This window comes from Streptomyces sp. NPDC001502 (genome assembly GCF_042894785.1).
Classification (GTDB): Bacteria; Actinomycetota; Actinomycetes; order Streptomycetales; family Streptomycetaceae; genus Streptomyces; species Streptomyces kutzneri.
This window is the reverse complement of sequence record NZ_JBIAVW010000021.1, coordinates 1-55944: the sequence shown is the minus strand read 5'-3', so window position 1 is coordinate 55944 and position 55944 is coordinate 1. Positions and strand designations below refer to the sequence as shown.

Annotated in this window: 51 protein-coding genes, 1 tRNA gene and 1 pseudogene (1 of these 53 only partly in view); 31 read left to right on the top strand and 22 right to left on the bottom strand. The window is 71.7% G+C overall.

Annotated elements, in window-relative coordinates:
* A protein-coding gene (locus tag ACFY0D_RS30460; protein ID WP_390801213.1) for an ABC transporter ATP-binding protein crosses the window boundary here: on the bottom strand, nt 1-3824 show its 5' portion. It extends 76 nt beyond the left edge of the window; 3824 of the gene's 3900 nt are visible here — the first part of the coding sequence; the start codon lies at nt 3822-3824; the stop codon falls past the left edge of the window.
* A gap of 290 nt (nt 3825-4114) precedes the next feature.
* Here ACFY0D_RS30460 and ACFY0D_RS30455 point away from each other — a divergent pair, with 290 nt between their 5' ends.
* Nucleotides 4115-4339 carry a hypothetical protein gene (locus tag ACFY0D_RS30455; RefSeq protein ID WP_390801212.1) on the top strand — a complete coding sequence of 75 codons (225 nt, stop codon included), beginning with the start codon at nt 4115-4117 and terminating at the stop codon, nt 4337-4339.
* A 74-nt stretch (nt 4340-4413) separates the two neighbouring features.
* Here ACFY0D_RS30455 and ACFY0D_RS30450 read toward each other — a convergent pair whose 3' ends face one another.
* Nucleotides 4414-6081 carry a thiamine pyrophosphate-binding protein gene (locus ACFY0D_RS30450; RefSeq protein ID WP_390801211.1) on the bottom strand — a complete coding sequence of 556 codons (1668 nt, stop codon included), beginning with the start codon at nt 6079-6081 and terminating at the stop codon, nt 4414-4416.
* Nucleotides 6082-6086: 5 nt separating this feature from the next.
* On the bottom strand, nt 6087-7049 hold the full coding sequence (speB, locus tag ACFY0D_RS30445; protein WP_030013156.1) for an agmatinase: 963 nt from the start codon (nt 7047-7049) through the stop codon (nt 6087-6089).
* A 117-nt stretch (nt 7050-7166) separates the two neighbouring features.
* Between speB and ACFY0D_RS30440 the strand changes: the two genes are divergently transcribed.
* Complete coding sequence (locus tag ACFY0D_RS30440; RefSeq protein WP_390801210.1) at nt 7167-8588, top strand: helix-turn-helix domain-containing protein; 1422 nt, start codon at nt 7167-7169, stop codon at nt 8586-8588.
* Here the strand turns inward: ACFY0D_RS30440 and ACFY0D_RS30435 are convergent.
* Nucleotides 8576-9538, bottom strand: coding sequence for a hypothetical protein (locus ACFY0D_RS30435; protein ID WP_390801209.1), 963 nt, complete (start codon nt 9536-9538; stop codon nt 8576-8578). The genes ACFY0D_RS30440 and ACFY0D_RS30435 overlap by 13 nt on opposite strands.
* A gap of 293 nt (nt 9539-9831) precedes the next feature.
* Between ACFY0D_RS30435 and ACFY0D_RS30430 the strand changes: the two genes are divergently transcribed.
* Both ACFY0D_RS30430 and tesB read left to right on the top strand, forming a co-directional pair.
* Complete coding sequence (locus ACFY0D_RS30430; RefSeq protein WP_351158536.1) at nt 9832-10989, top strand: acyl-CoA dehydrogenase family protein; 1158 nt, start codon at nt 9832-9834, stop codon at nt 10987-10989.
* A 26-nt stretch (nt 10990-11015) separates the two neighbouring features.
* Nucleotides 11016-11894, top strand: a complete 879-nt coding sequence (gene tesB / locus ACFY0D_RS30425) for an acyl-CoA thioesterase II (RefSeq protein WP_390801208.1) — start codon at nt 11016-11018, stop codon at nt 11892-11894.
* 12 nt (nt 11895-11906) lie between these two features.
* Here tesB and ACFY0D_RS30420 read toward each other — a convergent pair whose 3' ends face one another.
* A complete protein-coding gene (locus ACFY0D_RS30420) occupies nt 11907-12752 on the bottom strand; it encodes a DUF4253 domain-containing protein (protein ID WP_390801207.1) in 846 nt (281 codons plus the stop codon).
* A gap of 162 nt (nt 12753-12914) precedes the next feature.
* On the opposite strand from ACFY0D_RS30420, the gene ACFY0D_RS30415 reads away from it, so the two are divergent.
* Nucleotides 12915-13370: a hypothetical protein gene (locus tag ACFY0D_RS30415; RefSeq protein WP_390801206.1), complete on the top strand. Its 456-nt coding sequence runs from the start codon at nt 12915-12917 to the stop codon at nt 13368-13370.
* Nucleotides 13371-13558: 188 nt separating this feature from the next.
* Here ACFY0D_RS30415 and ACFY0D_RS30410 read toward each other — a convergent pair whose 3' ends face one another.
* Nucleotides 13559-14365, bottom strand: coding sequence for a phosphatase (locus ACFY0D_RS30410; RefSeq protein WP_390801205.1), 807 nt, complete (start codon nt 14363-14365; stop codon nt 13559-13561).
* A gap of 56 nt (nt 14366-14421) precedes the next feature.
* On the bottom strand, nt 14422-15000 hold the full coding sequence (locus tag ACFY0D_RS30405) for a TetR/AcrR family transcriptional regulator (RefSeq protein WP_301370981.1): 579 nt from the start codon (nt 14998-15000) through the stop codon (nt 14422-14424).
* A 111-nt stretch (nt 15001-15111) separates the two neighbouring features.
* Here ACFY0D_RS30405 and ACFY0D_RS30400 point away from each other — a divergent pair, with 111 nt between their 5' ends.
* Genes ACFY0D_RS30400 through ACFY0D_RS30385 form a run of 4 tightly spaced genes read left to right on the top strand, consistent with a single transcriptional unit; the run spans nt 15112 to nt 20941 of the window.
* Complete coding sequence (locus tag ACFY0D_RS30400; protein ID WP_390801204.1) at nt 15112-16728, top strand: carboxyl transferase domain-containing protein; 1617 nt, start codon at nt 15112-15114, stop codon at nt 16726-16728.
* Nucleotides 16729-16744: 16 nt separating this feature from the next.
* Nucleotides 16745-18844 (top strand): biotin carboxylase N-terminal domain-containing protein, encoded by a 2100-nt coding sequence (locus tag ACFY0D_RS30395; RefSeq protein WP_390801203.1) that lies wholly within the window; start codon nt 16745-16747, stop codon nt 18842-18844.
* Nucleotides 18845-18855: 11 nt separating this feature from the next.
* Nucleotides 18856-19773, top strand: a complete 918-nt coding sequence (locus tag ACFY0D_RS30390) for a hydroxymethylglutaryl-CoA lyase (protein WP_390801282.1) — start codon at nt 18856-18858, stop codon at nt 19771-19773.
* A gap of 7 nt (nt 19774-19780) precedes the next feature.
* On the top strand, nt 19781-20941 hold the full coding sequence (locus tag ACFY0D_RS30385; RefSeq protein ID WP_390801202.1) for an acyl-CoA dehydrogenase family protein: 1161 nt from the start codon (nt 19781-19783) through the stop codon (nt 20939-20941).
* Between the two features lie 67 nt (nt 20942-21008).
* Here the strand turns inward: ACFY0D_RS30385 and ACFY0D_RS30380 are convergent, their stop codons facing one another.
* A complete protein-coding gene (locus ACFY0D_RS30380; RefSeq protein ID WP_390801201.1) occupies nt 21009-21287 on the bottom strand; it encodes a hypothetical protein in 279 nt (92 codons plus the stop codon).
* 297 nt (nt 21288-21584) lie between these two features.
* On the opposite strand from ACFY0D_RS30380, the gene ACFY0D_RS30375 reads away from it, so the two are divergent.
* From ACFY0D_RS30375 to ACFY0D_RS30345, 7 genes are all read left to right on the top strand, one after another.
* On the top strand, nt 21585-22622 hold the full coding sequence (locus ACFY0D_RS30375) for an ABC transporter substrate-binding protein (RefSeq protein ID WP_390801200.1): 1038 nt from the start codon (nt 21585-21587) through the stop codon (nt 22620-22622).
* A gap of 65 nt (nt 22623-22687) precedes the next feature.
* Entirely contained in the window at nt 22688-23599 is a 912-nt protein-coding gene (locus tag ACFY0D_RS30370; protein WP_390801199.1) for a siderophore-interacting protein, read from the top strand.
* A 152-nt stretch (nt 23600-23751) separates the two neighbouring features.
* Nucleotides 23752-25245: a pyridoxal phosphate-dependent decarboxylase family protein gene (locus tag ACFY0D_RS30365; protein ID WP_390801198.1), complete on the top strand. Its 1494-nt coding sequence runs from the start codon at nt 23752-23754 to the stop codon at nt 25243-25245.
* Nucleotides 25229-26527: a lysine N(6)-hydroxylase/L-ornithine N(5)-oxygenase family protein gene (locus ACFY0D_RS30360; protein ID WP_390801197.1), complete on the top strand. Its 1299-nt coding sequence runs from the start codon at nt 25229-25231 to the stop codon at nt 26525-26527. The genes ACFY0D_RS30365 and ACFY0D_RS30360 overlap by 17 nt, the downstream gene beginning before the upstream one ends.
* Nucleotides 26527-27111, top strand: coding sequence for a GNAT family N-acetyltransferase (locus tag ACFY0D_RS30355; RefSeq protein ID WP_390801196.1), 585 nt, complete (start codon nt 26527-26529; stop codon nt 27109-27111). The genes ACFY0D_RS30360 and ACFY0D_RS30355 overlap by 1 nt, the downstream gene beginning before the upstream one ends.
* Nucleotides 27108-28889 (top strand): IucA/IucC family protein, encoded by a 1782-nt coding sequence (locus ACFY0D_RS30350; RefSeq protein ID WP_390801195.1) that lies wholly within the window; start codon nt 27108-27110, stop codon nt 28887-28889. The genes ACFY0D_RS30355 and ACFY0D_RS30350 overlap by 4 nt, the downstream gene beginning before the upstream one ends.
* Before the next feature lie 167 nt (nt 28890-29056).
* A complete protein-coding gene (locus ACFY0D_RS30345; protein ID WP_390801194.1) occupies nt 29057-29605 on the top strand; it encodes a hypothetical protein in 549 nt (182 codons plus the stop codon).
* 34 nt (nt 29606-29639) lie between these two features.
* Here ACFY0D_RS30345 and ACFY0D_RS30340 read toward each other — a convergent pair whose 3' ends face one another.
* Complete coding sequence (locus tag ACFY0D_RS30340; RefSeq protein ID WP_390801193.1) at nt 29640-31232, bottom strand: beta-N-acetylhexosaminidase; 1593 nt, start codon at nt 31230-31232, stop codon at nt 29640-29642.
* 172 nt (nt 31233-31404) lie between these two features.
* On the opposite strand from ACFY0D_RS30340, the gene ACFY0D_RS30335 reads away from it, so the two are divergent.
* Nucleotides 31405-31680, top strand: a complete 276-nt coding sequence (locus ACFY0D_RS30335; RefSeq protein WP_030008735.1) for a hypothetical protein — start codon at nt 31405-31407, stop codon at nt 31678-31680.
* Between the two features lie 65 nt (nt 31681-31745).
* On the top strand, nt 31746-33563 hold the full coding sequence (glmS, locus tag ACFY0D_RS30330; RefSeq protein ID WP_390801192.1) for a glutamine--fructose-6-phosphate transaminase (isomerizing): 1818 nt from the start codon (nt 31746-31748) through the stop codon (nt 33561-33563).
* Nucleotides 33564-33670: 107 nt separating this feature from the next.
* Here glmS and ACFY0D_RS30325 read toward each other — a convergent pair whose 3' ends face one another.
* Nucleotides 33671-34240 carry an acetate uptake transporter gene (locus tag ACFY0D_RS30325; RefSeq protein ID WP_030008733.1) on the bottom strand — a complete coding sequence of 190 codons (570 nt, stop codon included), beginning with the start codon at nt 34238-34240 and terminating at the stop codon, nt 33671-33673.
* A 261-nt stretch (nt 34241-34501) separates the two neighbouring features.
* On the opposite strand from ACFY0D_RS30325, the pseudogene ACFY0D_RS30320 reads away from it, so the two are divergent.
* Nucleotides 34502-35064 (top strand): annotated as a pseudogene (locus ACFY0D_RS30320) (zinc ribbon domain-containing protein).
* Between the two features lie 34 nt (nt 35065-35098).
* On the opposite strand, the gene ACFY0D_RS30315 reads toward ACFY0D_RS30320, so the two are convergent.
* Nucleotides 35099-35632, bottom strand: coding sequence for a universal stress protein (locus ACFY0D_RS30315; protein WP_030008732.1), 534 nt, complete (start codon nt 35630-35632; stop codon nt 35099-35101).
* Nucleotides 35633-35955: 323 nt separating this feature from the next.
* On the opposite strand from ACFY0D_RS30315, the gene ACFY0D_RS30310 reads away from it, so the two are divergent.
* The 4 genes from ACFY0D_RS30310 to ACFY0D_RS30295 all read left to right on the top strand — a co-directional run bounded on the left by ACFY0D_RS30310 (nt 35956) and on the right by ACFY0D_RS30295 (nt 38837).
* Nucleotides 35956-36399 carry a hypothetical protein gene (locus ACFY0D_RS30310; protein ID WP_390801191.1) on the top strand — a complete coding sequence of 148 codons (444 nt, stop codon included), beginning with the start codon at nt 35956-35958 and terminating at the stop codon, nt 36397-36399.
* Between the two features lie 376 nt (nt 36400-36775).
* Entirely contained in the window at nt 36776-37951 is a 1176-nt protein-coding gene (locus tag ACFY0D_RS30305; protein ID WP_301370950.1) for a helix-turn-helix domain-containing protein, read from the top strand.
* Nucleotides 37952-38056: 105 nt separating this feature from the next.
* Nucleotides 38057-38659, top strand: coding sequence for an oligoribonuclease (gene orn / locus ACFY0D_RS30300; protein WP_202201464.1), 603 nt, complete (start codon nt 38057-38059; stop codon nt 38657-38659).
* A gap of 105 nt (nt 38660-38764) precedes the next feature.
* Nucleotides 38765-38837: transfer RNA gene (locus ACFY0D_RS30295), tRNA-His, on the top strand.
* A gap of 131 nt (nt 38838-38968) precedes the next feature.
* Here the strand turns inward: ACFY0D_RS30295 and ACFY0D_RS30290 are convergent.
* Nucleotides 38969-39994, bottom strand: coding sequence for a LacI family DNA-binding transcriptional regulator (locus ACFY0D_RS30290; protein ID WP_390801190.1), 1026 nt, complete (start codon nt 39992-39994; stop codon nt 38969-38971).
* Nucleotides 39995-40096: 102 nt separating this feature from the next.
* On the opposite strand from ACFY0D_RS30290, the gene ACFY0D_RS30285 reads away from it, so the two are divergent.
* The 4 genes from ACFY0D_RS30285 (at nt 40097) to ACFY0D_RS30270 (ending at nt 44730) form a co-directional block, all read left to right on the top strand.
* Complete coding sequence (locus tag ACFY0D_RS30285) at nt 40097-41452, top strand: extracellular solute-binding protein (RefSeq protein WP_390801189.1); 1356 nt, start codon at nt 40097-40099, stop codon at nt 41450-41452.
* 97 nt (nt 41453-41549) lie between these two features.
* On the top strand, nt 41550-42455 hold the full coding sequence (locus ACFY0D_RS30280; protein ID WP_390801281.1) for a carbohydrate ABC transporter permease: 906 nt from the start codon (nt 41550-41552) through the stop codon (nt 42453-42455).
* Nucleotides 42452-43276, top strand: a complete 825-nt coding sequence (locus ACFY0D_RS30275) for a carbohydrate ABC transporter permease (protein WP_078851150.1) — start codon at nt 42452-42454, stop codon at nt 43274-43276. Before ACFY0D_RS30280 ends, ACFY0D_RS30275 begins: the two co-directional genes overlap by 4 nt.
* Nucleotides 43273-44730 (top strand): GH1 family beta-glucosidase, encoded by a 1458-nt coding sequence (locus ACFY0D_RS30270; protein WP_390801188.1) that lies wholly within the window; start codon nt 43273-43275, stop codon nt 44728-44730. The genes ACFY0D_RS30275 and ACFY0D_RS30270 overlap by 4 nt, the downstream gene beginning before the upstream one ends.
* A gap of 18 nt (nt 44731-44748) precedes the next feature.
* Here ACFY0D_RS30270 and ACFY0D_RS30265 read toward each other — a convergent pair whose 3' ends face one another.
* On the bottom strand, nt 44749-45564 hold the full coding sequence (locus ACFY0D_RS30265) for an SDR family oxidoreductase (RefSeq protein ID WP_390801187.1): 816 nt from the start codon (nt 45562-45564) through the stop codon (nt 44749-44751).
* A gap of 80 nt (nt 45565-45644) precedes the next feature.
* Here ACFY0D_RS30265 and ACFY0D_RS30260 point away from each other — a divergent pair, with 80 nt between their 5' ends.
* Nucleotides 45645-46223, top strand: coding sequence for a TetR/AcrR family transcriptional regulator (locus ACFY0D_RS30260; RefSeq protein ID WP_390801186.1), 579 nt, complete (start codon nt 45645-45647; stop codon nt 46221-46223).
* A gap of 132 nt (nt 46224-46355) precedes the next feature.
* Here the strand turns inward: ACFY0D_RS30260 and ACFY0D_RS30255 are convergent, their stop codons facing one another.
* The 6 genes from ACFY0D_RS30255 to ACFY0D_RS30230 form a co-directional block, all read right to left on the bottom strand.
* Entirely contained in the window at nt 46356-46655 is a 300-nt protein-coding gene (locus ACFY0D_RS30255) for a hypothetical protein (protein WP_351158607.1), read from the bottom strand.
* A 106-nt stretch (nt 46656-46761) separates the two neighbouring features.
* Nucleotides 46762-47424, bottom strand: a complete 663-nt coding sequence (locus tag ACFY0D_RS30250; RefSeq protein ID WP_390801185.1) for an NADPH-dependent F420 reductase — start codon at nt 47422-47424, stop codon at nt 46762-46764.
* A 57-nt stretch (nt 47425-47481) separates the two neighbouring features.
* Entirely contained in the window at nt 47482-48135 is a 654-nt protein-coding gene (locus tag ACFY0D_RS30245) for a disulfide bond formation protein B (protein ID WP_390801184.1), read from the bottom strand.
* 2 nt (nt 48136-48137) lie between these two features.
* Nucleotides 48138-48302, bottom strand: a complete 165-nt coding sequence (locus ACFY0D_RS30240) for a DUF5993 family protein (protein WP_189737231.1) — start codon at nt 48300-48302, stop codon at nt 48138-48140.
* Nucleotides 48303-48329: 27 nt separating this feature from the next.
* Nucleotides 48330-49736, bottom strand: coding sequence for a sensor histidine kinase (locus tag ACFY0D_RS30235; protein ID WP_390801183.1), 1407 nt, complete (start codon nt 49734-49736; stop codon nt 48330-48332).
* 7 nt (nt 49737-49743) lie between these two features.
* Nucleotides 49744-50433 carry a response regulator transcription factor gene (locus ACFY0D_RS30230; protein ID WP_030010722.1) on the bottom strand — a complete coding sequence of 230 codons (690 nt, stop codon included), beginning with the start codon at nt 50431-50433 and terminating at the stop codon, nt 49744-49746.
* A gap of 79 nt (nt 50434-50512) precedes the next feature.
* Here ACFY0D_RS30230 and ACFY0D_RS30225 point away from each other — a divergent pair, with 79 nt between their 5' ends.
* Complete coding sequence (locus tag ACFY0D_RS30225) at nt 50513-51052, top strand: hypothetical protein (RefSeq protein ID WP_390801182.1); 540 nt, start codon at nt 50513-50515, stop codon at nt 51050-51052.
* 85 nt (nt 51053-51137) lie between these two features.
* Here ACFY0D_RS30225 and ACFY0D_RS30220 read toward each other — a convergent pair whose 3' ends face one another.
* Entirely contained in the window at nt 51138-51551 is a 414-nt protein-coding gene (locus tag ACFY0D_RS30220; protein ID WP_390801181.1) for a hypothetical protein, read from the bottom strand.
* Nucleotides 51552-51683: 132 nt separating this feature from the next.
* Between ACFY0D_RS30220 and ACFY0D_RS30215 the strand changes: the two genes are divergently transcribed.
* The gene (locus ACFY0D_RS30215; protein WP_390801180.1) at nt 51684-52652 is read left to right on the top strand and encodes a LysR family transcriptional regulator; all 969 of its coding nucleotides are present in this window, start codon (nt 51684-51686) and stop codon (nt 52650-52652) included.
* Between the two features lie 4 nt (nt 52653-52656).
* Here ACFY0D_RS30215 and ACFY0D_RS30210 read toward each other — a convergent pair whose 3' ends face one another.
* Together ACFY0D_RS30210 and ACFY0D_RS30205 are read right to left on the bottom strand one after the other, a co-directional pair.
* Nucleotides 52657-53535, bottom strand: a complete 879-nt coding sequence (locus tag ACFY0D_RS30210) for a spermidine synthase (protein WP_390801179.1) — start codon at nt 53533-53535, stop codon at nt 52657-52659.
* Between the two features lie 45 nt (nt 53536-53580).
* On the bottom strand, nt 53581-53982 hold the full coding sequence (locus tag ACFY0D_RS30205; RefSeq protein ID WP_390801178.1) for a hypothetical protein: 402 nt from the start codon (nt 53980-53982) through the stop codon (nt 53581-53583).
* Nucleotides 53983-54224: 242 nt separating this feature from the next.
* Between ACFY0D_RS30205 and ACFY0D_RS30200 the strand changes: the two genes are divergently transcribed.
* Nucleotides 54225-55541, top strand: coding sequence for a tetratricopeptide repeat protein (locus tag ACFY0D_RS30200; RefSeq protein WP_390801177.1), 1317 nt, complete (start codon nt 54225-54227; stop codon nt 55539-55541).
* Nucleotides 55542-55944: the final 403 nt, after the last annotated feature.

Genomic DNA, 55944 nt, shown 5'->3' with positions numbered 1-55944 from the left:
TCGGTGTGGGTGCCGTCCTCCACGACCCGGCCGCGGTCGATGACCACGACCCGGTCGGCGCGCGCCGCGGTGGTCAGCCGGTGCGCGACCACCAGGGTGGTGCGCTTGCCCGCGAGCCGGTCCGTCGCCCGGTTGACCTGGGCCTCGGTGGCCAGGTCGAGGGCGGCGGTGGCCTCGTCGAGCAGCAGCACGTCCGGGTCGACGAGTTCGGCCCGGGCCAGTGCGATCAGCTGGCGCTGGCCCGCGGAGAGGTTGCGGCCGCGCTCGGCGACGGTGTGCAGATAGCCGCCGTCGAGGGTGGCGATCATGTCGTGGGCGCCGACCGCGCGGGCCGCGGCCTCCACCTCGGCGTCGCTCGCGCCGGGGCGCCCGTAGGCGATGGCGTCACGGATCGTCCCCGGGAAGAGGTAGGCCTCCTGGGGGACGACGCCCAAGCGGTGGCGGTACGCCGTCAGGTCCAGCTCGCGCAGGTCGGCGCCGTCGGCGGTGACCCGGCCGGAGGTCGGATCGTAGAACCGGGCCACCATCTTGACCAGCGTCGACTTTCCGGCTCCGGTCTCGCCGACGAAGGCGACGGTCTGCCCGGCGGGTATCCGCAGGCTGATCCCGGCCAGGGCCTCGCCCTTCTCGCCCCGCTCCTCTGCCGTCCCGTACTGGAAGCGGACGTTCTCGAAGGCGATCTCCCCGACCGGCGTTTCCAGTGCGCGCGGCCGCTCGGGCAGCGGCGTGGTGGTGGGCTCGCGCAGCAGCCCCTGGATGCGGCCGAGGGCGACCGTGGCCTGCTGGTAGCCGTCGAAGACCTGGGAGAGCTGCTGGACGGGCGCGAAGAACAGGTCGATGTAGAGCAGGTACGCGACCAGCGCGCCGGTGGTGAGCGTCCCGGCCTCCACCCGGCCCGCGCCGACGATCAGCACGGCGGCCGCGGCACCCGAGGACAGCAGCTGCACGAAGGGGAAGTAGACGGATATCAGCCACTGGCCGCGGACCCGGGCCTCGCGGTACGAGTGGCTGCGCTCGGCGAAGCGCTTGGCGCCCGAGCCCTCGCGGCGGAAGGCCTGGACGATGCGCAGGCCCGAGACGGACTCCTGGAGGTCGGCGTTGACCAGGCTGACCCGGTCGCGGGCGAGCTCGTAGGCGGCGACCGACCTGCGGCGGAACACGATCGTGCCGACGACCAGGACGGGCAGGGTCGCGAAGACGATCAGCGCGAGCTCGACGTCCAGGACGAGCAGCGCGATCAGGATGCCGAAGAAGGTGAAGACGGAGACCACGGCGGTGACGAGTCCGGTCTGCAGGAAGGAGCTCAGCGAGTCCACGTCGGTGGTCATCCGGGTCATGATCTTGCCGGTCAGCTCGCGCTCGTAGTAGTCGAGGCCGAGGCGCTGGAGCTGGGCGAAGATCTTGACGCGCAGGGCGTACAGCACGCGCTCGCCGGTACGGCCCGTCATGCGGGTCTCGGCGAACTGCGCGGCCCACTGGGCGACGACGACGGCGAGGGCGAGCCCGGCGGCCACCCAGACGGCGCCGAGCACGGCCTGCTCCACGCCCTGGTCGATGCCGTGCCGGATCAGGATCGGCAGCAGCAGTCCGGCCCCCGCGTCCACGGCGACGAGGCCGAGGCTGATGGCGAGCGGCGCCCAGAACCCGTGGAGCAGGCGGCGCAGGCCGTAGCTCTCCTCGGCGGCCGCGGCGCGGGTCTCGTCCACCTCGGGCAGGTCGTCGGCGGGCGGCAGCGCGGCCACCTGCGCGAGCAGTTCGGGGGTGGCGGGCATGCCGGAGACGGACCCGGCCATGGAATGCCCGGCTCCGGGCACGCCACCCGCGGCGGCGGGGGCGGAGCCGGAAGCGGGGGCGGAGCCGGAAGCGGGCGCGGAGCCGGAAGCGGGCGCGGCCGTGCCGTCGGGCTCGTCCTGGCGGCGCCAGAGCTCGGGGGTGACCCCGTCGGCGACCCGGCGCTTGGCGTTGACGGGCTCCGAGTCGATCTCGGCCTCAAGTTCGATGCCGCGTTCGAGGTCCCGGTCGAGCTCACGCTCGAACTCGGTCATCACCCGGGCGTCCGGGGTCCGCGGCGAGGCGGCGCCGAGCGCGTCCGGGTCGGTGAGCAGCCTGCGGTAGAGCGCGGACCGGCTCTCCAGCTGCGCGTGCGTCCCGATGTCGGCGAGCCGCCCGCGGTCGAGTACGGCGATCCGGTCGGCCAGCGCGAGCGTGGAGCGGCGGTGGGCGATCAGCAGGGTGGTCCGGCCCGCCATCACGGAGCGCAGGGCCTCGTGGATCTCGTGCTCGACGCGGGCGTCCACGGCGGAGGTGGCGTCGTCGAGCAGCAGCAGCCGGGGGTCGGTGAGGATGGCGCGGGCGAGGGCGATGCGCTGGCGCTGGCCGCCGGAGAGGGTGAGCCCCTGCTCGCCGACCTTGGTGTCGTACCCGGCGGGCAGGGCCTGGATGAACCCCTCGGCCTGGGCGGCGCGGGCGGCGGCCTCGATCTGTTCCTCGGTGGCGCCGGGGTGCCCGTAGGCGATGTTGGCGCGGATGGTGTCGGAGAAGAGGAAGGAGTCCTCGGGGACCAGGCCTATCGCGCCGCGCAGGGAGTCGTACGTCAGCTCGCGGACGTCGTGGCCGCCGACGCGGACGGCGCCGCCGTCGGCGTCGTAGAACCGGGGCAGCAGGAGCGCGACGGTGGACTTGCCGCTGCCCGAGGACCCGACGACGGCGACGGTCTCGCCCTGCGCCACGGAGAGCGAGAACCCGTCGAGGACGGGCCGCCCGGGGGCGTAGCCGAAGCGGACGTCGTCGAACTCGACGGTGGCGGGTGCGTCGGCGGGCAGCTCGTGGGTGCCCTCGTGGATCTCGGGCTCGGTGTCGATGAGCTCGAACACGCGCTCCGCGCCGGCCCGGGCCTGCTGGCCGACGGTGAGGACCATGGCGAGCATGCGGACGGGTCCGACGAGCTGGGCGAGGTAGGTGGAGAAGGCGACGAAGGTGCCGAGGGTGACCTGGCCGTTGGTGGCCAGCCAGCCGCCGAGGGCCAGCATGGCGACCTGGGCGAGCGCGGGGACGGCCTGGAGGGCGGGGGTGTAGCGCGAGTTGAGCCGGATGGTCCGCATCCGCCCGGCGAACAGCCGGCGGCCGACTTCGCGCAGCTTGCCGGTCTCCTGCTCCTCCTGGCCGAAGCCCTTGACGACGCGGACGCCGGTCACGGCCCCGTCGACGACGGTCGCCACGGCGGCGGCCTGGCCCTGGGCCCACCAGGTGGCGGGGAAGAGCTTCTTGCGGCTGCGCTTGGCTATGAACCACAGGGCGGGGGCCATGAGCAGGGCGACGAGGGTCAGCAGCGGCGAGAGCCAGAGCATGATCCCGAGGGACATCCCGAAGAGCAGGAAGTTCCCGATCGTCATGGGCAGCATGAAGAGCAGGCCCTGGATCAGCTGGAGGTCGCTGGTGGCGCGGCCGACGACCTGACCGGTGTTCAGCTCGTCCTGGCGCCGCCCGTCGAGGCGGGCGATCGTGTCGTACATGTCGGTGCGCAGGTCGTGCTGCACGTCGAGGGCGAGCCGCCCGCCGTAGTACCTGCGTATGTAGGTCAGCACGTACACGAGCAGGGCCGCGGCTATGAGCATGCCGGCCCAGGGCGCCATGGGCTTGGTCCGGTCCCCGATGACGTCATCGATGATCACCTTGGTGACCAGCGGCACGACCGCCATCACGGCCATGCCGACCAGCGAGGAGCCGAGCGCGAGCAGCACATTGGTCCTGTACCGCCAGGTGTAGGCAGCCAGCCGCTTGCCCCAGCCCTGTTTCTCCCCAGCCGCTGTCTCTGCCGCCGCCACGTGAGGCCTCCCCGTTCGTCCTGTCCTGCCGGAAGCGCCAACGCTCCGACCGGTGGATTTCATCCCGCCGCAACAATCGCACTGCCGTACGGCGGGGGCGCGCGGACCGCGTCCGACCGGGGCGGGGAGGCGGCACAGGGACAGGGAGGCGGCATCGGGGAGGCGCGGGGGCGGCAGGGCCGGACCCTGTCAAGTCACGACTTTCCGGATCTGTGCCGCCCGGGTCGCGGTGCCGATGCTGGAAGTCGGCCGCCCGCCGACCCGGTGGCGCAGCGAAGGGATCGAGGACCATGTCCACTCATCACGAACACCCGACCAGCAGCAGCTTCATGCAGCGCACCGTCCGCGCCGTCGTCCCCTACGTCACCGCGTTCCTGATCGCGCTGCTCGCGGCGAAGATCGTCGGAGTGCTGACCGAGAACCCGTGGGCACGGCTGTGGACGGCGCTGGGGGTGGCCGTGGTCAGCCTCCTCCTCCATCCCCACGAGGAGCAGGAAGGGCGCCGTCGCGACTGACGGCCGACCCGCCCGGCACCCGGCGACCGGCGGCTGACGGCTGACGGCTGACGGCTGACGGGCTCGGTCGCCCCTCAGAGATGCGTCGGGGCGAACATCTTCAGGGTGGCCGGAAGGACCACCACCGAGGGGCCCGGGGTCTTGAGGGCCTGCGCGAGGTCCTCGCGGAGGGACTCCGGGGTGGTGGTGGAGGCCGGGACGCCGAAGGACTGTGCCAGGGCCACGAAGTCGGGGCCGGCCAGCCGGGTTCCGGTGCCGCAGCCGTACTCCCGCAGGATGCCGTAGCCGCCGTCGTCCACGATCAGCCAGGTGACGTCGAGGTCGTGCTGCTTCGCCGTGGCCAGGTCCGCGACGGAGTACATCGCGCCGCCGTCGCCGGAGACCGCCAGCACCGGGGTGTCCGGTTCCGCGACGCACGCGCCGAGGGCCGCCGGGAAGGCGTAGCCGAGGCCGCCCGCGCCCTGCGCCGAGTGCATGGTGTTGGGGTGCTTGGGGTCGAAGGCGGACCAGGCCCAGTAGGACAGGATCGTCATGTCCCAGAAGGACGGGGAGCGGGCCGGGAGGGCGGCACGGATCGAGCCGAGGAGCTCCTGTTCGAGGGCCACGTCCTGGCCGGCGAGGCGGGCCGCGATGTCCGCGAGGAGCAGGCGGACGCGCTCCGGGGCGGACGGGTCCTCGCGTTCGGCCACCGTCTCCAGCAGGGCCTGCAGCGCCAGGCGGGCGTCCGCGTGGATGCCGAGGCCGGCGTGGTTCGACTCCAGCTTGCCGAGGTCCGCCTCGATCTGGACGACCCGGCCCGTCGGGAAGAACGTGTGGTAGTTCGACGAGAGCTCACCGAGTCCCGAGCCGACCACCAGCAGGACGTCCGCGTCCTCCAGGAAGTCCGTCATGTGGCGGTCCTCCAGCCAGGACTGGAGGGAGAGCGGATGGGTCCACGGGAAGGCGCCCTTGCCTCCGAAGGTGGTGACGACCGGTGCGTTCAGGCGCTCGGCGAGCTGCTTGAGCTTGCCGGCCGCGTCCGAGCGGACGACACCGCCGCCGGCGATGATCACCGGGCGGGTGGCGTTCTCCAGCCAGTGGGCGGCGAGCGCCGTGAGCTCGGGCCGCGGGGCCAGCTCGTGCGGGGTCGCGTCCACACCCGTGACCTGCGGGATGACGGTCTCGGCCCGCAGCACGTCCTCGGGGATCTCGACGAACACCGGGCCGTGCGGGGCGGTCAGGGCCGACTCCCAGGCCTCCGCGATCACGGAGGGGAGCTGGGAGGGGGTGCGGACCGTGTGGACGGACTTCACCACGTCGCGGAAGGACGCCGACTGGTCCCGCAGCTCGTGCAGGTGGCCGCGCCGCCCGCCGCCCAGGCCCGCCACCGGGACCTGGGAGGAGATCGCGAGGACCGGGGCCGAGGCGGCCGCCGCCTCCGCCAGGGCGGGCAGCGCCATCAGCGCGCCCGGGCCGGTGGAGAGCAGCAGCGGCACCGCCTCGCCCGTGATCCGGCCGTACGCGTCGGCCGCGAAGCCCGCGTTGTTCTCCGTACGCAGCCCCACGAGGCGCAGGTCGGAGCGGCCGACCGCGTCGAAGAGGGCGAGCGCGTGCTGGCCGGGCAGGCCGAAGACGGTGTTCGCGCCGAGCGAGCGCAGCGTTTCCACGACCAGGTCCCCGCCCGTCCGCCCCGGCGGCGGCGCGAGCGCGGCCGCCTTCTGGGCTTCGGTGGGACGGAGTACCAGGTCGTGGTCGTGCGTCACTTCGCTTACTTGCCCTTCGCCTGCGCGATCTGTCGCGACATGATCGTGGTCAGCTCGTACGCGGTGTGCGAGGCCGCGACCGAGGTGATCTCGGCGTGATCGTACGCCGGGGCGACCTCGACGACGTCGGCGGAAACGAGGTTGCAGGAGGACAGACCGCGGATGATCTCCAGCAGCTCGCGGGAGGTCATGCCGCCCGCCTCCGGGGTGCCGGTGCCGGGCGCGTGCGCCGGGTCGAGCACGTCGATGTCGATGGAGATGTACAGCGGGCGGTCGCCGATGCGCTGGCGCAGCTGGTCGGCGACCTCGTCGGCGCCGCGGCGGTAGACGTCGGCCGAGGTGACGATGCCGAAGCCCATCTTGGCGTCGTCGTCCAGGTCCTGCTTGCCGTACAGCGGGCCGCGGGTACCGACGTGGGAGAGCGCCTCGGTGTCGAGGATGCCCTCCTCGACGGCGCGGCGGAACGGGGTGCCGTGGGTGTACTCGGCGCCGAAGTAGGTGTCCCAGGTGTCCAGGTGCGCGTCGAAGTGGAGCAGCGCGACCGGGCCGTGCTTCTTCGCGACGGAGCGGAGCAGCGGGAGGGCGATGGTGTGGTCGCCGCCCAGGGTCATCAGGCGGGAGCCCGCGCCGAGCAGCTCGTCGGCGGCGGCCTCGACCGTCTCGACGGCCTCGTTGATGTTGAAGGGGTTCACGGCGATGTCACCGGCGTCGGCGACCTGGGCGAGCGCGAACGGGGAGGCGTCCTGGGCCGGGTTGTACGGGCGCAGCAGGCGCGAGGCCTCACGGATGGCGTTGCCGCCGAAGCGGGCGCCGGGGCGGTAGGACACGCCGGAGTCGAAGGGCACGCCGACGACGGCGACGTCGGCGGAGCCGACCTCGTCGAGGCGGGGCAGACGGGCGAAGGTCGCCGGGCCCGCGTAGCGCGGGATGCGGGAGGAGTCGACGGGGCCGCGCGGCTGCGTGCTCATGGCTGTGCCTCTTTCTCTGGCCTGACGTGTGCGGTACTTCGAGCGTAAGCGGGCCACCCGGGGGTGGGGAGTGTACGTTTCATCCATCTGACGGTGTTGAAAATGTACGGAGTATCCATGCCCGGGCCTCCCCGTGATCCGGAGTACGGCAGCGGCCCCGCCGGGGAGCCGCTCACCCCGCCGGTCCCCCTCGCCGCACTGCTCGGCGACCGGGAGCTCGGCCTGCGCCACCTCGCCGGGCCGGCCACCGCCGGGGTGCACGGGGTGCACGCCTCCGAGATGCCCGACCCCTCCCCGTACCTGCTCGGCGGCGAGCTGCTGCTGACCGCCGGGGCGGGTCCCGCCGACGACCCCGACGGGTACGTGGCCCGGCTGGCCGGAGCGGGGGCGGCCGCGCTCGGCTTCGGCGTGGCCCCGGTGCACGAGGAGGTCCCGGCCGCGCTGGCCGAGGCCTGCGCCCGGCACGGGCTGCCGCTGCTGGAGGTCCCGCCGCGGACCCCCTTCTCGGCGGTCGCCCGCGCGGTGGGCCGGCTGATGGCGGAGGCCCGCACCCGGGAGCTGCGCCGGGTCACCGAGGCCCAGCAGGCCCTGGCGGCGGCCGCGGCCCGCCCCGACCCGGTCCCGGCGGTGCTGGCCCGGCTCGCGGCGAGTCTGGGCGGGTCGGTCGCCCTGTGGCCGGGCGGCCGGGCGGCGGGCCCGGAGCTGCCGGCTCCGGCCTGGGAGGCCCTGTCCGCGCTGCTGGCCCGGGTCGGCCGCGAGGGCGGGCCCGCCACCGCCACCGACCGGGCGGGCGGACACCACCTGGCCGCCTATGCCCTGGCCGGACGGGCGGCGCTGGGCACCGCGACCCCGGCCCGCGCGCCCGGCGACCACACCGTGGCCTCGGTGGCCGCCGTCCTGTTGACCCTGCTCACCGCCGAGCGGCCCGCCGGGGCGGAGACGGCGGCGCTGACCCGGCTGCTGCTCGACGGGAATCCGGGCGCGGCCCTGACGGCCGGGCCCTGGTACGCCGTCCACGCCCGCGGGTCCGGGGCTCCGCAGGCCCTCGCGGCCGCGCTGGGCACCGTACTGCTGGACCCGCACGAGGGCGGCGTACGGCTGCTCACGGACCGGGAGCCCGCCGCGCAGCCCGGCTGGCGGCTCGGGGTGAGCGCCCCGGCCGCGCCCACCGCCCTGGCCACGGCCGACGCCCAGGCCGCGCGGGCCCTTCGGCGCGCGGAGGCGGCCCGTACCCCGCTGGCCCGCCACACCGACCCCGGCTTCGCGGGCCTGGTCGGCGAGGCCGAGGCGCGCGCCCACGCCGAGGCCCTGCTGGGGCCGCTGTCCCCCGCCCTGCGGGAGACCCTGCGCGGCTGGCTGGCCCACCACGGCAACTGGGACCGCACGGCCGCGGCCCTGGGCGTCCACCGCAACACCGTCCGCCAGCGCGTCGGCCGCGCCGCCGAGCTGCTGGACCGGGACCTGGACGACCCGGACGTGCGGATGGAGCTGTGGTTCGCGCTGCGCGTCGCCGACGGCCGCCCCGCTCAGCCGGGGTAGTCGTCCGGCGGGCGGAAGGCGGAGAGCATCTCGACGAAGCGGGCGGAGCCGGTGATCACCCCGGGCTCCTTGCTGCCGGGCGGGGCGGGCTCGACCCCGACCGACTCGATCCCGTCCTCCCCGATCCACAGCAGGCGCGAGCTCAGCCGGTACCCCTCCGGCGCGTCCTCCCACATCTTCCGGACGAGCGGGCCGTAGGCGATCACGCAGGTGTGCAGCTCCGGCCCGTCCACGGCCCACAGCATCAGGTGGCCGTGGAAGGGGACCATCGCGAGGATGCCGTGGGGTGCCGGGCGGTCGACGAGGTCGGCGGCGCGCAGCAGGTGGGTCGAGGTGTAGCCGCCTTCGCCCTCGACGTTCACCAGCGGGTTCTCGTCCTCGTTGTACTGGAGGGAGACCGGCGCGGCGTGGAGGTTGGCCATGGCGGCGGCCCACACCTCGGCCTCGTCCACCTGCCAGGAGCTGAACTGGTCGGGCGGGACGGGGGCGGAGAAGTCGCCACCCACATGGATCATCACGACGGCCGCGAGCTCCTCGGTGAGGGCCGTCGCCACCGCGTGCCCCTCGCCCACCGAGTCGACGGTGACCAGCCTCGGCATGAGCAGGTGGCGGACCTCGGCGAAGCCCGCCCGGTGCAGTTCGCGCCGCCGCTCGGCGAGCCGCTGCTTCTGGTTCAGGAAGGAGACGGTGGCCGACCGCCAGTTCGTGTGCGGCAGCGCCCGGACCAGCTCGGCTATCTCCGCGAGGTCCAGCGGTGCGCCGGGCTCGCCCTCGGCGGCGAGCGAGAGGTGGCGGTGCTCCCCGAAGCGCATGGGCGGCCCGCTCGCGTTCCCGTCCAGGAAGACGTCGCCCAGGAGCGCCTCAAAGGCGTGCCAGTCGGCGGGGCTGAACCACGCGCACCAGTCCGGTACACCCGCGCCGGCCTTTTTCGCTCTCCGGAAAAGTGGCATGCCGGGCAGATTAGGGGAGGGCGAATCGGTACGTGAGACCACGAACAAGGCATTCTTGAGCGCATTCCGGCCACATTCCGGCCACCGCGGCGCGGACGAACCCCCTCCGCCGCGATCACCGCCGGGGTCGCCTCCGGGATCACCGCCGGCGTCGCCTCCGGAGGGCCGGGGTGAGACACCCCACCCTTTCTGCGGCGCCTCCACTCTGGACAGCCAGTTTGACTGGCCGGTAACTTAGGCTGAGCAAGCGCTTAGGCATGGCGGCGGACCGCCGCGACCGAAGGGAGCCGGCTGTGCGCCGTACCGTTTTCAACGAGGACCACGAGGCATTCCGCGAGACCATCCGCGCCTTCATCGAGGCCGAGGTCGTCCCGGTCTACGACGAGTGGTTCGCAGCCGGTCAGGCGCCGCGCGACTTCTACTACAAGCTCGGCGAGCTGGGCGTCTTTGGCATCAACGTGCCCGAGGAGTTCGGCGGCGCGGGCCTGGACACCCACAAGTTCGAGGCCGTCCTCTACGAAGAGACCTCGCGCGCGGGCGTCAACTTCGGCGGCTCCGGCGTGCACGTGCTGCTCGCCCTCCCCTACATCAAGATGCTGGCCGACATCGAGCAGAAGAAGCGCTACCTGCCGAAGTTCGTCTCCGGCGAGGAGATGTGGGCCCTCGCGATGACCGAGCCGGGCACCGGCTCCGACGTCGCGGGCATGAAGACCACCGCCAAGCTCTCCGAGGACGGCACGCACTACGTCCTCAACGGCTCCAAGACCTTCATCACCGGTGGTGTCCACGCCGACCGCGTCATCGTCTGCGCCCGCACCTCCGCCCCCAGCGAGCAGGACCGCCGCTTCGGCATCTCCCTCTTCGCCGTGGACACCAAGTCCGAGGGCTACTCCATCGGCCGCAAGCTGGACAAGCTGGGCCTGCGCACCTCCGACACCGCCGAGCTGGCGTTCGTCGACGTGAAGGTCCCGGTCGAGGACCTGCTCGGCGAGGAGAACAAGGGCTTCTACTACCTCGGCGCCAACCTGCCCTCCGAGCGCTGGGGCATCGCCTTCGGCGCCTACGCGCAGGCCAAGGCCGCCATCCGGTTCGCCCAGCAGTACGTGACCGAGCGCACCGTCTTCGGCAAGCCGGTCGCCCACTTCCAGAACACCAAGTTCGAGCTGGCCTCCTGCCAGGCCGAGGTGGACGCCGCCGAGGCCGTCGCCGACCGCGCCCTGGAGGCCCTGGACGCCGGTGAGCTGACCGCCGCCGAGGCCGCCTCCGCCAAGCTGTTCTGCACCGAGGTCGCGCACCGCGTCATCGACAAGTGCCTCCAGCTGCACGGCGGTTACGGCTACATGAACGAGTACCCGATCGCCCGCCTGTACGCCGACAACCGCGTGAACCGCATCTACGGCGGCACCAGCGAGGTCATGAAGTCCATCATCGCCAAGTCCATGGGTCTGTAAGGGATTCGGGCACCTACCCTTCCCCCATGAACGACGCACTGACGACGCTCCTCGATCTGCTCGACCTGGAGCAGATCGAGGAGAACATCTTCCGCGGTACCAGCCGTCCTTCGCTGGTACCGCGCGTCTTCGGCGGTCAGGTCGCGGCCCAGGCTCTGGTCGCGGCCGGCCGGACCGTCCCCGCGGACCGCATCGCGCACTCGCTGCACTCCTACTTCCTGCGCACCGGGGACACCTCCGCGCCCATCGTCTACTCGGTGGACCGGATCCGCGACGGGCGCTCCTTCACCACGCGCCGGGTCGTCGCCGTCCAGCACGGCCAGCCGATCTTCCACCTCTCCGCGTCCTTCCAGACCTACGAGGACGGCCTCGACCACCAGGTCCCCATGCCGTCCGCCCCGGACCCGGAGTCCCTGCCCACCGCGGCCGAGTCGCTGCCCGCGTACCGCGAGATCTTCCGCGACCCCGGTACGGTGGAGCGGCTGATCGAGACGCGGGAGGCGGTGGACCTGCGCTACGCGACGACCCCGCCCTGGGGCAGCGTCGGCGAGCCGGTGGAGCCGCGCTCGCAGGTGTGGTTCCGTACGGCCGGCAAGCTGGACAGTGCCGATCCGCTGCTGCACACGTGCCTCGCCACCTATGTCTCCGACATGACCCTGCTGGACTCGGTGCTGCTCGCGCACGGGCGGGGCGGCTGGGCGGTGGGCGACGTGGTCGGCGCCTCGCTGGACCACGCGATGTGGTTCCACCGGCCCTTCCGGGCGGACGAGTGGCTGCTGTACGACCAGGAGTCGCCCTCGGCGGCCGCGGGCCGGGGCCTGGGCCAGGCCCGCATCTGGACGCAGGACGGCCGGCTGGCCGTGACGGTCATCCAGGAGGGTGTCGTACGCGTGCCGCGTGCGTGACCCGCACCCGTCTCAGTCCCACCAGAATCCCCAGTGGTTGCTGCCGGTGACCGCCTCGTCGGCGTAGGCGCGGATGCTGCCGGAGCCCTGCCAGATGTTGTCGGGCGAGAAGGCGAAGTGCTCCGCCGCGACGGGGAGCGCGCGGGCGACCGTACGCGGCGGGGCCGCCACGGACACGTGGAGCTCGTCGAAGCCGAGGGCGACGACGCGGGCACCGAAGCGGTCCTCCCAGGAGCGCAGGACCGCGCTGATGAGGGCGGTGTCGTTCTCGTGGTTGGTCGGGCCGCTCCAGCCCATCGCGGTGGGTACGTCGGCCCCGCGGCCCGCGGGGACCAGCGCGAGCCGCGGGCTCGGCAGGAAACCGCTCGCGATCAGCGCGTCCGCGAGCCCACAGGCGACGGCCTCCGGATCCGGCCCGTCCTCCGACTGGGCGAGCCCGGGCCAGTCCCGCTCGAAGGGAGCGATGAGCTCCTCCCCTTCCTCCCCCTCCTCGGGGTCGGGCACCACCGTGCCCCAGAACTCGCGCAGCACCGGCTCGACGTGGTGGTCGTCGGGGTCGGACATCCGCTCCGGCGAGAACTCCCGGTCCTGCCACCACCGTTGCTGCCCACGCCGTCCCTGGAGCAGCACGGCCTGCAGCCCGGCGGCCGCGAGCGCGGGACTCCGGTGAGCGGCGAGCGCCCCGACCCCCACGGCCTCGTCGGACACCCACAGCAACGGCCGGGGCTCCTTCCACCACCCCCGCCGGCCGGGCCTGTCGATGAGCGCACCGGGCGGCAACTCCAGCCCGAGGGACCGGCCTTGGGTATCGTCGGCCAGTACGGACAGCGGGGTGCGCACCTTCGGAGACTTCGACATACGGCGACGCTAGCCACCACCACTGACAACCGGCGCCACGGGCCGAGCAGAACGGAAGTAGCGGGACGGCTTCACGAGGGTCGATGTGAAATCGTGCGCATTCGGCCGGCGTTCGTTGTCCGGGTAAGGGAAAACGGTGGCAGGCATGAGAAGGAGCGCTCAGTGGGCAACCGCCCCCGACGGCCCGTCTGGTGGTTCACAGGCGCGGCCGGGGTCTTCGTGGCATTGCTGGTCGCCTTCCTGGCAGACCTCGGCGAGGACCGTGAGGCCGCGCTCGCGGCCACTGATGTGGAGGGGGCCTGGCAGGGCTCGGACGGCGGTCGTCTGACGGTTCGGGCCGACGGTTCCGCGGACCTGGAAGGGGTGACACGGCCCGGCCCGGACTGCGGGCAGTCCACCGATGCGGCGGGCCGGTCGTACACCGGGCCGGCGACGTGGGTCTTCGACACCTACCCCGACGAGAAGCCGGGGATCAGATTCGACTATCAGGGACCCGCTACTGCCAAGCCGTGCAAGGTCTACCTCGTGGTCTTCTCGCTGAAGGACGGCACGCAGGGGTTCCTCCCCCAAGACCCGCCCGGCATGCACTACGTACGCTCGGCCGCGCAGCAGGGCTGAACCACGCCGTCAGCGCCCGGTCCACCAGGCTGGACCGGGCCCCGCCCGCCGCATACGAGGCGGGCGGGGCCCGGCTGGTCCGAAGCCTCTGTCCGTCGACATCACTCGTACGCGCCGGGGGGCGACACGCAAGAAGCCCCGGCCGGAACCACCGGTCGGGGCTTCTCGTTGTCCGGCGCGCCGCGCCGTCAGCGCAGGCCCGCCGCGTCCAGCAGGTACGCCACCATCGGGTCGTAGAAGCGCGGGTCGCGGACGTGGTCGTCCAGGGGGATCGTCACCTGGAGGGTGCCTTCCGCCTCGCCGATGAACAGGGCCGGGTCGTTGCAGTCCGCGTAGCCCACCGCGTCCAGGCCGCGCTGCGCCGCGCAGCCCGCCCAGCCGTGGTCGGCCACGACCAGGTCCGGCTGCGGGCGGTTCTCGGCCGTCAGGCCGTCCAGGATCGCGGCCATCGGCTCCGGCGAGTGGGTGTGCCACAGCGTCGCGCCCCGCTCCAGGACCGCGACGTCGGCGAACTGCCACACCGAGCCCTCGTCCGCCACCAGGCCCCGCGGGATGACGACGATCTCGCAGCCCGCCGCCCGCAGGGCCGCCGCCGTCGCCCGGTGGACGTCCAGGAGGCCGCCCGGGTGACCGGTGGCGAAGAGCACGCTCTGCCGGTCCAGCGCCGCCTTGCGCAGCCGCGCCGCCAGCCGGTCCAGGCCGGCCACCGTCAGTTCGGGGTCGATGGTGTCCTGGCCGAAGCGGAACTCGGGGTCGTCCACGACGCCGCACCGCTCCGCCATCACCGCGAGCACGTCCTGCTCGTCCGTCCAGCGGTCACCCAGTTCCAGGCCCAGCCAGTAGTGCCGGTCACCGTTGGCGAGCTTCCGGTAGTGGCTCAGGTTGTTGTCGCGCGGCGTGGCGACCTGCCCCGCGATCCGGGTCCGGACCAGGTGGTCGATGAGTTCGGCGCGGGTGGGAACGGGCGTCTCTATCGGCTTCGGCATACGGGCCATTCTGCCGCCGCCGGGGCGGAGGCGGCGCGTCCATTCCGGTCGGCGGACGCCGCGGGTCATGCCGACAGCGCCCCGAACGCACCGTGCGCGAGGCGCCGCAGCAGCGATTCCACCGCCTCGCGGCCCAAGGCCGCCAGGTGCGGGGTGGAGTTGAGCAGGCCGAAGACCGCGTGCACGGCGACCCGTACCTCCGCCTCGACGACCTCCGGGTGCAGTTCCCGTACGACCTCCACCCACAGCTCCACGTACTGGCGCTGCAGCTGCCGTACGAGCTTGCGGTCGGCGTCCCGGAGCCGGTCGAGCTCGCGGTCGTGCAGGGTGATCAGCGCCCGGTCGTCGAGCGCGAAGTCGATGTGGCCGTCGATGAGGGAGGACAGCACCCGGGCCGGTTCGCCCGCCGCCTCCGCCACGCGGTGCCGGCCGCCGGTCAGCAGCCGTTCGCTGATGCCGACGAGCAGTTCGGCGAGCATGGCGTCCTTGCCCGCGAAGTGCCGGTAGAGGCCGGGGCCGCTGATGCCCACCGCGGCCCCTATCTCGTCGACGCCCACGCCGTGGAATCCACGCGCGGCGAAGAGACGAGCGGCCTCACTGAGGATCTGCTCACGACGGGTCGGTGCGGCCGCTCTGGTGCTCATGGGAAACCATTCTAGACAGGGCCGTTAGCGGTCGTTAACCTGAGCCCATACACGTTAACGCTCACTAACAGCGTGCACCGAGCAAGTGGAACGAGCAAGGGAGCTCGACCGATGCAGCAGGCACCAGTGCTGACGAGCGCCGCGGACCCGGCGTCCGAGGCCTGGCGGACCAACGAGGCCGCCCACCGCGAGCTGACCGAGGGCCTCCGCGCCCGGCTCGACGCGGCCCGGCTCGGCGGCGGCGAGAAGGCCCGCGCCCGCCACACCGCCCGCGGGAAGCTCCTCCCGCGCGACCGCGTGGACACCCTCCTCGACCCCGGGTCGCCCTTCCTGGAGCTGGCCCCGCTGGCCGCCGAGGGCATGTACGGGGGCGCGGCCCCCGCCGCCGGGGTCATCGCGGGCATCGGCCGGGTCAGCGGCCGCGAGTGCGTGATCGTCGCGAACGACGCCACCGTCAAGGGCGGCACGTACTACCCGATGACCGTCAAGAAGCACCTGCGCGCCCAGGAGGTGGCCCTGGAGAACCGTCTCCCCTGCCTCTACCTGGTCGACTCGGGCGGCGCCTTCCTCCCCATGCAGGACGAGGTCTTCCCCGACCGGGAGCACTTCGGCCGCATCTTCTACAACCAGGCGCGCATGTCGGGGGCCGGCATCCCGCAGATCGCCGCCGTCCTCGGCTCCTGCACGGCCGGCGGGGCGTACGTGCCGGCCATGAGCGACGAGGCCGTCATCGTCCGCAACCAGGGCACGATCTTCCTCGGCGGCCCGCCGCTGGTGAAGGCCGCCACCGGTGAGGTGGTCACGGCCGAGGAGCTCGGCGGCGGCGAGGTCCACTCCCGGATCTCCGGCGTGACCGACCACCTCGCGGAGGACGACGCGCACGCGCTGCGGATCGTACGGAACATCGTGGCGACCCTGCCCGAGCGCGGGGCCCTGCCCTGGTCGGTCGAGGCTCCGGAAGAGCCCAAGGTGGACCCGTACGGCCTGTACGGCGCGGTCCCCGTCGACTCGCGCACCCCGTACGACGCCCGCGAGATCATCGGCCGGATCGTGGACGGCTCCCGCTTCCAGGAGTTCAAGTCCGAGTTCGGCCAGACCCTGGTCACCGGCTTCGCCCGGATCCACGGACACCCGGTCGGGATCATCGCCAACAACGGCATCCTGTTCGCCGAGTCCGCGCAGAAGGGCGCGCACTTCATCGAGCTGTGCGACCAGCGCGGCATCCCGCTCCTCTTCCTCCAGAACATCTCCGGCTTCATGGTCGGCAAGGACTACGAGGCCGGCGGCATCGCCAAGCACGGCGCCAAGATGGTGACGGCGGTGGCCTGCACCCGGGTGCCGAAGCTGACGGTGGTGGTCGGCGGCTCGTACGGCGCCGGCAACTACTCGATGTGCGGCCGGGCGTACTCGCCCCGCTTCCTGTGGATGTGGCCCAACGCCAAGATCTCGGTCATGGGCGGGGAACAGGCGGCCTCGGTGCTCGCCACGGTCAAGCGCGACCAGATCGAGGGCGCGGGCCAGGAATGGCCCGCCGAGGACGAGGAGGCCTTCAAGGCCCCGGTCCGCGCGCAGTACGAGGAGCAGGGCAACGCCTACTACGCCACCGCGCGGCTGTGGGACGACGGGGTCATCGACCCGATGGAAACCCGGCAGGTGCTGGGACTGGCCCTGACCGCGTGCGCGAACGCCCCGCTGGGCGACTCGGGCTTCGGCATCTTCCGTATGTGACGTGAGGACCTCACTGATGTTCAGCACTGTTCTGGTGGCGAACCGGGGCGAGATCGCGGTCCGGGTCATCCGCACCCTGCGGCAGCTCGGCATCCGCTCCGTGGCCGTCTTCAGCGACGCCGACGCGGACGCCCGCCATGTCCGGGAGGCCGACACGGCCGTCCGGATCGGCCCGGCCGCGGCCGCCGAGAGCTATCTGTCGGTGGAGCGGCTGCTGGATGCCGCGAAGCGGACGGGCGCCGAGGCCGTCCACCCCGGCTACGGCTTCCTCGCCGAGAACGCGGCCTTCGCGCAGGCCTGCGCCGACGCCGGCCTCGCCTTCATCGGGCCGCCGGCGAGCGCCATCAACCTGATGGGCGACAAGATCCGCGCCAAGGAGACCGTGAAGGCGGCGGGCGTGCCCGTGGTCCCCGGCTCCTCGGGCAGCGGCCTGACCGACGCCGAACTGGTCGCCGCCGCGGCGGAGATCGGTATGCCGGTGCTGCTCAAGCCCTCGGCGGGCGGCGGCGGCAAGGGCATGCGGCTGGTACGCGACGAGGCGGTGCTGGCCGAGGAGATCGCGGCGGCCCGCCGCGAGGCGCGGTCCTCCTTCGGCGACGACACCCTGCTGGTCGAGCGGTGGGTGGACCGGCCGCGGCACATCGAGATCCAGGTGCTGGCGGACGCCCACGGGAACGTGGTGCACCTGGGCGAGCGCGAGTGCTCGCTGCAGCGCCGGCACCAGAAGGTGATCGAGGAGGCCCCCTCGGTCCTGCTCGACGAGAAGACCCGGGCGGCGATGGGCGCGGCGGCGGTCGACGCGGCCCGCTCCTGCGGGTACGTCGGCGCGGGCACGGTGGAGTTCATCGTGCCGGGCGGCGACCCCTCCTCCTACTACTTCATGGAGATGAACACCCGCCTCCAGGTCGAGCACCCGGTGACGGAGCTGATCACCGGGCTGGACCTGGTGGAGCAGCAGCTGCGCGTCGCCGCGGGCACGCCCCTCGGCTTCACGCAGTCCGAGGTGACGCTGACCGGGCACGCCATCGAGGCCCGCGTCTGCGCGGAGGACCCGGCGCGCGGGTTCCTGCCGTCCGGCGGTACCGTCCTGGCCCTCTCGGAGCCGGACGGCGGGGCCGTGCGCACGGACTCCGGGCTGACGGCGGGCGTGCCGGTGGGCTCGACGTACGACCCGATGCTGTCGAAGGTCATCGCGTACGGGCCCGACCGTGCCAGTGCGCTGCGCCTGCTGCGGGGGGCCCTGGCGGACACCGTGATCCTGGGTGTCCAGACCAACGCGGGTTTCCTGCGTCGCCTGCTGGCCCACCCGGACGTGGTGTCCGGGGACCTGGACACCGGCCTGGTCGAGCGCGACCTCCCGTCCCTCCTGCCGGAGGGGGTCCCGGACGAGGTGTACGCCACGGCAGCCCTGCTGGCGCAGGGTCCCCGGGCTCTGCCCGGACCCGCTCCTCAAACGCCGGACGGGCTGGGTAAGTGGGTCGACCCGTTCGACGCCGCCAACGGCTGGCGCCTGGGCGGCACGCCCGCCTGGACGGTCCACCACTTCCGGCTTCCCGGCCAGGATCCGGTCCAGGTCCGTACTCGCCCCCTGGGGACGGACTCCGAGCTGCTCATCTCGGACTCGGCCGGGCCAAATCCAGCCCCGCCGGCGTTTGAGGCGCGGGGGTCCGGGGGCAGCGCCCCCGGGACACCGGCCCGCGGCCGGATCCTCACCCGCACCCCCGACACCGTCACGGTCGAACTCGACGGCGTCACGCACCGCTTCAGCCACGCCACCTCCCCGGAGGGGACCTGGCTCGGCCGCGACGCCGACTCCTGGCACGTCCAGACGTACGACCCCGTCGTGGCCAACCTCAGCGGGGCCGGACACGGCGGCGCCGACACCCTCGCCGCCCCGATGCCCGGCACCGTCACCGTCGTCAAGGTGGCCGTCGGCGACAAGGTCGCGGCCGGGCAGAGCCTGCTCGTCGTCGAGGCCATGAAGATGGAGCACGTCATCTCCGCCCCGCACGCCGGCACCGTCACCGAGCTGGACGTGACCCCCGGGAGCACGGTCGCCATGGACCAGATCCTGGCCGTCGTCACCCCCGACGAGGACGAGGAGGGGGCCGCGTGAACAGGCTGCCCATGACCGTCCCGGCCCCCGGCCTCCCGGCCCGGGTCCGGATTCACGAGGTCGGCGCCCGGGACGGGCTGCAGAACGAGAAGAGCGCCGTACCCACCGAGGTGAAGGCGGAGTTCATCCACCGCCTGGCCGCCGCCGGGCTGACGACCATCGAGGCCACCAGCTTCGTGCACCCCAAGTGGGTGCCCCAACTGGCCGACGCGGAGCAGCTGTTCCCGCAGCTCGCCGGCATCGACGCGCATCTGCCCGTCCTCGTCCCCAACGAGCGCGGCCTCGACCGCGCGCTCGCCCTCGGGGCCACCCGTATCGCGGTGTTCGGCGCGGCCACCGAGACCTTCGCGTCCCGCAACCTCAACCGCACCGTCGCCGAGTCCCTCGCCATGTTCGAGCCCGTCGTGGCCCGGGCCAAGGAGGGCGACGCGCACGTCCGCGGTTATCTCTCGATGTGCTTCGGCGACCCCTGGGAGGGCCCGGTCCCGGTCCACCAGGTCGTCTCCGTCGCCAAGGCCCTGCTGGACCTCGGCTGTGACGAGCTGAGCCTCGGCGACACGATCGGCGTGGCCACCCCGGGCCATGTCCAGGCCCTGCTCGCCGCGCTGAACGAGGCCGGGGTCACGACCGACCGGATCGGCGTGCACTTCCACGACACCTACGGCCAGGCCCTGTCCAACACCCTCGCCGCGCTCCAGCACGGCGTGACCACCGTCGACGCCTCCGCGGGCGGCCTCGGCGGATGCCCGTACGCGAAGAGCGCCACCGGCAACCTCGCGACCGAGGACCTGGTGTGGATGCTCGACGGCCTCGGCATCGAAACCGGGGTCGATCTGGCCGCCCTCACCGCCACGAGCGTGTGGATGGCCGAACAGCTGGGACGCCCCAGCCCCTCCCGTACCGTCCGCGCCCTCTCCCACAAGGAGTAGTCACACCATGTCCCTCGACCACCGGCTCACCCCCGAGCACGAGGAACTCCGCCGCACCGTCGAGGCGTTCGCGCACGACGTGGTCGCCCCGAAGATCGGCGACCTGTACGAGCGGCACGAGTTCCCGTACGAGATCGTCGCCGAGATGGGCCGCATGGGCCTGTTCGGCCTGCCCTTCCCGGAGGAGTACGGCGGCATGGGCGGGGACTACCTCGCCCTCGGCATCGCTCTGGAGGAGCTGGCCCGCGTCGACTCCTCGGTCGCCATCACCCTGGAGGCCGGGGTCTCCCTCGGCGCCATGCCGATCTACCTCTTCGGCTCCGAGGAGCAGAAGCGGCAGTGGCTGCCGAAGATGTGCTCCGGCGAGATCCTCGGCGCGTTCGGCCTGACGGAGCCCGGTGCCGGCTCCGACGCGGGCGGCACCCGCACCACCGCCGTCAAGGACGGCGACGAGTGGGTCATCAACGGCTCGAAGTGCTTCATCACCAACTCCGGTACGGACATCACCGGTCTGGTCACCGTCACCGCCGTGACGGGCCGCAAGGCGGACGGCCGCCCGGAGATCTCCTCGATCATCGTCCCGTCCGGCACCCCGGGCTTCACGGTGGCCGCGCCGTACTCCAAGGTGGGCTGGAACTCCTCGGACACCCGTGAGCTGTCCTTCGACGGCGTACGGGTCCCCCTGGCCAACCTGGTGGGCCAGGAGGGCCGCGGCTACGCGCAGTTCCTGCGGATCCTCGACGAGGGCCGGATCGCCATCTCGGCGCTCGCGACCGGTCTCGCGCAGGGCTGTGTGGACGAGTCGGTGAAGTACGCCAAGGAGCGGCACGCCTTCGGCAAGGCGATCGGCGACAACCAGGCCATCCAGTTCAAGCTGGCCGACATGGAGATGCGCGCGCACATGGCCCGCATCGGCTGGCGTGACGCCGCGTCGCGGCTGGTGTCCGGGGAGCCGTTCAAGAAGGAGGCGGCGATCGCGAAGCTGTACTCCTCGACGGTCGCCGTCGACAACGCGCGCGAGGCGACGCAGATCCACGGCGGCTACGGCTTCATGAACGAGTACCCGGTGGCCCGCATGTGGCGGGACTCCAAGATCCTGGAGATCGGCGAGGGCACGAGCGAGGTGCAGCGCATGCTGATCGCGCGCGAGCTGGGCTTCGCCGGCTGAGGCACCCGATGACGATGTCCGGCGTGGGCCCCGTGCCCGCGCCGGACATCGGCATGTCGGCGTGCGGTCACAGAAGGATCATGAGCGCGAACGTGGGAACCAGGGTCGCCAGGGCGCACACCGGCCAGTAGACCCGGGCCGCCGCCGTGTTCCACCGTCGCAGGAAGTCGTTGGCGAGCCACCACAGCAGCACGAACGCGGTCACGACCGGTACCACGATCACCAGCCAGAGCAGCATGCCGTCGTTCTCCGTGGGTTCCCGAACGGTCCAGCCGAGGTCGGCGAGCGGCCCGTTGACGGCGATGTACCAAAGGAGCCAGACCGGCACGACAGCCGGCACTCCCATCAGCAGGTTCACTCCTGCGGTTGTCCACCATTGCCTTCGCATGCGCCCAGTATTCATGCTCATGATCGGCGTCATTCGATCGGCGTCCCTCGCTGCGGGACGGCCGGCGCGATCCGGGCGAACGCCCGTTTCACCGGCGGGTGATGGGGATTGCGGCCGGTGGGCCCGGACTTCGACGAGGGTGATCCAACTCACGATCGGATCTTGGCCCACCGCTGGACAAACCCTTAGGTTAGGCTAACCTTCTCACCGAACGGCCCAGCTGCCGCCCCTGCACGCACGAAAGCGGACATCGACATGCCCAAGTCCCGAACCTCCTCCTACACCCGTCGCGGCTTCGTCGCGGCAGGTGGCGCCCTCGGCCTCGTCGCGGTCCTCGCCGCGTGCGGTGGCACCGACTCGGCGAAGGGTGACGGCGGCAAGGGCAACGGCGCCACGGCGTCCGCCGCCTGGACCTTCAAGGACGACCTCGGCAAGGACGTCACCACCAAGGCCAAGCCGAAGAACATCGTCGCCTTCACCGGCACCGCCGCCGCGCTCTACGACTACGGCGTCCCGGTCAAGGGCGTGTTCGGCCCGACCACGACCGCCGACGGCAAGGCCGACGTCCAGGCCGGTTCGCTGGACGTCTCCAAGGTCGAGATCCTCGGCAACGTCTACGACCAGTTCAACGTCGAGAAGTACGCCTCCCTCCAGCCCGACCTCCTCGTCACCAACACCTGGGACGGCACCTACTGGTACCTCCCCGAGGCTTCCAAGGACAAGATCCTTCAGCTGGCCCCGGCCGCCGCCATCTCCGTGGGCGGCGACACCTCGATGCCCAAGGCCCTGGAGCGCACGGCCGACCTGGCCAAGTCCCTGGGCGCCGACCTGGGTACCAAGAACGTCGTCGACTCCAAGGCGCGCTTCGACGCCGCCGTCGCCAAGGTCCGCGAGGCCACCAAGGCCAACCCCGGCGTCAAGGTGCTCGCCGGCTCCGGCGCGGACGCCCTCTTCTACGCGTCCACCCCGGACACCGCGGCCGACCTGAAGTACTTCAAGGAGCTCGGCGTCGAGTTCGTCACCCCCGAGAAGCTGGACGAGGCCGGCTTCTTCGAGGCCCTCAGCTGGGAGAACGCCGGCAAGTACAAGGCCGACGTCATCCTGCTCGACAACCGCACCGGCACCCTGCAGCCCGAGCAGCTGAAGGCCAAGCCGACCTGGAACGAGCTGCCCGCCGTCAAGGCCGGCCAGGTCATCCCGCGTGTGACCGAGCCGATCTTCTCGTACGACAAGTGCGCGCAGATCCTGGAAGACCTCGCGAAGTCCATCCAGAACGCCAAGAAGGTCAGCTGACCCTCGGCGCCCGGTGACCCCGGGCGCCAGGCAGGCCGTACCGACTCCCAGGGGGACCTCTCCGCATGACCGCCACCGCATCCGACGCCCCGGCCGTCGCACACTTCCGGTTCTTCGAGCTCGAAGTGCTCCGCACGCGCCGTCTGGGCCACTCGTTCCTGCGGGTCACGTTCGGCGGGGAGGCCCTCGCGGGCTTCCGCTCGGGCGGCTTCGACCAGAGCCTGTCGCTCTTCCTGCCCGCGTCCGGCCAGGAGCACACGGTGCTCCCGTCCACGGACGAGGACACCTGGTTCGCCGCCTGGCGCGGGATGCCGGACGAGGAGCGGCCGGTGATGCGCTCCTACACGGTGCGCGAGCAGCGCCGTACGCCCGAGGGGGCGGACGAGGTCGACATCGACTTCGTCCTCCACGGGGACACCGGTCCGGCGTCCCGCTGGGCCGGGCAGGCCGTGGCCGGCCGCCGGATCCTGGCGATCGGACCGGCCGTCGCGGAGAACAAGTCCGTACGCTTCCAGCCGCCGGCCGACACCGACGCGATCTGGATGTACGCGGACGAGACCGCCCTGCCGGCCGCGGCCGCGATCCTGGACCGGCTGCCCGCCGGGACCAGAGTCAGGGCCTGGTTCGAGGTCCCGCACGAGGACGACCGGCTCGACCTCCGCGCGCCCGCCGACGCCGACATCACCTGGATCGTGCGCGAGAGCGAGGGCCGGGAGCGGACGGAGCAGGTGCTGAGCGCGCTGCGCGCGGCCGGACCCTCCGCCGACGCACCCGCTGCCGTTACCCCGTACGCCTGGCTGGCGGGCGAGGCGGGCACGATTCGCGCGGTCCGCAGGCACTTCGTGCAGGAACGATCCGTCGACCGCCGCGCCGTGCGTTTCACCGGCTACTGGCGGCTCGGCGCGAGCGAGGAGCAGCTCCTCGCCGAGGCGTACGCGGGCAAGGCTCCGAGCGAGGACCCGGCGTCCGAGCTGTAGTCAGCTTCCTTACCCCATAAAGCAGTTGCGATGGGCCCTGGCTTTTTCAGCCAGGGCCCATCTGCGTTTGGCGAAATACTAAGGTTAGGCTAACCTAATCCTCGCACGTTACACCCCACCCCCCTCTCCACCCCCTGCCCGGAGGAAAGTTGATGCGCTCGCATCTGCTGAACGAGACGACCGCGGACCTCTACCGGCGCTCCGTCACCGAGGGCGTCGACCGCGTCGCCGCCAAACTCGCGACCACGCAGCGACCCCACACCGGTATATCCGTCGACGAACTCGCCCCGGTCATCAACGGGATCGACCTGGACAAGCCGCTGGAAGACGCGGCCGCCGTCCTGGACGAGCTGGAGGACGTCTACCTGCGCGACGCGGTGTACTTCCACCACCCGCGCTACCTGGGCCACCTCAACTGCCCGGTCGTCATCCCCGCCGTGCTCGGCGAGGCGATCCTCTCGGCCGTCAACTCCTCGCTGGACACCTGGGACCAGTCCATCGGCGGCACGCTCATCGAGCGCCGCCTCATCGACTGGACCACCCAGCGCATCGGCCTCGGCCCCGCCGCGGACGGCATCTTCACCTCCGGTGGCAGCCAGTCCAACTTCCACGCGCTGCTCCTGGCCCGTGACGAGGCCTGCCGCCTCGTCATGAAGAAGGCCCTCGACGAGGGACGCGAGCTCACCAAGGCCGAACTCCTGCCGAAGCTGCGCATCTTCACCTCCGAGGCCAGCCACTTCAGCGTCCAGAAGTCGGCCGCCATGCTCGGACTCGGCTACGAGGCCGTCATCTCCGTCCCGGTCGACCGCAACCGCCGGATGGACACCGCGGTGCTCGCCCTGGAACTGGAGGAGTGCGCCTCCGAGGGCCTCTTCCCGATGGCCGTCGTCGCCACCGCCGGCACCACCGACTTCGGGTCCATCGACCCGCTCCCCGAGATCGCCCGCCTGGCCGACGAGCACTCCGCGTGGATGCACGTGGACGCCGCCTACGGCTGCGGACTGCTGGCGTCCCCGACCCGCCGTCACCTCCTCGACGGCATCGAGCGCGCCGACTCGGTCACGGTCGACTACCACAAGTCGTTCTTCCAGCCGGTCAGCTCCAGCGCCATGCTGGTGCGCGACCGCGACACCCTCAAGCACGCCACGTACCACGCGGACTACCTCAACCCGCGCCGCATGGCCGAGGAGCGCATCCCCAACCAGGTCGACAAGTCCATCCAGACCACGCGCCGGTTCGACGCGCTCAAGCTCTGGGTGACCCTGCGCGTCATGGGCGCCGACGGTGTCGGCTCGCTCTTCGACGAGGTCATCGACCTGGCCGCGGCCGGCTGGGACATCATCGACGCCGACCCGCGCTTCGAGGTCGTCGTCAAGCCGCAGATCTCCACCCTCGTCTTCCGCTATGTCCCCCAGGGCGAGGACATCCGCGCCGACCTGGTCGACGAGGCCAATCTGCACGCCCGCAAGGCCCTGTTCGCCTCCGGTGAGGCCGTCGTCGCCGGCACCAAGGTGGACGGGAAGCAGTACCTGAAGTTCACCCTCCTCAACCCTCAGACCACGACGGCCGACATCGCTGCCGTCCTCGACCTTCTCGCCGCACATGCCGAGCAGTTCCTGGGAGAATCCCTTGCCCTCCACCGCTAAGACCCACGACTTCATCGGCATCGGCGTCGGTCCGTTCAACCTGGGACTCGCCTGCCTGACCGCCCCGCTCGACGAGATCGACGGTCTCTTCATCGAGTCGAAGCCGCACTTCGAGTGGCACGCCGGGATGTTCCTGGACGGCGCCCACCTGCAGACGCCCTTCATGTCGGACCTGGTCACGCTCGCCGACCCGACCTCGCCCTTCTCCTTCCTGAACTACCTGAAGGACAAGGACCGGCTGTACTCCTTCTACATCCGGGAGAACTTCTACCCGCTGCGGGCCGAGTACAACGACTACTGCCGCTGGGCCGCCGACCGCCTCGACAACGTCCAGTGGTCCACCTCGGTCACCGAGGTCACCTACGACGAGCAGGCCGGCCTGTACGAGGTCCACACGGACAAGGGGGAGACCCACCGGGCCCCCCGCCTGGTCCTGGGCACCGGCACCCCGCCGCACGTCCCGCCGACCTGCGAGGGCCTCGGCGGCGACTTCCTGCACAACTCCGCCTACATGCAGAACAAGGCGGAGCTCCAGAAGAAGAAGTCGATCACCCTCATCGGCTCCGGCCAGAGCGCGGCCGAGATCTACTACGACCTCCTCGCCGAGATCGACGTCCACGGCTATCAGCTCAACTGGGTCACCCGCTCGCCGCGGTTCTTCCCTCTGGAGTACACCAAGCTGACCCTGGAGATGACCTCCCCCGAGTACGTGGACTACTTCCACGCGCTCCCCGAGGACACTCGGTACCGGCTGGAGACCCAGCAGAAGAACCTCTTCAAGGGCATCGACGGCGACCTGATCAACGCCATCTTCGACCTGCTCTACCAGAAGAAGATCAGCATGCCGGGCCAGGTCCCGACCACCCTGCTGACCAACACCTCCCTGAACAGCACCGCGTACGACACCACCACGGGCACGTACACGCTGGGGCTGCGCCAGGAGGAGCAGGAGCGGGACTTCTCCCTCACCTCCGAGGGCCTGGTGCTGGCCACCGGCTACAAGTACACGTTCCCGGAGTTCCTGAACCCGGTGCGGGGCCGCCTGAACTTCGACGGGCACGGCCGTCTCGACGCCGCCCGCAACTACAGCATCGACACCACGGGCCGCGGGGTCTACCTGCAGAACGGCACCACCCACAACCACTCCCTCACCTCGCCCGACCTGGGCATGGCGGCGTACCGGAACGCGTACATCGTCGGTGAGCTCCTCGGCCGCGAGCACTACAAGGTCGAGAAGTCCATCGCGTTCCAGCAGTTCGCCGCCCCGGAAGGCACCCTCTGATGAGCACCACCGAACTCCTCTTCTCCCGCACCGACACGGAACTCGGCTCCTTCGCCGTGCGCCCCCTGGACCCCTTCGCCGACGCGGAGCTGCTCCACGGCTGGGTCACCCACCCGAAGGCCTCGTTCTGGATGATGCAGGACGCCTCCCTGCCGGACGTCGAGCGCGAGTACATGCGGATCGCGGCCCACGAGCACCACCAGGCCTTCATCGGCCTGCACGAGGGCCGTCCCGCCTTCCTCATGGAGACCTACGACCCGTCCGAGCTGGAGCTGGTCGGCCTCTACGACGCCCAGCCGGGCGATGTCGGCATGCACTTCCTCGTCGCCCCGAGCGACACCCCGCTGCACGGCTTCACCCGCGCCGTCATCACCACGGTGATGGCCGCGATCTTCGCCGACCCGGCCACCGAGCGCGTCGTGGTCGAGCCGGACGTCGCCAACACAGCCGTGCACGCCCTGAACGAGGTCGTCGGCTTCGTGCCGGAGCGCCAGGTCACCAAGCCGGAGAAGGAAGCCCTGCTGAGCTTCTGCACCCGCGCCCGGTTCGAGGCCGCCACGGCCGCCCAGGGGGTCTCCATATGAGCCTCGCCGACGCCGTCGCGCACCTCTCCCCCGAGCTCTGGGCCCGCGCCAACCGCGCCCTGGTCCGCAAAGGCCTCGCGGAGTTCTCCCACGAGCGCCTGCTGACCCCGAAGCCGCTGGGCTCCGGCCTCTACTCGGTCCTCAGCGACGACTCAACCGTCGAGTACCGCTTCAGGGCCGTCCTGCACGCCCTCGACCACTGGTCGGTCGACGAGGCCTCCATCACCCGCCACCGGGACGGCGCCGAGCTGGAGCTGGACGCCCTCGACTTCCACATCGAGCTGCGCGAGGCCCTGGGCCTGAGCCCCGAGGTGCTGCCCGTCTACCTGGAGGAGATCTCCTCCACCCTGGCCGGCACCGGCTACAAGTACACGAAGCCGCAGGTCTCCTCCGACGTCCTCGCGAAGTCCTCCTTCCAGGACATCGAGACGGGCATGACCGAGGGCCACCCCTGCTTCGTCGCGAACAACGGCCGGCTGGGCTTCGGCGTCCACGAGTACCTCTCGTACGCCCCGGAGACCGCCAGCCCCGTCCACCTGGTGTGGGTGGCCGCCCGCAAGGACGTCTCCACCTTCACGGCGGGCGCGGGCCTGGACCACGACTCCTTCATGCGCGAGGAGCTCGGCGACGAGACCATCGGCGTCTTCGCCGAGCGGATGACCGCGCTGGGCCTGGACCTGGCCGACTTCCACCTCTTCCCCGTGCACCCCTGGCAGTGGTGGAACAAGACCACGGTCACCTTCGCGGCCGAGATCGCGAACCGCCGCCTGGTCCTGCTGGGCGAGGGGCCGGACGCGTACCTCGCACAGCAGTCGATCCGCACGTTCTTCAACCAGAGCGCGCCGCGCAAGCACTACGTCAAGACCGCCATCTCGGTCCTGAACATGGGCTTCATGCGAGGCCTGTCGGCCGCGTACATGGAGGCCACCCCGGCCATCAACGACTGGCTGCACCAGCTGATCGAGGGCGACGAGGTCCTCAAGTCGGTGGACTTCTCGATCATCCGCGAGCGCGCGGCGATCGGCTACCACCACCGCCAGTACGAGCGCGCCACCGACCGGTACTCCCCGTACCGCAAGATGCTGGCCGCACTGTGGCGCGAGTCCCCGGTCAACCGGATCGAGGGCGACGAGCGCCTCGCCACGATGGCCTCGCTCCTGCACGTGGACGCCGAGGGCAAGTCCTTCGTCGGCGCGCTGATCGCGGAGTCGGGTCTGACCCCGGCCGAGTGGCTGCGCCACTACCTGCGCGCCTACCTGGTGCCGCTGCTGCACTGCTTCTACCAGTACGACCTCGCGTACATGCCGCACGGCGAGAACACCATCCTCGTCATCGAGGGCGGCCTGGTGAAGCGGGCGATCTTCAAGGACATCGCCGAGGAGATCGTCATCATGGACGCGGACGCGGTGCTGCCGCCCGCGGTCGAGCGGGTCCGGGCGGACATCCCCGAGGACATGAAGCTCCTGTCGATCTTCACCGATGTCTTCGACTGCTTCTTCCGCTTCCTCGGCGCGATCCTGGCGGACGAGGGCATCTGCGAGGAGGACACCTTCTGGCAGGCGGTCGCGGACTGCGGCCACGAGTACCAGGAGTCGATGCCGCAGCTCGCGGAGCGCTTCGAGCGGTACGACCTGTTCGCGCAGGAGTTCCAGCTGTCCTGCCTGAACCGCCTCCAGCTGCGCAACAACAAGCAGATGGTCGACCTCGCCGACCCGGCGGCGGCCCTCCAGCTGATCGGCAACCTCCAGAACCCCGTCGCGGCCTTCGCCCGGCGGTGACACACGGGGCGGGGGAGGCATCGATACGGTCCCTCGATGCCTCCCTCACCCCACCCCGAGATCCCGACGGCGTGACCGCGAAGCACAATGGCCCTCTTCGCGGTCACGCCTTCGTGTGTCCGCTCCCGTGGCCGAAGCCCGCGGCCCGAATCCGTCTGGGAGCCCGTATGCCGTTCCGGATCCGCCCTGGCCGTGCGGCCGCCCTGCTCCTGTCGGCCGTGCTCATGGCCGGGGGGCTGTCCGGCTGTTCCTTCCTGGCGCCGTTCAAGACCTGCGAGGGGACCGAGGCGCGGATGAAGGAGCTGGAGTCGCTGCCCCTGCTCGCCTCGCCGCCGCCCGGCGCGAGCCTCCCCCGCACCTTCGACGGCGTGTATGCCGAGTGCGCGGACGACAGCGGCGACGCCTGGCTGTCCGCCGGGCGCACCTACGTGTACCCCGGCACCCGCCAGGAGGTCCTGGACCACTACCGCAAGGCCGCCGAGGCCGACGGCTGGCGGTTCGCGCCCAACCCGATGTCCGGTCGGAACTCGGGGGACGCGTGCTTCACGAAGGGCGAGGACGGGCAGGCCAAGACGTTCGCCCTCTCCTTCCCGCCCGCCCGCTTGATCACCGACTTCTACGGTCCCGAGGCGGCCGCGGAGTTCGCCACGGGGTCCGGATTCGAGATAACGGTGGGCTCGGAGGCCGACGGGGCCAAAACCTCCTGCTGGTCCTGACCCCGTCCCCGTCCCCGTCCCCGTCCCCCGGCGGTCACTTCCAGGGGACGTCCGGGGCCCGGAAGAAGCCGATGCCCTGCGCATCCAGCCGGGGCGCCTGGGCCGCCAGGCGGCGGCTGTAGGAGGTCCAGTCGAGCGCGGCCGCCGGCGACCAGCCCAGTTCGGCCAAACCCAGCACCCGCGGGAAGGCCATCAGCTCCCAGTCGCCGCGCGTCGCGACGGTCTCCGTCCACAGCGGCGCCTCCACACCCAGCACCGCCGACTCGGGGACCCCGGCCAGGTACGCCCCCGGGTCCCAGGAGTAGGCGCGCCGCACCGGGACGTACCCCGCCCAGGCCAGGCCCGGCTTCGTCGCCGGGTCGTACTTCATGTCCAGATACAGCCGGTCCGCCGGGGACAGGATCAGCGGGTGCCCGGCCTTCGCCGCCGCCACCACGGCCGCCTTGTCCGCGGCCGCGGTCTTGTCGTGGCCCCAGTACTGGAGCACCGCGCCCCGGGCCGGGCGGGCCGCCGCCAGCTGGTGCCAGGCCACCACCGTCTTCCCGTACCGCCCCACCACCGCCTGCGCCCGGTCCATGAAGGCCGCGTAATCCGCCGCCGGCGTCGCGTGCGCCTCGTCGCCACCGATGTGCAGGTAGCGGCCCGGGGTCAGCTCCGCCAGCTCGCCGAGGACCTCGTCGATGAACTCGTACGTCCGCTCCTTGGCCACGCACAGCGAGCTGAAGCCCACCTTGACTCCGGTGTACCGCTCCGGGGCCTTCCCGTCGCAGTTCAGCTCGGCGTAGGAGGCGAGCGCCGCGTTCACGTGCCCCGGCATGTCGATCTCGGGGACCACGTCCACGTACCGCTGCCCCGCGTAGGCCACCAGCTCCCGGTACTCGTCCTTCGACCAGTGGCCGCCGGGTCCGCCACCGACCTCGCTGCCGCCCCCGTACTCCGCCAGCCGCGGCCAGGAGTCGATCGCGAGACGCCACCCCTGGTCGTCGGTCAGGTGCAGGTGCAGGGTGTTGACCTTGTACTGGGCGAGCTGGTCGACGTACCTCTTCACCTGGTCCACCGAGAAGTGGTGGCGCGCGATGTCGATCATGGCCCCCCGGTACGCGAAGCGCGGCCGGTCGGTGACCGTCCCGCCCGGCACCGTGCCCGGACCCGCCGCCGGCAGCAGCTGGCGCAGCGTCTGCCCCGCGTGGAAGAGACCGGCCGGTGTCCGCGCGGTGAGGGTGACCCCGGTCGGGCCGGACTCCAGCCGGTACCCCTCGTCGCCCACCCCCTGCGCACCCTGGTCGATCCTGAGCCGGATCCCGTCCCCCTGCGCCCCGTCGACCACCGGCAGCGGCAGCCCGCTCGGGCCGCGCAGCTGCTCGGCGAGGAGCTCGCCCACCCGGCGGACCTCCTCGTCCGGGCCCCGGCCGGTACGGATGACCGTGCCCGCGCCGAAGGAGTACCCGGGGCCTTCGGCGCGCGCCGAGACGGGCGCGGGCAGCAGCCGTTCGAAGGGGGCGAGGGCCACCGGCGGGTCGTCCCCGGGTCTGGCGTCGTCACCGTGGGCGGAGGTGCAGGCCGTGACCAGGGCCGGGGCCGCGGCGAAGGCGAGGAGGGCGCCGAGCGTGCGTCGCAGGACTCTCATGCGCACAGGTATAGGCCAAGCGGGCCGTCCCGTCCGGTGAGTGAATCCAGGACGGGCGGAAATCATCCGAAGGAGGGCACACCGAGCGCCTCACTGGTCCAGACCAGAGGGATCCTGCCCGAAATCGGGCAGGATCTTTGCGTTCATCGCCGCCAGCCGCCAATATCTACGAGTGCTCGATCGCCGCCCGTCGCATGACGACCTCGTCGACCACCTGGTGCGCAGCACCGCGCTGCAGCGCGGCGAGGCAGCCCGGGTGGTACTGGACGTGCTCGCCTACTTCGACGAGACGACCGAGGAATTCGTCCGCCGCCGCCACCGGGAACTGCAGTCCGGCGGAGCGGTGAACGCGGAGATCTTCGAGCGGATCGCGGCCGAGCTGCCGCACCGCGCCGTGGCGCCGCCGGAGCTCTCGCTCCGGCAGTTGCGCCGCATCGTCTACGGCTGAGCCGGCGGCCGCCGCACGCGGCCCCGGACGAGCACAGAACCGAACTTCAGGAGGGGCAGAACCGTATGTGTGGAATCGTCGGTTACATCGGCAAGCGTGACGTGGCACCGCTGCTGCTGGAAGGCCTGCAGCGGCTGGAGTACCGCGGATACGACTCCGCGGGCATCGTGGTCAACACCCCGAAGGCCCCGGCCCTGAAGGTCGTCAAGGCCAAGGGCCGCGTCCGCGAGCTGGAGTCCCGCGTTCCCAAGCGCTTCGCCGGCACCACCGGCATCGCCCACACCCGCTGGGCCACGCACGGCGCCCCGAGCGACATCAACTCCCACCCGCACCTGGACCCCGAGAACAAGGTCGCGGTCGTCCACAACGGCATCGTCGACAACTGCTCCGAGCTGCGCGCCAAGCTTGAGGCCGAAGGCGCCGTCTTCGTCTCGGAGACCGACACCGAGGTCATCGTCCACCTGATCGCCCGCTCCGAGGCCGACTCCCTGGAGGACAAGGTCCGCGAGGCGGTCAAGGTCATCGACGGCACCTACGGCATCGCCGTCATGCACGCCGACTTCCCCGACCGCATCGTCGTCGCCCGCAACGGCTCCCCCGTGGTCCTCGGCATCGGCGAGAAGGAGATGTTCGTCGCCTCGGACGTCGCCGCGCTGGTCGCCCACACCCGCCAGGTCGTCACCCTCGGCGACGGCGAGATGGCCACCATCAAGGCCGACGACTTCCGCACCTACACGACCTCCGGCACGACGACCAACGCCACCCCGGAGACCGTGGAGTGGGAGGCCGCCTCGTACGACATGGGCGGTCACGACACCTACATGCACAAGGAGATCTCCGAGCAGCCCGACGCGGTCGACCGCGTGCTGCGCGGCCGGATCGACGACCGCTTCAACACCGTGCACCTGGGCGGCCTGAACCTGGACCCGCGCGAGGCGCGCGGCATCCGCCGGGTCAAGATCCTGGGCTGCGGCACCTCGTACCACGCGGGCCTCATCGGCGCCGGCCTCATCGAGGGCATGGCCCGCATCCCCGCGGACGCCGAGCCGGCCTCCGAGTTCCGCTACCGCAACCCGGTCGTGGACCCCGACACCCTCTACATCGCGGTCTCCCAGTCCGGTGAGACGTACGACGTCCTCGCGGCGGTGCAGGAGCTCAAGCGCAAGGGCGCCCGCGTCCTCGGCGTCGTCAACGTGGTCGGCTCCGCCATCGCCCGCGAGGCCGACGGCGGCGTGTACGTGCACGCCGGCCCCGAGGTCTGCGTCGTCTCCACCAAGTGCTTCACCAACACGGTCGTGGCCTTCGCGCTGCTCGCCGTGCACCTGGGCCGCATCCGTGACCTCTCGGTCACCGACGGCAAGCGGATCATCGAGGGCCTGCGCAGGCTGCCCGCGCAGATCCAGGAGATCCTTGAGGGCGAAGAGGACATCAAGAAGCTGGCGGCCGAGTTCGCCGAGGCCAAGTCGATGATGTTCATCGGCCGGGTGCGCGGCTACCCGGTGGCGCTGGAGGCCTCCCTCAAGCTGAAGGAGATCTCCTACATCCACGCCGAGGCCTACCCGGCCTCCGAGCTCAAGCACGGTCCGCTGGCGCTGATCGAGCCCTCGCTGCCGACGGTCGCGATCGTCCCGGACGACGACCTGCTGGAGAAGAACCGCGCGGCGCTGGAGGAGATCAAGGCCCGCAGCGGCCGGATCCTCGCGGTCGCCCACCGCGAGCAGGAGAAGGCGGACCACACCATCGTGGTCCCGAAGAACGAGGACGAGCTGGACCCGATCCTCATGGGCATCCCGCTCCAGCTGCTGGCGTACCACACGGCCCTGGCCATGGGCCGGGACATCGACAAGCCGCGCAACCTGGCGAAGTCGGTCACCGTCGAGTAATCGCCGTCCCCACGGCGAAGAACCCCCGTGCGCGGTGCGCACGGGGGTTCTCTGCCGTGGTGCCCGAACCGGGCCCGGCCGGATCCGCCGGGTCAGGTCAGGTCAGGTCAGCTCGCGGCGACCGCGCCGCCGCTGCGGGCCTTGCCGAAGGCCATCGGCCAGTGCGCCAGCGCCGCGGTGGCGCCGTACCAGGCCAGCAGTCCGGAGACGGCGGCGACCCAGCCGCCCGCCTTCGCGAGCGTGCCGTTGTCCACGAACGCGCCTATGGCGAGCAGGAGCAGCGACAGGGTCAGCAGGGCGTAGACGCCCTGGCTGAACAGACCGCTCGCGGCGGCGACCGTCAGGGTCAGCGCGAGCATCGCGAACAGGACAAGAAACGTTCCGGCGGCTTCGTCGGAGACCGAACCACCCGCGCCCTTGGCCCACGTGAACCAGAAGATGCCGAGGCCCGCGAACGCGGTGCCGTTGAACCCGTTGCCGCCGCGGTACTCCAGGAGACCGAGGAGGAACAGGGCCGCGCCGCCGACGTACATCGCGAGCGACACGGAGTTGGCAGCGGACACGCCGTCGATGACACCGGTGTGGCCGATACCGAATGCGAGAAGGGTGAGACCCAGGGCGATGTTCCCGAGGGTCGAAGTCGAGGCCGTGCTTCCCGCAGAGACACCATTGTCCACGGCGGGCTCCCTTCGATCTGCAGTTGTTTGCTGCGTCCCAGCAGCATTTATCTACCCTTTACACGAGGGCACAACCGCACAAGCGACTTAACAAACGGTCACAGAACGACAACGGCGAGCGACTGGATCGGTCGCTCGTCCGAGGGAATGTCGCAGAATCCGGGTGGACCGTGAAGGGCACGGCCTTACGGTCGCGTCAGGACGACACCCCGACCGGCCGAGGATGCCGGGCACTCCGCCCGGTACACCTTCAGGCTTCGGGTGTCATCCACCGCCCGTGCCTCTCTGCTGGGCGAGTGGGACCGGATCCGGTGGATCTGGAACGAGTGCGTTGCCAAGTCCAAGCAAGTCCACGCATGGAACAAGGCCAGGCCCGAGGGCGTGGACAAGCGCACCTGCGGTCCCGCGCAACTCGACAAAATGCTGACCGCGACCACCACCAGCGACACCCACGATCTGCCGCACGCCGAACACGGCAGAAGGGCCGCCGCGAAGCTGGCCCGGTACGACCGGATGACGGCCCGCCGGAAACCTGCGAAGGGGCGGGCCGCATCGAAGGGCCACCGCCAGGTGAAGAGCGCAAGCACGGACGCGCCGTGCACCTGGTACACCCCGCGCACACCACGATGGACTGCCCGCAGTGCGGAGCGAGAGCCAAGCACACACTGCCGCTGGGAGAGCGCACATACACCTGCACCGCGTGCGGAGCCGTGTCCCCACGGGACAAGAACTCCGCGCGCGTGATGCTCGTCCGGGCAGGTCTGACCCAGGTTGGCACTGATCGTGGAAGACCTCCCGGGGCGCCGCCCCGGGAGGCTGCGTGAGCCAGGAATCCCCTTCCCTCAGGGAGGGGAGCAGTCAAGGAATGACAACAACTGGTCGCTGTGCGCGCTTGGCCAGCCGGCCGGCGACCGAGCCGAAGATCCGGCCCACGATCCCGTGCGTGGAGCCGACCACGATGGCGTCGGCCGAATACTCCCGGCCGACCTCCTCCAGCTCGTGGCAGATGTCACCACCGCGCTCGACCAGGATCCACGGCACTTCGGCCAGATAGTCCGCGCAGGCGAGCTCCAGCCCGAGCACCTCGGTGCGGTGGTCCGGCACGTCGACGAAGACGGGCGGCTCGCAGCCGGCCCACACCGTGGTGGGCAGCCGGTTGGCGACATGGACGATGATCAGACCGGATCCGGAGCGACGGGCCATGCCGATCGCATAGGCAAGCGCGCGCTCACTGGAGGTGGATCCGTCGAATCCCACAACGACCCCGTGCCGGAAGGCCGGATCGCAGTGCACGCGTGTCTGTTCCACCGCGCGCAGATCGGCGGCCGACGCGGGGTCGACGACGCGTTTGCGCTTGCGGTCCGCGGGTTCGGAGAATTCGTGACCGGCCATGGGTGTCTCGGCGAAGAGGTCCTTGGAGGAAGCAACAGGGGCGAAATCGGCGACGCAGTGTGACGGAGCTCTGTCCGGGAAGCATCTTCCCAAGCCCATACCCACCAGGGTACGGCGACACTCCTGTCCTGCACAGGGCATGCCGCCCTTGGAGAGCGTCCCAGGGAGCATGCCGGAGCGAGCGCGCCTTGGCAATGGCCGCTGCCCCCTACAGCCAGTGACGAGCCGGGCCATCGCCACCCGTTGGCGCAGTGACCGAGCCCCGCCGCCGGGCGTTGGGACATGCGTCCGACCTTCAGGTAAGAGCCCGCAGGGAGCACGCCGTGCCCGGTCATCCGGTTCACCCCGTCCAGCCAGCTCAGCCGACGCCGTCCGTCCGGTCCCGCCAGAACGCCGACCCCGCCCCGCACTTCACCCCGTCCCCCCGCTCCGCCCTTCACCCGTCCGTGCGTTCCGCCGGACGCCCCCACGACGACCCCGCGGGTGACGTCGTGCGCTGGGCCGCCTTCAGCTGCCTGCTCGTTCCCGTGGTGCTCGTCGTCTACGGAACCTCCTTCGGCGGGGCCGCCGTCGCGACCCTCGGCCTGCTCGCCGTCACGGCCGCATGCCGGGTCCTGCTGCGCCACTCGGAGAAGACCCGGCGGGCCACGGCCCGGGTGCCCGTGGAGGAGGCTCTTCCGCCCGCCCACCGCGGCCGCCACTCGCGCGCCGGCGCCGGGATGCGCCGCGGCTGCCGGGGCTCCGGCCCGGTCTCCCCGCACGACTGACTCATTCGCACACCCACACACGCATGTTTTCAGCCAACTTCCCGGCAGGGTGCCCTCCTTGCCGGAATGTCCCCCCGTCCCCCTCACCACCAGCGACGACAGACCGCGGGGGGCGTTCTGGCCCTACGGGTACTGGCCATGGCCGGGGAGCACGCTTCCTGTTCGGGTAGCGGAGTGGAACGCTTACTGATCGAATGCTTTTCGCCAAGTTGAGAAGTCGACATAGCGCTGCGTGCTGAACTTGTCACGCCGACACCACGGGACGCAGTAGATTCGATCATGTATTTACGGCGGGGGATCCACGTGCAAGGCCGAGGGGAAACGTGCAGGTGCGACCAGACCAAGGAGTCGCGACACCCAAGGGGGGCTTAGCGCCATGAGCCAGGATTCCACCGCCGTCGTCACAACAGACGCCGGCCGGAAGCTCGCGGGGCGTCGCCGCAGGGAGATCGTCGCGGTGCTGCTCTTCAGCGGCGGACCGATCTTCGAGAGCTCCATTCCACTTTCCGTGTTCGGCATTGACCGGCAGGACGCGGGAGTTCCACGCTATCGATTGCTCGTGTGCGCCGGTGAGGACGGTCCGCTCAGGACCACCGGCGGGCTCGAACTGACCGCGCCATACGGGTTGGAGGCGATCGCCCGGGCAGGAACGGTCGTCGTTCCCGCCTGGCGCTCCATCACTTCACCGCCGCCGCCGGAGGCGCTCGACGCACTGCGTCTGGCGCACGAGGAGGGGGCCCGGATCGTCGGACTGTGCACGGGAGCCTTCGTGCTCGCCGCGGCCGGTCTGCTGGACGGCCGGCCCGCGACGACGCACTGGATGTACGCGCCGACGCTGGCCAAGCGGTACCCGTCCGTCCACGTCGATCCGCGCGAACTGTTCGTCGACGACGGCGACGTGCTCACGTCCGCCGGCACGGCGGCCGGAATCGACCTGTGCCTGCACATCGTGCGCACGGACCACGGCAGCGAGGCGGCCGGGGCCCTGGCCCGCAGGCTCGTCGTGCCGCCGCGCCGCACGGGTGGCCAGGAACGCTATCTCGACCGGTCGCTGCCGGAGGAGATCGGCGCCGACCCGCTGGCCGAGGTCGTCGCCTGGGCACTGGAACACCTCCACGAGCAGTTCGACGTGGAGACGCTGGCCGCCCGCGCCTACATGAGCAGGCGCACCTTCGACCGGCGGTTCCGCTCGCTCACCGGCAGCGCTCCGCTCCAGTGGCTGATCACCCAGCGGGTGCTCCAGGCACAGCGGCTGCTGGAGACCTCCGACTACTCGGTCGACGAGGTCGCCGGGCGCTGCGGGTTCCGCTCGCCGGTCGCCCTGCGGGGTCACTTCCGGCGGCAGCTGGGGTCCTCCCCGGCCGCCTACCGCTCCGCCTACCGGGCACGCCGGCCGCAGGCCGACGTGGCACAGGTGGCCGAGATCAACGCGGGTCCGGTTCCGCACCAGCGCACTCCGCAGCCCCACCGGGCGGCGGCGGCCCTGGCCGCGTCGGGTCCCACGGTGACGGAGCTGTACGCCCCGGGGCGGGTCATGCGGGAACACGCCTGACCGCGAACTGAGTACGACGCACGAGGGTCCTCCATCGGCCACCGCCGATGGGGGACCTTCCGCATATGCGGTCCGCGCCCCGGGGGACCGCATAAGGTGGGACACATGAACGATCGCATGGTGTGGATCGACTGCGAGATGACCGGGCTCTCGTTGACGGACGACGCACTTATCGAGGTGGCCGCACTGGTCACCGACTCGGAGCTCAACGTGCTCGGCGAAGGCGTGGACATCGTGATCCGCCCGCCGGACGCCGCCCTGGAGACCATGCCCGACGTGGTGCGCGAGATGCACACCGCCTCCGGCCTGCTCGACGAGCTGGCCGGCGGGACCACCCTCGCGGATGCCGAGGCGCAGGTCCTGGCCTATGTGCGGGAGCACGTGAAGGAACCCCGCAAGGCGCCGCTCTGCGGAAACTCGGTCGGCACCGACCGCGGCTTCCTGCTGCGCGACATGGCCGCGCTGGAGAGCTACCTGCACTACCGGATCGTGGACGTGTCCTCGGTCAAGGAGCTGGCGCGCCGCTGGTACCCGCGGGCGTACTTCAACAGCCCGCCGAAGAACGGCAACCACCGGGCGCTGGCGGACATCAAGGACTCCATCACCGAGCTGCGCTACTACCGGGAGGCGGTCTTCGTCCCGCAGCCCGGGCCCGACTCGGACACGGCCCGCGGCATCGCCGCCAAGCACGTCGTGCCGGGCGCGTAGCTCCGGCCGGGCCCCTCCGGAGGGGGCGCCGGGAAAGGGGGGAGCGAGCACCCTCCCGGACCCTGTACCCTTTTCTTCGGCCGGTCGGTTTTCCGACCGGACATGGTGGGTGTAGCTCAGTTGGTAGAGCACCTGGTTGTGGTCCAGGTGGCCGCGGGTTCAAGTCCCGTCACTCACCCTGTGAGAAGGCCCCGGTCCGCGAAAGCGGACCGGGGCCTTCTGCATGACCAGGGGCTTCACCCCGGCCGGGGCCTTCCGCCCGACCCGCCCGGACCGCCCGGACCGCTCGACCCGCCCCGACCGGGGCCGTCAGGACGACTCCCGGACCACCAGCCGGTTCGGCAGCACGGCGGCCGCCTCGCCCGGCTCCCCCGCGATCCTCTCCAGCAGCATCCGCGTCATGGTCCGGCCCATCTCCTCGATCGGCTGCCGGACGCTGGTCAGCGGCGGGTCCATGTGCCGGGCCACCACCGAGTCGTCGAAGCCGACCAGCGCCACGTCCCGCGGGATCCGGCGGCCGGCCGCACGCAGCTCCCGCCGGGCGCCCGCCGCCATGACGTCCGAGGCGGCGAAGACCGCGTCGAGCCAGGGCCGGCGCTCCAGCAGGGCACGCATGGCCCGCCGGCCGCCCTCCTCGGTGAAATCGCCGACCGCGATCAGCGGCTCGTCGACGGGATGTCCGGCGGCGGCCAGGGCCTGCCGGTAGCCGTCGAGGCGGCACTGGGCCCCGTACACGTCCAGCGGTCCGGTGATCGTGGCGATCGTGCGGCGGCCCCGGTCGAGGAGGTGGCATACGGCCTCGGCCGCGCCCGCCAGGTTGTCGGAGTCCACGCAGGGCAGGGTCTCGGCGGCGGACCGGCGGCCGCTGATCACCGTCGGGATGCCGAGCTCGGCCAGCAGCTCCGGCAGCGGGTCCCCGGCGTGGACGGAGACGAGCAGCACCCCGTCGACGCGGTGCCCGGACAGGTACTGGGCGAGCCGGCGGCGCTCGCGGTCGCTGCCCGCCAGGGTGAGGACGAGCTGGACCTCGGTGTCGGCGAGCTCGGCGCCGACCCCGCGCACCACTTCGGAGAAGTAGGGCTCGGCGAAGAAGCGGGCCTCGGGCTCGGGGATCACGAGGGCTATGGCGTCGGTGCGGTTGGCCGCGAGGGCGCGCGCGGCGCGGTTCGGTACGTACCCCAGCTCGGCCACGGCCGCCTCGACGGCGACCCTGGTGTGCTCGCTGACCTTGGAGGATCCGTTGATCACCCGGGAGGCCGTGCCGCGCCCGACTCCGGCGCGCGCCGCGACCTCCTCCAGAGTCGGTCGTCCCCCACTGCGCCCGTGCCCGTTCATGACTTCCTCCCGGTTGTGAATCTACCTCTTGACGGCTGTGGGAGCGCTCCCACACTGTGTCACACGACACCTGGCACGTTTCGTCCTTCTGGGAGGAAGCACATGCGCGTCCGAGCCCGAGCCCGAGTCCGAAGAACCCTCGTCACGACCGTCGCCGCGGCCGGAACCGCGGCCCTGCTGCTCGCGGGGTGCGCACAGGACCCCGACGAGAGCCCCGACCAGGGCGCCCCCGCCACCGGCACGTCCGGCGGCGCCGCACAGACCACCCTCACCGTCGGCGTCTTCGGGGCCTTCGGACTCCAGGAGGCCGGACTCTACGACGCGTACATGGCGCAGAATCCCGGGATCCGCATCGAGCAGACCTCCATCGAGCGGAACGAGAACTACTACCCCCAGCTCCTGACCCACCTGGGCACGGGCAGCGGGCTCGCCGACATCCAGGCCGTCGAGGTCAACAACATCGCCGAGATCACCGCCACCCAGGCCGACAAGCTGGTGGACCTGGCCAAGGCCCCCGGGGTGGACAAGGCCGCGTACCTGCCCTGGAAGTGGGCGCAGGGCACGGCGAGCGCGGCCAAGGGCGGGGCCACGGTCGGCCTCGGCACGGACATCGGCCCGCAGGGCATCTGCTACCGCAAGGACCTCTTCGAGGCGGCCGGGCTGCCCACCGACCGGACGGCGGTCGGGGCGCTGTGGGCGGGCGACTGGAGCAAGTACCTGGAGGCGGGCCGGACCTACAAGGCGAAGGCCGGCGAGGGGAAGGCCTTCGTCGACTCGGCGTCCGGTGTGATGGCGGCGGTGACCGGGAGCAGCGCCCAGCGCTTCTACGACGACCAGGGCAAGGTCGTCTACAAGACCAACCCGGCGGTGCGCGGGGCCTTCGACCTGGCGGCGTCCTTCGCCACCGACGGGCTGAGCGCCAAGCTGCAGCAGTTCACCCCGGCCTGGGACCAGGGCTTCTCCAACGGCTCCTTCGCCACGGTCTCCTGCCCGGCCTGGATGCTCGGCTACATCCAGGACAAGGCGGGCCCGGCGGGCAAGGACAAGTGGGACGTGGCGCAGGCGCCGAAGCCCAGCAACTGGGGCGGGTCCTTCCTGGTGGTGCCGAAGGCAGGCAGGCACGCCGAGGAGGCGGCGAAGCTGGCGGCCTGGCTGACGGCTCCGGCGCAGCAGGCGAAGCTCTTCGAGAAGCGGGGCAGTTTCCCGAGCGCGAGCGCCGCGTACAAGCTGCCGGCCGTGTCGGGCGCACAGCACGCGTACTTCGGCGGCGCCCCGATCGGCGAGATCTTCTCGAAGGCGGCCGAGGGCGTGCCGGTGACGGTGGTCGGCCCGAAGGACCTGGTGATCGCGCAGAACCTGGCGGACATCGGGATGCTCCAGGTCGACCAGAAGGGCCGCAGCCCGCAGGAGGGCTGGGAGGCCGCGGTGAAGGCGATCGACAACGCCCTGGACCAGTGAGGTACCGGTGACGGACGAGACGGCTGTGCTGTCCCCCTCCGCCGTCGGCCCGGAGCGGGCGGCGGCGGAGGGGGGCGGCCGGAGCAGGCCGGGCCAGGTGTGGCGCTCGCGCCGCTACCGCTGGGACCTGCGCTTCAGCCCGTACGCCTTCGTGGCGCCCTTCTTCCTCTTCTTCGCCGCCTTCGGGCTGTTCCCGCTGCTCTACACGGGCTGGGCGGCGCTGCACCAGGTGGAGCTGACCGATCCGGACAGCATGACGTGGGTGGGGCTGCGGAACTTCACCCGGCTGTGGGACGACGAGTTCTTCTGGAACGCGCTGCGCAACACGGTGACCATCGGGCTGCTGTCCACGGTGCCGCAGCTGGCGATCGCCCTGGGCCTGGCCCACCTCCTCAACTACCGGCTGCGGGGCTCGGCGTTCTTCCGGGTCGCGGTGCTCACCCCGTACGCGACCTCGGTGGCGGCGGCCACCCTCGTCTTCGTCCTGCTCTTCGGCCGGGACTACGGGATGGTCAACTGGGCGCTGTCGGCGGTCGGTTTCGACGCGGTCGACTGGCAGAACGGCACCTTCGCCTCCCAGCTCGCCGTCTCCACCATCGTGATCTGGCGCTGGACCGGCTACAACGCACTGATCTACCTGGCGGCCATGCAGGCCGTACCGGGCGAGCTGTACGAGTCCGCCGCGCTGGACGGGGCCTCGCGCTTCCAGCAGTTCCTGCACGTCACGGTGCCCTCGCTGCGGCCGACGATCTTCTTCACCTGCGTGGTGTCGACGATCGGGGCGACCCAGCTGTTCGGCGAGCCGCTGCTGTTCAACGGCGGGGCGGGCGCGACGGGCGGCTCGGACCACCAGTTCCAGACGCTCGGGCTGTACCTGTACGAGCAGGGCTGGGTGAACCTGCACCTCGGGCGGGCCTCGGCGATCGCGTGGGCGATGTTCCTGATCCTGCTGCTGATCGCCGGGGCGGCGCGGCTGCTGCGCGGACGGAAGGACTCCCGATGAGGTCACTGCGCGCGGGCCGGCTCACCTACGTGGTGCTCGCCCTGTTCACGGCCGGCTCGCTCTTCCCGCTCGTGTGGACGGCGATCGCGGCGTCCCGGAGCAATACGCGTCTGGCCCAGACCCCGCCGCCGTTCTGGTTCGGCGGGAACCTGGGGCGCAACCTCCAGGTCGCGTGGACCGACGCCAACATGGGGACGGCCCTGCTGAACACGGTGATCGTGGCGGGCACGGTCGCCGCGGGCACCGTGTTCTTCTCCACGCTCGCCGGCTTCGCCTTCGCCAAACTCCGCTTCCGCGGCAGCCGGCCGCTGCTGGCGCTGGTGATCGGGACGATGCTGATCCCGCCGCAGCTGAGCGTGGTGCCGCTCTACATGCTGATCGCGAAGCTGTCGTGGACCGACCGGCTCCAAGCGGTGATCCTGCCGACCCTGGTGGGTGCCTTCGGGGTGTTCTTCATGCGCCAGTACCTGGTGCACGCGCTGCCGATGGAGCTGGTGGAGGCGGCGCGCACGGACGGGGCGAGTTCGCTGCGGGTCCTGTGGCACGTGGTGTTCCCCGCCGCCCGGCCCGCCATGGCGGTGCTGGGGATGCTGACCTTCGTCATGGCCTGGAACGACTTCTTCTGGCCGATCGTCGCGCTGACGCAGAACGGCAGCCCGACGGTGCAGGTGGCCCTGACCGGGCTGGGCCGGGGCTACATCCCCGACCAGTCGGTGATCATGGCGGGCGCGCTGCTGGGCACGCTCCCGCTGCTGCTGGTGTTCCTCGTCTTCGGCCGGCAGATCGTCGGCGGCATCATGCAAGGAGCGGTGAAGGGATGACCCAACTCCCGACGAACACGAACACGGACCCGGACACGGACCCGAACCCGGCCACGGACCCGGGCACCGGCACGGCCCCGGCCCCCGACACCGGCGCGCGGGAACTGCGCTTCCCCGACGGGTTCCTGTGGGGTACGGCCACGGCGGCCTTCCAGATCGAGGGCGCCGCGACCCTGCGCGGACCGTCCATCTGGGACACCTTCTGCCGTACGCCGGGCAAGGTGCACGGCGGTGACACGGGCGACGTCGCCGTCGACCACCACCGGCTGTGGCGGGAGGACGTCCGGCTGATGGCCTCGCTCGGACTCGGCGCCTACCGGTTCTCGGTGTCCTGGCCGCGGGTCCTCGCCGGCGGGATCGGCTTCTACGACGCCCTGGTCGACGAGCTGCTCTCGTACGGGATCCGGCCCTGCGTGACCCTGTACCACTGGGACCTGCCGCAGGAACTGGAGAGCGCGGGCGGCTGGCCCGAGCGGGAGACGGCCTACGCCTTCGCCCGGTACGCCGAGCAGGTCACGGCGGCGCTCGCCGACCGGGTGGAGCTCTGGACCACCCTCAACGAGCCCTGGTGCAGCGCCTTCCTCGGCTACGCCTCGGGGGTCCACGCCCCCGGCCGCACCTCCCCCGCCGACTCGCTGCGCGCCGCCCACCACCTCAACCTGGCCCACGGACTGGCCGCCGCGGCCCTGCCGGCCCGAACCAGGGCCGGTATCGCGCTCAACCCCAGCGCGGTACGGCCGCTGACCGGCTCGGCGGCCGACCTGGACGCGGCCCGCCGGATCGACGCCCTGGCCAACCGGGTCTTCACCGGCCCGCTGCTGCACGGGGCCTACCCGCAGGACCTGCTCGCGGACACCGCAGCGGTGACCGACTGGTCCTTCGTCCGCCACGGCGACGAGGCACTGATCCACCAGCCGCTGGACTTCCTCGGGGTGAACTACTACACGCCGGCGCTGGTCTCGGCCGCCCCCGGCGGGAAGGGCCCGCGCGCCGACGGTCACGGGGCGGCGGCGCACTCCCCCTGGCCGGCCGCGGAGTCGGTCGCCTTCCATCAACCCCCGGGCGAGCGGACCGACATGGGCTGGTCGATCGACCCCACCGGCCTGTACGACCTGCTGATGCGCTTCACCCGCGAGGCGCCCGGGCTGCCGCTGCTGGTCACCGAGAACGGCGCCGCGTACGCCCCCGACCTGCACGACCCGCAGCGCATCGGCTACCTGGAGGCCCATCTCTCGTCCGTCCACCGCGCCCTGGCGGAGGGCGCCCCGGTGGAGGGCTATTTCCTCTGGTCGCTGATGGACAACTTCGAGTGGTCCTACGGGTACAGCAAGCGCTTCGGCATCGTGCAGGTCGACTACGAGACCCAGGCCCGCACCCCCCGCTCCAGCGCCCACTGGTACGCCCGCCTGGCCCGGAAGGGGAGCTTCCTCACCTACGGGGACGAGGCGTTCTAGCCACCGCCAAGACGCCCCCTAGCGGAAGGCCGGGGCCGAGCGGGCCGCCCAGTCCGTGAACGGGCGGGGCTCCCGGCCGAGGATCTGCCGTACGGCGGGGCTCGGCTCCAGTTCGGCGGGCAGGGGTTCCCCGAGGATCCCGAGGGTGCCCTCCACGACCGGTTCGGGCATGAAGGTCAGCATCTGGGCGCGGGCCTCCTCCCGGGTCTGTTCCACGAAACGGACGGGCTCGCCCAGGGCCGCGCCGATCGCCTCGGCCCGTTCCCTCGGGGTGACCGGGGCGGGCCCGGTGAGCTCGTAGGTACGGCCCGCGTGCCCCGGCTCGCGCAGGACCGCGGCCGCGACCTCGGCGATGTCCGCCGGGTCGACGGTCGGGAGCCCGACGTCGCCGAAGGGCGCGGCGGCCGTGCGCCGCGTACGGATGGTCTCGGCCCAGGCGTAGGCGTTGGAGTTGAGGCCGCCGGAGCGCAGGATCGTCCACTCCAGGCCGCTGCGGCGGACGGCGTCCTCGAACCGCGCGGGGTGGGCGTACACCTCGGGGCGGGTTCCGACGCCCTGGGACGAGAGCAGGACGACCCGGCGGATCCCGGCGGCCGCGGCCCGGTCCAGGATGCCCTGCGGGTCCTCTCCGGCGACGAGCAGGAACAGCGCGTCGGCCCCTTCGAGCGCGGGGCCGAGGCCCTGCGGATCGGCGAGGTCGCCCCGGTGGTGGCGGACCCCTTCGGGCACGTGCGCCGGCCGTCGGGAGACGGCGGTCACGCGCTCGCCGCGGCCCGCGAGGATCCGTACGAGTTCCTGCCCCACGTTCCCGGTCGCACCCGTCACTACGATCACGATGATCCCCCTTGTGAGTTAGTCGACTGACTTAATGAGGACCATAGCCCCTTCCCGATCACTCGTCTAGAGTCAGTCAGGTGACTGACTCAAAGAAGGTCCGGCGGACGTCCGGCAAGCGGGAGCGGCTGGCGGCCGCCGCGGCGCAGGTCCTCCACGCGCAGGGCGTCGCCCAGACCACGCTCGCGGACATCGCCCAGGCGGCCGAGGTCCCGGTGGGCAACGTCTACTACTACTTCAAGACCAAGGACGAGCTCGTCGAGGCCGCGATCGACGCGCACGCCCAGACCCTCCGGGGCCTGATCACCGCCCTCGACGAACTTCCCACCCCCGAGCAGCGGTTGAAGGCCCTGCTGTCCGGCTGGGTCCAGCAGCGCGAGCTCACCGCCCAGTACGGCTGCCCCACCGGCACCCTCGCCTCGGAGCTCGACAAGCGCGCCGACGGCCTCGACCGCTCGATCGCGGAAGTCATGCGGGTCCTGCTCGACTGGGCCGAGCGGCAGTTCGCGGAGATGGGCCGGGCCGACGCCCGCGAACTCGCCGTCGCCCTGATCGCCGCCTACCAGGGCATCTCCCTGCTCACCAACACCCTCCGCGACCCGGACCTCATGACCACCGAGGCCCAGCGCCTGGAACGCTGGATCGACTCCCTCACCTGAGGGCCTCGCCACCGGAGATGACGACGCACGGCGAGCTCAGCGTCTTCGCCTGCCCCCGGGGACCCGTCCCACCCGCACGGCGTCAGCGTCCAGTACCGGTCAGGAGCAGGCCAGGAGCAGGTCAGGAGCAGGTCAGGGCGAGGTCCCCATCGCCGCCAGGCCCCTCGCCAGTTCCTCGGCGTTCATCACCGGAGCGACGTCGATCTCGGCGTTGAACTGCAGGAACAGATCCTCCATCAGCGGCGGCATCTGCGCGCTGTCCTGCAGGTCGAAGACGATCCAACAGGAGCGCACGCCCTCGTGCAGTCCGAAGTAGGCCGCCTCCGGCTTCACCTTCTCCATCAGCGTCTTCATGGCCTGGGGCAGCGCGCCGGTCTTGATGCCCTCGTTGGTGGCGGCCGTGTCCATGTGCGCCCTGAGCATGACTCTCATGCGTGGCTCCTTCCGTCACGCCCACCCTCCGCGCGGGCCGGGGGCGCGACAACATTTGCGCCCCCGTCCGGGGAGGGACAAGACACCCCGCGCGCTAGACACCCCCCTACGCGCCCTGGATGTGGAAGTTGAAGTCCGCGTGGCCGAGCGCGCCCATCAGGCGGAGCCAGACGGGCAGCAGCATCTCGGTGCCCCGGGCCGTCTCGATGCCCCCGAGGTCGAGGACGCCCGCTTCCGGCCACCCGAAGGCGTAGAGCAGTTCGCGCACCGACTTCTTGGCGTCCGCGTCCTCGCCGGAGAGGAAGACGTGGTGCTCGCCGGCGACCCGCGCCGGGTCCACCATGATCTGGCAGTTCATCGTGTTCAGCGTCTTGACCACCCGCAGCCGCGGGAAGGTGCGCTGGATCAGCTCGGCCAGGCTGTCGTCGTTGACCGGGTCCAGGACCGGCGGAAAGCCCCCCGAGAAGTCCAGCGGGTTCGCGATGTCGATGAGGATCTTGCCGTCGAGGTGGGCGGCGTCCGCCACCGTCAGGGCGGCGATACCGGCCTGCCCGCCGGTGGCGTTGACCAGGGTCTCGCCGTCCCGCGCCGCCTGCGCGAACGTGGCCAGCCCGACGGTGGGGTGGGCCTCCTGCCACTGCGCGTACTCGGAGCGGCCGAGGGTGGCTTCCGGTTCCCGGGTGCCGATGACCACCTGGTGGCCCAGGCCGTCGAGCCGGGCGGCCACCGTACGGCCGACGATCCCGGTGCCGAGGACTGCGTAGCGCATTGCGGAGATCCATTCGTCGAACGGAGGCCGGGCCGCCCCGGCCCGTCCCGGGAACGCTCAGCCCAAGAGCCCGACATCGTAGAAGAACCGGTACCGGTCCGGGGCGCCCGGAAGGAACCAGTGGAAGCCCTCCTCCAGGAAGACCGCCAGCAGGTTCACGGCGATGACCATGCCCAGGAACCACAGCGCGCACATGCCCGCCGTGCGCAGCGCCCCCGGACGGACCGCCGGGACGGCGCGGTCGGCCGTCACATGGGCGAAGGCCAGGACGACACCGATGGCAACCACCGACAGCTGGAAGAGGATCCACGCCCATACGTACAGGTGCAGGCCGAGCACCTCGCTCCCGTACCCCTTGGCCCCCGGCAGGATGTGCAGCATGGTCTGCCGCCAGGACGCGAAGGAACCCCCGATCGCCGCGACCAGGGACAGCCCCCAGCCCGTCATGTAGGCGCGCCCCGTCACGGTGCCGCTGATCAGCGCCGAGCGGATGATGTACGCCGCGCCCAGGGCGGCCAGCAGCATGAAGATCCGCTGCACGAGGCACAGCGGGCACGGGATGTCCCCCCGGCCGAACTGGTGGTACAGGCCGGCGCAGACGACTGCCGACCAGCCGAGGGCGAAGAAGCAGGCGAACCAGTACTGGACCCGGCTCAGCAGGCCGTTCTCCGGCGGGGCGTCCGGCACGAGGCTGTGCATCGTCGCGGCCACGGTCAGTAGCTCAGCTTCAGGGCGAGGCCGCTGGTGATGTGGTGCGCCGTCAGCAGGGTGACGGCGATCAGCACCGCCCACCACGCGCCGAGCACGACCGTCCGGGACGCGCCCCGGTACAGGGCGATCAGCGTGGCGAGGAGCCCGCCGAAGATCAGGGTGTCCATGCCGCGGACCGTACCGAGACGGTGGCATCACGCCTGCGAGGCGCGCCCCCGGTTACGTCGGTTGCCGCGTCGGCCGCGCCCGGCCCGCCCCGTGCCGGGGCCGCTGAGGCTCCGGCCGTCCAGGCCGATCCAGACCCGGACCTCGGTCCCGCCGAGCACCGAACGCCCCAGCCGTACGTCGCCGCCGGTCGACTCCGCGACCCGCCGCACGATGTCCAGACCGAGGCCCGTCGAGCCGTCGCGGCCGCCGTCGTTCCCGCGGCGCAGGGCCGCGTCCGGGTCGGAGATGCCGGGACCCGCGTCCGAGACCAGCACGATGACGGCGTCGCCCGCGTCGTGGACGTCCACCGAGAAGGGGGTGCCCTCGGGGGTGTGCCGGAAGACGTTTCCGAGCATGGCGTCGAGGGCGGCGGCGAGTTCGGGCCGCGCCACGGGGATCCGTACCGTACGGTCCACGCCCGCGAGCCGCACCTCGCGGCCCTCGTCCTCCGCGAGCGCCGACCAGAAGGCCATCCGGTCGCGGATCACCTCGGAGGCGTCGCAGCCCGCGCCCGCCCCGGCCCCCGGCCCGGTGGCCGGGCGCTGCTCCCGGGCGGTACGGATGATCGTGTCGACCTCGCGCTCCAGCTGCTCCACGGCGGCGCGGGTCTGTTCGGCGGCCGGACCGTCGCCGAGCGAGGCCGTGTTGAGCCGCAGCACCGTCAGTGGGGTCCGCAGCCGGTGCGAGAGGTCGGCAGCCAGTTCCCGCTCGTTGGCGAGGAGTTCGACGACCTGGTCCGCCATCGCGTTGAACGCGGCGGCCGCCGAGCGGAGTTCCTTCGGCCCGTCCTCGGGCACCCGGGCGCCGAGCCTGCCCTCGCCGAGCTGGTGGGCGGCGTCCGCGAGCCGTTCGGCGGGCCGGACCAGCCGGGCGCCGAGCCGGTCGGCGACCCCGACCGAGCCGATGATCAGGGCCAGCCCGACGCCGGCGAGCACCAGCCAGGCGGTCGCGACGCCGTTGCTGACCTCGCTCTCCGGTACGAAGATCTCCACCACGGCGATGTCTCCGGAGCCCAGCGCGGTCGGCTGGAGCAGCGCCGAGCCGCCGCCCGCCACCGAGGCGGTCGTGCCCCGTCCCATCCGCCGGGTCTCCGCGACGGCGCGCTCCCCGGCGCGGCTCTGGCCGATGTCCACCGGCGGGCTGTCGCCGATCGCGGGCACGTGGACGGCCATCCGCCGGGCGGCGCCCATCTGGGTGGACTCCACCGCCTTGCGCAGCTGCACGGGGTCGGTGGTGATGGACAGCGTCGGCCCGATGCTGGCGGCCTGCCGTTCGGCGTTGGAGAAGGCCCGGTCGCTGGCCATCTCCTGGACGACGAGGCCCAGGGGTACGGCGAAGGCCACGACCACCATGGCCGTGACCGCGAGGCACACCTTGACGAGCGCCCATCTCATGGCGCGCTCACCGGGGCGGCTCCAGCTTGACCCCGACCCCCCGCAGCGTGTGCAGGTAGCGCGGCCGGGCGGCGGTCTCGCCGAGTTTGCGGCGCAGCCAGGACAGGTGGACGTCGATGGTCTGGTCGTCCCCGTAGGACTGCTGCCAGACCTCGGCGAGCAGTTCGCGCCGGGCCACGACCACCCCGGGCCGGCCGGCGAGGAAGGCCAGCAGGTCGAACTCCCGGCGGGTGAGGTCCAGTACGGCCCCGTCCAGCTCGGCCTGGCGGCGCAGCGGGTCGATGGCGAGCCCTCCGACGCGCAGGACGCGCGAGGGCGGTTCGGCCCCGGCGGCGGCCCGGGCGCGGCGCAGGACGGCGGACATCCGGGCGGAGAGGTGCTCCACGGAGAAAGGTTTGGTCAGGTAGTCGTCGGCGCCGTCGTTGAGCAGCCGGACGATCTCCGCCTCGTCGTCGCGCGCGGTGGCGATGATCACGGGTACGTCGGTGATGCCGCGCAGCATCTTGAGCGCCTCGGACCCGTCCAGGTCGGGCAGTCCGAGGTCGAGGATGACCACGTCGAAGCGGTGGTGCGCGACCTCGCGCAGGGCCTCCAGGGCCGTGCCGACGCTCCGCACGGTGTGCGAGGCCTCGGTCAGGTGCCGGATGAGGGCGGAACGTACGAACTGGTCGTCCTCGACCACGAGCACACTTGCCATGGCCCGCACCGTAGTCCATCCGGGCGACTCAGCGGGGTGTCGGGCCACTCTTGTGGCGGGTGGTGCAGTATGTGCCCTGATGCTACGAGGACTTCTTCATGCCATGGCCTGGATGCTGGCGACCGGCGCGGCGGTGACGCTGTCGTGGTGGGGCGTGCACACCGTCATGTCGGGAACGGCCTACGATCCACCGCTCGCGGTACCCCTGACCGGCCATCCGCTGTCCTCGTCGACGCACAGCGCCCAGCCGTCCCCGTCCCCCTCGGAGTCCGCGTCCCCCTCGCCCTCCGGGTCGCCCACCCCGCAAGCGCCGCCGACCGCCGGGGCCTCCCCGGAGAAGTCCCCGAAGCCGTCGGCCACCCCCGGCCCGTACCAGCGGACGGAGGGCCAGGACGCGGGCAAGGTGCAGGCCTATCCCGTGTCCGGCGGCCGGGTCGTCTTCTCCCTGGGCGCCTCTTCGGCCGAGCTGGTCTCGGCGACGCCGAGCGCCGACTGGCGGATGCAGGTGTGGAAGACGGACTTCTGGATCCGGGTCACCTTCACCAAGGACGGCCGCGAGGTGTCGGTCTTCTGCACCTGGCACGACCACCCGCCGGCGGTCGAGATCGTCGACCCCTGAGGCGGCCGCGCCCTGATCGGGAACGGCCGGGACCCCTTCGGGTCCCGGCCCGCACCGTGCGGCTCCCTCCCGGCGAGGGACGGGATCAGAACTTCGGGGCGAGCTCCGACCCGAAGGTGTAGGTCCCCGAAAGGTGCAGCTGGCTGGTGTCGGCAAGGCTCGCCAGCGGCGAGCCCGACTTGGACAGCCAGGAGTGCTGGTTGTAGTACCCGTTGTACGGGATGATGCAGTCGTTCCAGGTGTACCAGCCGGCCTCGACGTAGAGGTCACGGTTGGGTACGCGCGCACCGCCGAGGATCTGCGACCACTTGTAGTCGCCGGTCGCCAGGTAGAGGTCCCTGCTCACGCAGGCGTTCGCCATGCTCGACGTCGGGTTCGCGGTCAGGGTCACCGAGCGCGTGTTGTACGCCGTGGCCGCCGCCTCGGCGGGGGCTCCCGCGAGGGCGACAAGGGCGGTGGCGGAAGCGGCTGCCGCGGCGAACTTGCTGAGCTTGTTCATGATCTACCTGGCTCCTTCGTGGCAAATCGTCTTGACTGGGCGACTTCAAGCTAGCCAGTTGACGGGAGATGGATCTACGTAAATTCTGGGTCCGGTTTGATAAGCGGGAGTTATCAAAAACGGGGGCTCGGAGTGGAACTGCGAGACGTAGACGTATTTTTGGCACTGGCGGACGAGCTCCACTTCGGGCGGACGGCCGAACGGCTGCACATCTCCCAGGCCCGGGTCAGCCAGGTCATAAGGAAGCAGGAACGGGCCATCGGGGCGGCCCTGTTCGAGCGCACCACCCGCACGGTGCGCCTCACCCTGATCGGCCGCCGGCTGCGCGACGACCTTTCGCACGCGCGGGACATGTTCCAGGAGGCGATAACGAGGGCGAAAGGGGCGGCCCAGGGGCTGCGCGGAACATTACGGGTGGGCTTCCTCGGAGCCATGGGGCATGAAATTCGGCCTTTGATCGAGGAATTCCGGTCACATCATCCGGACAGCGAAGTCGAATTGGTGGAATCCCGTCTTTCCGATCCGTTCGGCCTCCTTCGCGCCGACGAGGTCGACGCACAGATCCTGTGGCTGCCGGTCCAGGAACCCGATCTGACCGTCGGCCCGGTGGTATTGACCGAGGGGCGCGTGCTCGCCGTTCCGGCCGAGTCCGATCTGGCCCGCCTCGTCTCCGTGGCGTGGGAGGAACTCGACGGCTACCCGGTCGCCGACCTCGGCGGCCTGGCGCCGTCCTACTGGGTGGAGGCGCTGGTGCCGAGACGGACACCGAACGGACGGCTCATCAAGCGGGGTCCGACCGCGCGCACCCTCCAGGAGGTCCTCGCCCTCATCGCCGACGGGCAGATCGTCAGCCCCCTGCACCAGCACGCCACCCGGTACTTCTCCCATCCCGGCATCACCTACCTGCCCATCCACGACGCCCCGAGCACCCAGTGGGCACTGGTGTGGTCCCTCACGAACCGCAGCGGCCTCGTGCACGCCTTCGCCCAGGCGGCACGGGACTCGACAGCGGTACGCGGCCGGGCGCGGCCTCAGCGCGGCAGGCACGTGGCCGGCCCGTCCGCCGGCTGGGGAGGGTACGTGAGCGGCGGGTCCGCATGACCTTTCAGCGGAAGACGGAGGGCGGCGGCTGCGGCGAGGCCACCGCGGAGGCGTCCGCGACCGGGGCCGCGCCGCCCGCGAAGTCGGCCAGGGCCCGGCCGTGCTCGACCCGGCCCGGGTGCGGGTCGCTCGCCACCCGGCGGGTGAATTCCGCGACGGGCAGCTCACGGTCGGCCGCCACCAGGACGGCGTTGCCGAACCGTTTCCCCCGCCACACCACCGGATCGGCGGCCAGCGCCAGCTCCGTGAACCGGGACGCGGCCGTCGCGACCTGGCTCCGCAGATGGGCCAGCGGCGGACCGTCCGCCAGATTGGCCACGTACCACCCGGTGGGCGCGAGGGCACGGCGTACGTCGTCCAGGAACTCGGTGCTCGTCAGGTGCGCCGGGGTACGCGCCCCGCTGAACACGTCCGCGATCACCAGGTCCGCCCAGCCGTCCGGGACCTTGGCCAGGCCCGCCCGCGCGTCCACGGCCCGGACCCGGACACGCGCCTGCGGATCCAGTGGCAGGTGTTCCCGTACGAAGGCCACCAGGGCGGCGTCGATCTCCACGACCTGCTGGGTGGAACGGGGACGGGAGGCGGCGGTGTAGCGGGCGAGGGTGAAGGCGCCGCCACCCAGGTGCACCACGTTCAGGGGCTGCCGGGCGGGCGCGACGAGGTCGATCAGGTGGCCGATCCGCCGCTGGTACGCGAAGTCCAGGTACCCGGGATCGTCCAGGTCCACGTGCGACTGCGGGGCCCCGTCGATCAGCAGGGTCCAGGCACCGGCCCGCTCCCGGTCCGGCTCCAGCTCCGCCCGGCCGCCGTCCACCTGCCCGACGACCGCCTCCGCGCCGCCGCGTCCGCGCTGCTTGCCCTTGATCCTGTCCTTGCCTGCCACCACCCCATTGTGACGGGCGGCGGCGAAGGACCCCGCCCGCAGGCGTCAGCGACAGTTGTCCGCGGCCTCGATCAGCCGGGCCGCCTCGCCGAGCGCCGCCCGCAGCACGTCCGGGTCGGTGACCGGCCCGACGGCCTCCGGCGGAAGCAGCCAGCCCGTGGCGCCCGCGGTGGGCGAGACGGCGTCGCCGAAGCGCATGCCGCGCCCGTTGGTCTGCGTACACGCACTGCCCGGCAGGTCCCACGCGTCGGCCGTGCCGGACGGCACGAGGAAGCCGAGGGTGTCGCCGGATCCGTCGTGCAGGACGGGTCCGACCCCGCCGGCCTGACTGGCGGCGCGGCGGATGATGTCCACCGCCTCCAGCCCCTGCCGGGTGGGCACGGTCACCAGGTCCAGGTCCGGGGCCGCGCCGGGCTCGGACGCGGTATTCGTTCCAGTGCTCTCCATGCCGCCCTCCACCAAGGGAACCCCTCCTCGATCCGTATCCGCATGGGTTCAACGCACGGGAACGTCAACGGGTGCGGTGGCAAGACGCCGCAAAGGATGGCAGTTCATGGCGGATCGCGGGTGAGATATCCGTTTTGTAGCCAAACATCGCATGAACACCCCCTCGCTGACGGTACGTTCATGCGCGCCGGACCCCCAGTCACAGCACCGGTGCTGCGTTCCTTGCCAGAGAGGTCACGTCCATGGCGGCGTCCCCCCACTCACCCAACTCCACGTTCCGGCGGCTGCGCGGGCAGCACTCCCCGGCCGAGTTCGCGGCCCTGGTACGCCGAGCCGCGAAGGAGATCGGAGAAACGGTTTCCTGCGACGCGCGCTACATCGGCCGGGTCGAGTCCGGCGAGATCCGCTGCCCCAACTACGCCTACGAGCGGGTCTTCCTCCACATGTTCCCCGGCCGCGCCCTGGCCGATCTGGGCTTCTCCCCCCGCGAAAGCGTCCGCGGCCGCTCGGCCCAGCGCGATCCCCTCTCCGTCCCCTCCCACCGTTCCCCTTCCAGTGCCAAGGAGAGCGACGTGCTGCGTCGCGCGTTCATGGCGGGCGGCTCCGCGACCGTGGCGGCCGCGACGCTCAGCCTCACCCTGCTCGGCGACACCCGCCGACTCCCCTCCCGCGCCGGCGAGTCCGAGGCCGACGCCGTCGAGGACGCGGTACGCCAGATCCGCCTGCTGGACGACCGGCACGGCGCCGACGCCCTGTACCGGCGGGCCGCCGAACCCCTGCGCACCGCCTACGCGCTGCTCGACGCGGGAGCCACCCGGCAGTCCACCGAGGACCGGCTGCACTCGGGCGCCGGTGAACTGGCCGTCTCCGTCGGCTGGCTGGCCCACGACTCGGGCCGGTTCGACGACGCCCGCTCGCACTACGCGGAGGCCCTGGCGACGGCCCGGGTCGCGCGGGACGCGGGCCTGGAGGCGCACGCCTTCAGCAACATGGCGTTCCTGGCCCGGGACTGCGGCCGCTCCCGCGAGGCGGTACGGGCCGCCCAGGCGGGCCGCCGCGCCGCCCGCTCCCTCGGTTCCCCGCGGCTGCTGTCCCTGCTCGCCCTGCGGGAGGCGGGCGGCTGGGCGGGGCTGGCCGACCGCAAGGCCTGCGAGGAGGCCCTGACCCGGGCGCACACGGAGTTCTCCCGGGGCGAGTCGGACGCCGACCCCGAGTGGATGTCCTTCTTCGGGCAGGCGGAACTGGAGTCCCTGGAGGCGCGCTGCTGGTCCGCCCTCGGCGAGCACGCCCGCGCGGCCCGGCACGCCCGCCGCGCCGCCGACCTCCAGGACCCGCACTTCGCCCGGAACGTGGCTCTCTACACCGCCGAGCTGGCCGGCGACCTGGCCCGCGCGGGGGCCCCGGACGAGGCGGCGTGGGCGGGGGGCCGCGTGCTGGACCTCCTGGCGGAGGTCCAGTCGACGCGGGTCCGCTCGATGCTCACGGAAACGGCCGCCACCCTGATCCCCCACCAGCGCTCCCCCCGGGTGGCCGCCTTCCTGACCCGCGCGGCACCCTGACCCTGCGGTGCCCCTGCGGGGTGCTCGGTGGTGTGGCTTCCCTGCCGTGGTGGGTCGCCTCAATCGCCGGCGGGGCCGGTGCCCTGCGGGGGGCTTGGCGGTTGACCCGGTGGTGTGGCTTCCCTGCCGTGGTGGGTCGCCTCAATCGCCGGCGGGGCCGGTGCCCTGCGGGGGGGCTTGGCGGTTGACCCGGTGGTGTGGATTCCTCCTGCCGTGGTGAGTCGCCTCAATCGCCGGCGGGGCTGGGTGGTGTGGGGCGGTGCCCCGCACGAGGGTCTCCTCGGCTCGCGCCAGGCGGCCGCGGTTCAGCCAGACGGCCTGGGTTGCGCGCTCGTCCTGCGGGGACCCTCCTGCGTGTCCCCGCCCCACGGCAGGGCTCCGACAGCGCGGCTCCCATCCCCCT

Coding starts and splice junctions, on each gene's coding strand:
- ACFY0D_RS30205 (WP_390801178.1), bottom strand. CDS start 53,982: ATGGAGAGCACTGGAACGAATACCGCGTCCGAGCCCGGCGCGGCCCCG.
- ACFY0D_RS30350 (WP_390801195.1), top strand. CDS start 27,108: ATGAGCCTCGCCGACGCCGTCGCGCACCTCTCCCCCGAGCTCTGGGCC.
- ACFY0D_RS30250 (WP_390801185.1), bottom strand. CDS start 47,424: ATGCGCTACGCAGTCCTCGGCACCGGGATCGTCGGCCGTACGGTGGCC.
- ACFY0D_RS30285 (WP_390801189.1), top strand. CDS start 40,097: ATGCGCGTCCGAGCCCGAGCCCGAGTCCGAAGAACCCTCGTCACGACC.
- ACFY0D_RS30395 (WP_390801203.1), top strand. CDS start 16,745: ATGTTCAGCACTGTTCTGGTGGCGAACCGGGGCGAGATCGCGGTCCGG.
- ACFY0D_RS30355 (WP_390801196.1), top strand. CDS start 26,527: ATGAGCACCACCGAACTCCTCTTCTCCCGCACCGACACGGAACTCGGC.
- ACFY0D_RS30380 (WP_390801201.1), bottom strand. CDS start 21,287: ATGGGAGTGCCGGCTGTCGTGCCGGTCTGGCTCCTTTGGTACATCGCC.
- ACFY0D_RS30220 (WP_390801181.1), bottom strand. CDS start 51,551: ATGAACAAGCTCAGCAAGTTCGCCGCGGCAGCCGCTTCCGCCACCGCC.
- ACFY0D_RS30435 (WP_390801209.1), bottom strand. CDS start 9,538: ATGCCACTTTTCCGGAGAGCGAAAAAGGCCGGCGCGGGTGTACCGGAC.
- orn (WP_202201464.1), top strand. CDS start 38,057: ATGAACGATCGCATGGTGTGGATCGACTGCGAGATGACCGGGCTCTCG.
- ACFY0D_RS30275 (WP_078851150.1), top strand. CDS start 42,452: ATGAGGTCACTGCGCGCGGGCCGGCTCACCTACGTGGTGCTCGCCCTG.
- ACFY0D_RS30270 (WP_390801188.1), top strand. CDS start 43,273: ATGACCCAACTCCCGACGAACACGAACACGGACCCGGACACGGACCCG.
- ACFY0D_RS30405 (WP_301370981.1), bottom strand. CDS start 15,000: ATGAGCACCAGAGCGGCCGCACCGACCCGTCGTGAGCAGATCCTCAGT.
- ACFY0D_RS30225 (WP_390801182.1), top strand. CDS start 50,513: ATGCTACGAGGACTTCTTCATGCCATGGCCTGGATGCTGGCGACCGGC.
- ACFY0D_RS30385 (WP_390801202.1), top strand. CDS start 19,781: ATGTCCCTCGACCACCGGCTCACCCCCGAGCACGAGGAACTCCGCCGC.
- ACFY0D_RS30290 (WP_390801190.1), bottom strand. CDS start 39,994: ATGAACGGGCACGGGCGCAGTGGGGGACGACCGACTCTGGAGGAGGTC.
- ACFY0D_RS30235 (WP_390801183.1), bottom strand. CDS start 49,736: ATGAGATGGGCGCTCGTCAAGGTGTGCCTCGCGGTCACGGCCATGGTG.
- ACFY0D_RS30365 (WP_390801198.1), top strand. CDS start 23,752: ATGCGCTCGCATCTGCTGAACGAGACGACCGCGGACCTCTACCGGCGC.
- ACFY0D_RS30240 (WP_189737231.1), bottom strand. CDS start 48,302: ATGGACACCCTGATCTTCGGCGGGCTCCTCGCCACGCTGATCGCCCTG.
- ACFY0D_RS30305 (WP_301370950.1), top strand. CDS start 36,776: ATGAGCCAGGATTCCACCGCCGTCGTCACAACAGACGCCGGCCGGAAG.
- ACFY0D_RS30370 (WP_390801199.1), top strand. CDS start 22,688: ATGACCGCCACCGCATCCGACGCCCCGGCCGTCGCACACTTCCGGTTC.
- ACFY0D_RS30315 (WP_030008732.1), bottom strand. CDS start 35,632: ATGGCCGGTCACGAATTCTCCGAACCCGCGGACCGCAAGCGCAAACGC.
- speB (WP_030013156.1), bottom strand. CDS start 7,049: ATGAGCACGCAGCCGCGCGGCCCCGTCGACTCCTCCCGCATCCCGCGC.
- ACFY0D_RS30440 (WP_390801210.1), top strand. CDS start 7,167: ATGCCCGGGCCTCCCCGTGATCCGGAGTACGGCAGCGGCCCCGCCGGG.
- ACFY0D_RS30200 (WP_390801177.1), top strand. CDS start 54,225: ATGGCGGCGTCCCCCCACTCACCCAACTCCACGTTCCGGCGGCTGCGC.
- ACFY0D_RS30345 (WP_390801194.1), top strand. CDS start 29,057: ATGCCGTTCCGGATCCGCCCTGGCCGTGCGGCCGCCCTGCTCCTGTCG.
- ACFY0D_RS30230 (WP_030010722.1), bottom strand. CDS start 50,433: ATGGCAAGTGTGCTCGTGGTCGAGGACGACCAGTTCGTACGTTCCGCC.
- ACFY0D_RS30400 (WP_390801204.1), top strand. CDS start 15,112: ATGCAGCAGGCACCAGTGCTGACGAGCGCCGCGGACCCGGCGTCCGAG.
- ACFY0D_RS30255 (WP_351158607.1), bottom strand. CDS start 46,655: ATGAGAGTCATGCTCAGGGCGCACATGGACACGGCCGCCACCAACGAG.
- ACFY0D_RS30410 (WP_390801205.1), bottom strand. CDS start 14,365: ATGGCCCGTATGCCGAAGCCGATAGAGACGCCCGTTCCCACCCGCGCC.
- ACFY0D_RS30455 (WP_390801212.1), top strand. CDS start 4,115: ATGTCCACTCATCACGAACACCCGACCAGCAGCAGCTTCATGCAGCGC.
- glmS (WP_390801192.1), top strand. CDS start 31,746: ATGTGTGGAATCGTCGGTTACATCGGCAAGCGTGACGTGGCACCGCTG.
- tesB (WP_390801208.1), top strand. CDS start 11,016: ATGAACGACGCACTGACGACGCTCCTCGATCTGCTCGACCTGGAGCAG.
- ACFY0D_RS30420 (WP_390801207.1), bottom strand. CDS start 12,752: ATGTCGAAGTCTCCGAAGGTGCGCACCCCGCTGTCCGTACTGGCCGAC.
- ACFY0D_RS30390 (WP_390801282.1), top strand. CDS start 18,856: ATGACCGTCCCGGCCCCCGGCCTCCCGGCCCGGGTCCGGATTCACGAG.
- ACFY0D_RS30375 (WP_390801200.1), top strand. CDS start 21,585: ATGCCCAAGTCCCGAACCTCCTCCTACACCCGTCGCGGCTTCGTCGCG.
- ACFY0D_RS30340 (WP_390801193.1), bottom strand. CDS start 31,232: ATGAGAGTCCTGCGACGCACGCTCGGCGCCCTCCTCGCCTTCGCCGCG.